This is a genomic window from Streptomyces sp. NPDC038200, from assembly GCF_055600785.1.
Genome location: NZ_JBVJYH010000012.1, coordinates 115344 through 173014, shown reverse-complemented (window position 1 = coordinate 173014; position 57671 = coordinate 115344). Strand labels below are relative to the sequence as shown.

Annotated in this window: 43 protein-coding genes (2 of these 43 cut by a window edge); 20 read left to right on the top strand and 23 right to left on the bottom strand. The window is 73.1% G+C overall.

Annotated features, from left to right (window positions below):
• The 3 genes from ACZ7KF_RS24435 to ACZ7KF_RS24425 all read right to left on the bottom strand — a co-directional run.
• On the bottom strand, positions 1 to 633 hold the 5' portion of the coding sequence (locus tag ACZ7KF_RS24435; protein WP_471078780.1) for a cyclase family protein. 294 nt of this gene lie to the left of the window's left edge; 633 of the gene's 927 nt are visible here — the first part of the coding sequence; the start codon lies at positions 631 to 633; its stop codon lies off the left edge, out of view.
• Positions 634 to 916: 283 nt separating this feature from the next.
• Positions 917 to 1522, bottom strand: coding sequence for a DUF998 domain-containing protein (locus tag ACZ7KF_RS24430; protein WP_471078777.1), 606 nt, complete (start codon positions 1520 to 1522; stop codon positions 917 to 919).
• Between the two features lie 140 nt (positions 1523 to 1662).
• On the bottom strand, positions 1663 to 2232 hold the full coding sequence (locus ACZ7KF_RS24425; RefSeq protein ID WP_471078774.1) for a GNAT family N-acetyltransferase: 570 nt from the start codon (positions 2230 to 2232) through the stop codon (positions 1663 to 1665).
• Between the two features lie 206 nt (positions 2233 to 2438).
• Between ACZ7KF_RS24425 and ACZ7KF_RS24420 the strand changes: the two genes are divergently transcribed.
• Positions 2439 to 4736, top strand: a complete 2298-nt coding sequence (locus tag ACZ7KF_RS24420; RefSeq protein WP_471078771.1) for an FUSC family protein — start codon at positions 2439 to 2441, stop codon at positions 4734 to 4736.
• 220 nt (positions 4737 to 4956) lie between these two features.
• On the top strand, positions 4957 to 7032 hold the full coding sequence (locus tag ACZ7KF_RS24415; RefSeq protein WP_471078768.1) for a SpoIIE family protein phosphatase: 2076 nt from the start codon (positions 4957 to 4959) through the stop codon (positions 7030 to 7032).
• 32 nt (positions 7033 to 7064) lie between these two features.
• Here the strand turns inward: ACZ7KF_RS24415 and ACZ7KF_RS24410 are convergent, their stop codons facing one another.
• Entirely contained in the window at positions 7065 to 9437 is a 2373-nt protein-coding gene (locus tag ACZ7KF_RS24410; RefSeq protein ID WP_471078765.1) for a SpoIIE family protein phosphatase, read from the bottom strand.
• A gap of 640 nt (positions 9438 to 10077) precedes the next feature.
• On the opposite strand from ACZ7KF_RS24410, the gene ACZ7KF_RS24405 reads away from it, so the two are divergent.
• Positions 10078 to 11289 carry a S8 family peptidase gene (locus ACZ7KF_RS24405; protein ID WP_471078762.1) on the top strand — a complete coding sequence of 404 codons (1212 nt, stop codon included), beginning with the start codon at positions 10078 to 10080 and terminating at the stop codon, positions 11287 to 11289.
• Positions 11290 to 11355: 66 nt separating this feature from the next.
• Here ACZ7KF_RS24405 and ACZ7KF_RS24400 read toward each other — a convergent pair whose 3' ends face one another.
• Positions 11356 to 13416: a galactose-binding domain-containing protein gene (locus tag ACZ7KF_RS24400; RefSeq protein WP_471079024.1), complete on the bottom strand. Its 2061-nt coding sequence runs from the start codon at positions 13414 to 13416 to the stop codon at positions 11356 to 11358.
• A gap of 319 nt (positions 13417 to 13735) precedes the next feature.
• Between ACZ7KF_RS24400 and msrA the strand changes: the two genes are divergently transcribed.
• Positions 13736 to 14257 (top strand): peptide-methionine (S)-S-oxide reductase MsrA, encoded by a 522-nt coding sequence (msrA, locus tag ACZ7KF_RS24395; protein WP_471078759.1) that lies wholly within the window; start codon positions 13736 to 13738, stop codon positions 14255 to 14257.
• A 129-nt stretch (positions 14258 to 14386) separates the two neighbouring features.
• On the opposite strand, the gene ACZ7KF_RS24390 is transcribed toward msrA, so the two are convergent.
• The 4 genes from ACZ7KF_RS24390 to ACZ7KF_RS24375 form a co-directional block, all read right to left on the bottom strand.
• Positions 14387 to 15460 (bottom strand): fatty acid desaturase family protein, encoded by a 1074-nt coding sequence (locus ACZ7KF_RS24390; protein ID WP_471078756.1) that lies wholly within the window; start codon positions 15458 to 15460, stop codon positions 14387 to 14389.
• Between the two features lie 245 nt (positions 15461 to 15705).
• Entirely contained in the window at positions 15706 to 16935 is a 1230-nt protein-coding gene (locus ACZ7KF_RS24385; RefSeq protein WP_471078753.1) for a cytochrome P450, read from the bottom strand.
• Between the two features lie 66 nt (positions 16936 to 17001).
• Positions 17002 to 17610 (bottom strand): phosphopantetheine-binding protein, encoded by a 609-nt coding sequence (locus tag ACZ7KF_RS24380; protein ID WP_471078750.1) that lies wholly within the window; start codon positions 17608 to 17610, stop codon positions 17002 to 17004.
• Positions 17607 to 18407: a thioesterase II family protein gene (locus ACZ7KF_RS24375; protein ID WP_471078747.1), complete on the bottom strand. Its 801-nt coding sequence runs from the start codon at positions 18405 to 18407 to the stop codon at positions 17607 to 17609. The genes ACZ7KF_RS24380 and ACZ7KF_RS24375 overlap by 4 nt, the downstream gene beginning before the upstream one ends.
• Positions 18408 to 18801: 394 nt before the next feature.
• Between ACZ7KF_RS24375 and ACZ7KF_RS24370 the strand changes: the two genes are divergently transcribed.
• Together ACZ7KF_RS24370 and aroF are read left to right on the top strand one after the other, a co-directional pair.
• A complete protein-coding gene (locus tag ACZ7KF_RS24370) occupies positions 18802 to 20148 on the top strand; it encodes a condensation domain-containing protein (RefSeq protein ID WP_471078745.1) in 1347 nt (448 codons plus the stop codon).
• Between the two features lie 48 nt (positions 20149 to 20196).
• Complete coding sequence (aroF, locus tag ACZ7KF_RS24365; RefSeq protein WP_471078742.1) at positions 20197 to 21249, top strand: 3-deoxy-7-phosphoheptulonate synthase; 1053 nt, start codon at positions 20197 to 20199, stop codon at positions 21247 to 21249.
• Between the two features lie 129 nt (positions 21250 to 21378).
• Here aroF and ACZ7KF_RS24360 read toward each other — a convergent pair whose 3' ends face one another.
• Positions 21379 to 26550 carry an amino acid adenylation domain-containing protein gene (locus ACZ7KF_RS24360; RefSeq protein ID WP_471078739.1) on the bottom strand — a complete coding sequence of 1724 codons (5172 nt, stop codon included), beginning with the start codon at positions 26548 to 26550 and terminating at the stop codon, positions 21379 to 21381.
• A gap of 123 nt (positions 26551 to 26673) precedes the next feature.
• Here ACZ7KF_RS24360 and ACZ7KF_RS24355 point away from each other — a divergent pair, with 123 nt between their 5' ends.
• Complete coding sequence (locus tag ACZ7KF_RS24355; RefSeq protein ID WP_471078736.1) at positions 26674 to 28602, top strand: condensation domain-containing protein; 1929 nt, start codon at positions 26674 to 26676, stop codon at positions 28600 to 28602.
• 168 nt (positions 28603 to 28770) lie between these two features.
• On the opposite strand, the gene ACZ7KF_RS24350 is transcribed toward ACZ7KF_RS24355, so the two are convergent.
• Positions 28771 to 30285 (bottom strand): MFS transporter, encoded by a 1515-nt coding sequence (locus tag ACZ7KF_RS24350; protein WP_471078733.1) that lies wholly within the window; start codon positions 30283 to 30285, stop codon positions 28771 to 28773.
• Positions 30286 to 30407: 122 nt separating this feature from the next.
• Between ACZ7KF_RS24350 and ACZ7KF_RS24345 the strand changes: the two genes are divergently transcribed.
• The 6 genes from ACZ7KF_RS24345 (at position 30408) to ACZ7KF_RS24320 (ending at position 37506) form a co-directional block, all read left to right on the top strand.
• Complete coding sequence (locus ACZ7KF_RS24345; RefSeq protein WP_471078730.1) at positions 30408 to 31364, top strand: LysR family transcriptional regulator; 957 nt, start codon at positions 30408 to 30410, stop codon at positions 31362 to 31364.
• Positions 31365 to 31494: 130 nt separating this feature from the next.
• On the top strand, positions 31495 to 32871 hold the full coding sequence (locus tag ACZ7KF_RS24340; RefSeq protein ID WP_471079021.1) for a serine hydroxymethyltransferase: 1377 nt from the start codon (positions 31495 to 31497) through the stop codon (positions 32869 to 32871).
• A complete protein-coding gene (locus ACZ7KF_RS24335; RefSeq protein WP_471078727.1) occupies positions 32868 to 33674 on the top strand; it encodes a thioesterase II family protein in 807 nt (268 codons plus the stop codon). Before ACZ7KF_RS24340 ends, ACZ7KF_RS24335 begins: the two co-directional genes overlap by 4 nt.
• Entirely contained in the window at positions 33671 to 35299 is a 1629-nt protein-coding gene (locus ACZ7KF_RS24330) for a PhpK family radical SAM P-methyltransferase (protein ID WP_471078725.1), read from the top strand. The genes ACZ7KF_RS24335 and ACZ7KF_RS24330 overlap by 4 nt, the downstream gene beginning before the upstream one ends.
• 39 nt (positions 35300 to 35338) lie before the next feature.
• A complete protein-coding gene (locus ACZ7KF_RS24325) occupies positions 35339 to 37282 on the top strand; it encodes a non-ribosomal peptide synthetase (protein WP_471078722.1) in 1944 nt (647 codons plus the stop codon).
• Complete coding sequence (locus ACZ7KF_RS24320) at positions 37279 to 37506, top strand: MbtH family protein (protein ID WP_471078719.1); 228 nt, start codon at positions 37279 to 37281, stop codon at positions 37504 to 37506. Before ACZ7KF_RS24325 ends, ACZ7KF_RS24320 begins: the two co-directional genes overlap by 4 nt.
• 84 nt (positions 37507 to 37590) lie before the next feature.
• Here the strand turns inward: ACZ7KF_RS24320 and ACZ7KF_RS24315 are convergent, their stop codons facing one another.
• The 5 genes from ACZ7KF_RS24315 to ACZ7KF_RS24295 all read right to left on the bottom strand — a co-directional run bounded on the left by ACZ7KF_RS24315 (position 37591) and on the right by ACZ7KF_RS24295 (position 43438).
• The gene (locus ACZ7KF_RS24315) at positions 37591 to 38817 is read right to left on the bottom strand and encodes a cytochrome P450 (RefSeq protein WP_471078716.1); all 1227 of its coding nucleotides are present in this window, start codon (positions 38815 to 38817) and stop codon (positions 37591 to 37593) included.
• Positions 38814 to 40610, bottom strand: a complete 1797-nt coding sequence (locus tag ACZ7KF_RS24310; RefSeq protein ID WP_471078713.1) for a non-ribosomal peptide synthetase — start codon at positions 40608 to 40610, stop codon at positions 38814 to 38816. The genes ACZ7KF_RS24315 and ACZ7KF_RS24310 overlap by 4 nt, the downstream gene beginning before the upstream one ends.
• Before the next feature lie 39 nt (positions 40611 to 40649).
• Positions 40650 to 41417 (bottom strand): thioesterase II family protein, encoded by a 768-nt coding sequence (locus ACZ7KF_RS24305; protein WP_471078710.1) that lies wholly within the window; start codon positions 41415 to 41417, stop codon positions 40650 to 40652.
• Between the two features lie 86 nt (positions 41418 to 41503).
• Entirely contained in the window at positions 41504 to 42724 is a 1221-nt protein-coding gene (locus ACZ7KF_RS24300; protein ID WP_471078707.1) for a winged helix DNA-binding domain-containing protein, read from the bottom strand.
• 63 nt (positions 42725 to 42787) lie between these two features.
• Positions 42788 to 43438 (bottom strand): response regulator, encoded by a 651-nt coding sequence (locus ACZ7KF_RS24295; RefSeq protein WP_471078704.1) that lies wholly within the window; start codon positions 43436 to 43438, stop codon positions 42788 to 42790.
• A gap of 421 nt (positions 43439 to 43859) precedes the next feature.
• Between ACZ7KF_RS24295 and ACZ7KF_RS24290 the strand changes: the two genes are divergently transcribed.
• The 6 genes from ACZ7KF_RS24290 to ACZ7KF_RS24265 all read left to right on the top strand — a co-directional run bounded on the left by ACZ7KF_RS24290 (position 43860) and on the right by ACZ7KF_RS24265 (position 49737).
• Positions 43860 to 44693, top strand: coding sequence for an AfsR/SARP family transcriptional regulator (locus ACZ7KF_RS24290; protein WP_471078701.1), 834 nt, complete (start codon positions 43860 to 43862; stop codon positions 44691 to 44693).
• 62 nt (positions 44694 to 44755) lie between these two features.
• Positions 44756 to 45436, top strand: a complete 681-nt coding sequence (locus ACZ7KF_RS24285; RefSeq protein WP_471078698.1) for a flavodoxin family protein — start codon at positions 44756 to 44758, stop codon at positions 45434 to 45436.
• Positions 45433 to 46848, top strand: a complete 1416-nt coding sequence (locus tag ACZ7KF_RS24280; RefSeq protein ID WP_471078695.1) for a phenylacetate--CoA ligase family protein — start codon at positions 45433 to 45435, stop codon at positions 46846 to 46848. The genes ACZ7KF_RS24285 and ACZ7KF_RS24280 overlap by 4 nt, the downstream gene beginning before the upstream one ends.
• A 65-nt stretch (positions 46849 to 46913) precedes the next feature.
• A complete protein-coding gene (locus tag ACZ7KF_RS24275) occupies positions 46914 to 48428 on the top strand; it encodes an anthranilate synthase component I family protein (RefSeq protein ID WP_471078692.1) in 1515 nt (504 codons plus the stop codon).
• Positions 48425 to 49027: an anthranilate synthase component II gene (locus tag ACZ7KF_RS24270; RefSeq protein ID WP_471078689.1), complete on the top strand. Its 603-nt coding sequence runs from the start codon at positions 48425 to 48427 to the stop codon at positions 49025 to 49027. Before ACZ7KF_RS24275 ends, ACZ7KF_RS24270 begins: the two co-directional genes overlap by 4 nt.
• Positions 49028 to 49131: 104 nt before the next feature.
• Positions 49132 to 49737 carry a DinB family protein gene (locus ACZ7KF_RS24265; protein ID WP_471078686.1) on the top strand — a complete coding sequence of 202 codons (606 nt, stop codon included), beginning with the start codon at positions 49132 to 49134 and terminating at the stop codon, positions 49735 to 49737.
• Here the strand turns inward: ACZ7KF_RS24265 and ACZ7KF_RS24260 are convergent.
• Together ACZ7KF_RS24260 and ACZ7KF_RS24255 are read right to left on the bottom strand one after the other, a co-directional pair.
• Positions 49692 to 50006: an NIPSNAP family protein gene (locus ACZ7KF_RS24260; RefSeq protein ID WP_471078683.1), complete on the bottom strand. Its 315-nt coding sequence runs from the start codon at positions 50004 to 50006 to the stop codon at positions 49692 to 49694. The genes ACZ7KF_RS24265 and ACZ7KF_RS24260 overlap by 46 nt on opposite strands.
• Positions 50007 to 50070: 64 nt before the next feature.
• Positions 50071 to 50670, bottom strand: coding sequence for a TetR/AcrR family transcriptional regulator (locus tag ACZ7KF_RS24255; protein ID WP_471078680.1), 600 nt, complete (start codon positions 50668 to 50670; stop codon positions 50071 to 50073).
• 179 nt (positions 50671 to 50849) lie between these two features.
• Here ACZ7KF_RS24255 and ACZ7KF_RS24250 point away from each other — a divergent pair, with 179 nt between their 5' ends.
• Positions 50850 to 51641, top strand: a complete 792-nt coding sequence (locus ACZ7KF_RS24250; RefSeq protein ID WP_471078677.1) for an SDR family NAD(P)-dependent oxidoreductase — start codon at positions 50850 to 50852, stop codon at positions 51639 to 51641.
• Between the two features lie 49 nt (positions 51642 to 51690).
• Here ACZ7KF_RS24250 and ACZ7KF_RS24245 read toward each other — a convergent pair whose 3' ends face one another.
• The 5 genes from ACZ7KF_RS24245 to ACZ7KF_RS24225 form a co-directional block, all read right to left on the bottom strand.
• Positions 51691 to 52671: a polyprenyl synthetase family protein gene (locus ACZ7KF_RS24245; protein ID WP_471078674.1), complete on the bottom strand. Its 981-nt coding sequence runs from the start codon at positions 52669 to 52671 to the stop codon at positions 51691 to 51693.
• Positions 52672 to 52835: 164 nt separating this feature from the next.
• On the bottom strand, positions 52836 to 53843 hold the full coding sequence (gene sbnA, locus ACZ7KF_RS24240) for a 2,3-diaminopropionate biosynthesis protein SbnA (protein ID WP_471078671.1): 1008 nt from the start codon (positions 53841 to 53843) through the stop codon (positions 52836 to 52838).
• Positions 53840 to 54085: an MbtH family protein gene (locus ACZ7KF_RS24235; protein ID WP_471078668.1), complete on the bottom strand. Its 246-nt coding sequence runs from the start codon at positions 54083 to 54085 to the stop codon at positions 53840 to 53842. Before ACZ7KF_RS24235 ends, sbnA begins: the two co-directional genes overlap by 4 nt.
• Before the next feature lie 86 nt (positions 54086 to 54171).
• Positions 54172 to 56583: a M20/M25/M40 family metallo-hydrolase gene (locus ACZ7KF_RS24230; RefSeq protein WP_471078665.1), complete on the bottom strand. Its 2412-nt coding sequence runs from the start codon at positions 56581 to 56583 to the stop codon at positions 54172 to 54174.
• On the bottom strand, positions 56580 to 57671 hold the 3' end of the coding sequence (locus ACZ7KF_RS24225) for an amino acid adenylation domain-containing protein (RefSeq protein ID WP_471078662.1). Its footprint extends 8298 nt past the window's final position; only the last 1092 of its 9390 coding nucleotides appear in the window; its start codon lies off the right edge, out of view; it ends in the stop codon at positions 56580 to 56582. The genes ACZ7KF_RS24230 and ACZ7KF_RS24225 overlap by 4 nt, the downstream gene beginning before the upstream one ends.

The following is a 57671-nucleotide window of genomic DNA, read 5'->3' as shown; positions in this document are numbered from 1 at the left end:
CGTGTCGGGGTCCCAGGGGCCCAGCTCCGTGCGGCGGCGCGCGTGCCCGGACCGCAGGAGCACCGCGTCGCCCTCGCCGATCGTCACACCGAGTGCCCTCTCCGCGGCGGTGATGTCCTCCGCGTGCACCGCCCGGCCCGGCTCCAGCCAGCGGATCCCGAGGACGGCGGGGAGGTCGAGGAGCACCCCTCTGGTGACGAGGGGCCCGAGCGACGAGACCGCTCCGAAGCGGGCGCCCGCGCTGCCGACGACGTCGCCGGCCGTCCGGCCGTCGTAGAGCTGTCCCCGGTAGGCGATGTGGCACAGGGCGTCGAGGTGCGTGACGCCCTTGCCGTGGTAGTCCGCGGCGATGAAGTCCTTGTGGGTGGAGGGTTCCGGGCTCTCCACGTCACCGAGATCGGTCATGTGGTGCAGTGCGGGCCTGCGGTTGTCCGGGCCGGGCCGGGTGTTCCAGGGGAGCGCCAGCGGGACGACCACCCCGGACCGGACCGCGGCCGTGGCCCGCCGCACGTGGTCCGCGGTCACACGGTTCCAGGCGCCGCGGTCGGCCGGGCTCCAGCGCCCCCATGCGCGGACCGACTCGAAGAGCGCGTCGAACTCCCGACGGGAGACGGCGGGCCCGTTGCCGGTCACGGCCGAACCCGGATCGGCGGGCCCGGGATCAGCGGACCGTGGGTCGGCGGCCCCGGGATCAGCGGACCCCGGGTCAGCGGCCCCGGGAGCGGGGGAGCCGGGATTCGGGGCATCGGCGGACTTCGGAGGCATCTGTACTCACCGTTCTCCGGACGCGACGCGGAGCGGCGGGCGCTCGTGACCGGATCCAGCGTCGCACAGCGGCCGTGGGCAGGCGAGAGCCGAACTCGCATCCGACATCGTTCGTCCGGCCTTGCTCGATCCGACTCGCGCGGGCCGTTCATCACCCCGCCGACTTACGGGGCGGCCGGCGCGACAGACCGAGGGCGCCGGCGGCCGCCGCCCACAACAGGAGGGGAAACGCCGCGACCCGCTCCATACCTCCCATGCCCAGCCCCAGGTAATGGTGGGTGGCGAAGAGCCCCAGGGCCGTGAGCGCCACGATTCCCAGCAGGCTGGTGACCCGGCGCAAGGCAACCGGAATCTCGGGCGACAGACCGAATCCCGCCAACAGCAGGCCGATGTTGCCCATGCCCATGATGAGCATGGCCCCGAGAACGTGCTGATTCTCGTGCACATCCGCAGGCGCCAGCCCGGCGAGCACCCAGCCCAGCCCGGCGCCGGCCACCAGGACGCGGGCGGTGGCGGCGGTCGCCCCTCCGCGCCACAGGGGACGCGTCAGGGCCGAGCCGACGACGAGCAGCGTTCCCAGGGCGATGAACGAGACGTTCATCAGACCGTGTTCGGGTGAACAGACGTAACGCGGCTGTGGTTCCCGCTGCAGGGCGCAATGAGCGTTCCCCAGGTCACTGATGTTGTTCCGCGCCCAGCTGTACGGTCGCGTCCAGGCCGCCCCCGCGACCTCGTGGATCGCGAAGAACTGCACCACCCCCGCGATCCAAGCCGCATACCCGATCCGCACCCTCACCTGTCCGCCTTCCGTCGCACGGTTCCCGTACGAGCCAGCGGATCATGCGGCTCACGCCTCGGACACTCCGGCGAGCCCCCCAGGCGGGGGTGGGGCAGGCCCTACCCGCCCTTCCACTCGTGCGCGAGGATCGCGTACACGTACTCACTGCCCCAGCGGTCTCCGTCGCGGTCGTTGTCGACCAGATGTGCCTCGCGGCGCATGCCCAGACGTTCGCACACACGCACCGAAGCGGTGTTGAGGACATCGAGGCGGGCGAAGAGCCGGTGGACTCCCAGCCGGCCGAAGGCCACCGAGGCGAGGGCACGCGCCGCTTCGGTGGCGTACCCCTGTCCGCCGTACCGCGGGTCGAACACCCAGCCGATCTCGGCCTGTCGGGCATGGGCGCTTCTGAGGGTGAGGACCACCTCGCCGATGACGCCGGGTTCGTCCGCCCGGCACACGGCCAGCAGGAGCCCGTCGCCGTCGGTGTCCCAGGCCGTCCCGCCGGCCCGCGCGGCAATGCTCTCGCCGCAGCCCTCGCGGGTGAGCGGCGGACGATAGAGGTAGCGGGCGACCTCCGGCAGGGACTGGTACGCGTACCGATCGTCGACGTCCCCCGAGGTGAAAGGCCTCAGGACCAGCCGTTCGGTGGTGACCGGTGCCGGGACGGGCAGCGCGTCGGCAGTCATCGAACCTCCCCCGTGTCGTGCCGGTGACAGCCCGGACAGAATAGCGGTGGACGCCGACCACCCTGTGACCCATGGGGACCGACGTGGAGATCGCCGAGATGCGCGCGGCCACGCGGTGAGGTTGCGCGGAGCCGCGTCCTGCCCGCACATGAAGAGAGTGGCGCGGGCGCCGGCCCGGGCCAGGACCGTGTCCGCGGGAGGTGTGCATGACCGTGCGGATCCCGCGACGGAGACCGGCCGCGCCGCGCCCGGTGACATGGCTGCGCGACCACGATCCGGATCTCGCGGCGACACGGCGGGCCGGACGGACCGCGATCGTCATGCCGGCCCTGTTCGCGCTGTGCGGCCAGGTCTTCCACTCCCCGACGATGGCGAGTTTCGCCGCGTTCGGATCCTTCTCGATGCTGTTGCTGGTCGACTTCAGCGGTCCGCTGACGGAGCGGCTGCGGGCGCAGGCGGGGCTCGCGGTGGCCTGGGGCGTGCTGATCTGCCTGGGGACGGCGGTGGCGCGCACGACCTGGCTCGCCGTCGTCACGACGCTGCTGGTCGGCTTCGCCGTCCTTTTCTCCGGCGTCGTCAGCTCCGTGCTGGCGGGCAGCTCGACCGCGCTCCTGCTGGCGTTCGTCCTGCCGGTCACGACACCCGTGCCGCTGTCCCTGCTGCCCGAGCGGCTCGCGGGCGCGGGACTGGCGGCAGCGGCGGCGCTGCCCGCGGTCTGCCTGCTGTGGCCGCGGCCCGTCGCCGATCCGCTCAGCGCGCCCGCGGCCCAGGTCTGCCGCACCGCCGCCGCCCATCTGCGCGCCGACGCCTCCGGCCTGGGCGGACAGGGCCCGGGGGCCGACGCCGCGCAGCGCCGGTCGGCAGCCGACCGGACCGCCGACGCCGGCGCGGAACTGCGCGGCGCCTTCGACGAGACCCCCTACCGTCCGACCGGGCTGTCCACCACGTCCCGCGCCCTGGTCCGGCTGGTCGACGAGCTGACCTGGCTGACCACCATCCTGGTGGACCGGCCCGCGTACACCGACGAGCCACCGCCCTGCGACCCGGCCGCGCGGACGGTACGCCTCGTCGCCGCCGACGTCCTCGAGCATGCCGCCGCGCTCCTGACGGACATGCGCGGGGACGCGGGCCCCCTGCGGACCTCCATGGCGGAGCTGCGGCAGACCATGGAAGAGATGGAGGACAGCTCCACGGTCCGGCTGCCCGCCGACCACCCGGTGGGCGACAGCGCGGCCGAGGTCTACGGCTTCCTCGCGACGCTCGACCTCTCCTTCCGGGCGCAGGAGCTGGGGTTCGCCGTCCTGCAGATCGCCGGCAACGTCGAACTGGCCGCCACCGCATGGCAACGCCCCTGGCCCGACCGGCTCCTCGGCCGCGCACCGGGAGCACGGACCGGACCGCCCGCCCTGGCCCGCGAACGGGCCGCGGCCCACCTGGGGCTCGGCTCGGTGTGGCTGCGCAACAGCCTGCGCGGTGCCGTCGGACTCGGCATCGCGGTGCTCCTCGCCGACCTCACCGGGGTGCAGCACTCGTTCTGGGTGCTGCTCGGCACCCTGTCCGTGCTGCGTTCCAACGCGCTGAGCACCGGCCAGAACGCCCTGCGCGCGGTGCTCGGCACCGTGGCCGGCTCCTTCGTGGGCGCCGGGCTGCTGCATCTGATCGGGCATCACGGCACCGCCCTGTGGTTCCTGCTTCCGCTCGCGGTCCTGGTGGCCGGCATCGCCCCCGCCGCCGTCTCCTTCACCGCGGGACAGGCCGCCTTCACCGTCACCCTCGTCGTGCTGTTCAACATCGGCCAGGACCCCGACTGGCACATCGTCCTGCTCCGCGTGCAGGACATCGCGCTGGGCTGCGCGGTCAGCATCCTCGTCGCCCTGTTCTTCTGGCCCCGAGGTGCCGCGGCGGCCGTCCACGGGGCGCTCGCCGAGGCGTACACCGACAGCGCCCGCTACCTGGCCGACGCCGTGCGGTTCGCCCTCGGCCCCTACGACGATCCGGCGGGCGCCCCCGTGCCCGTGCGGGGGAACCGGGAGGCGGCGGCCTCCGCCCGCCGCCTCGACGACGCCTTCCGCACCTATGTGACCGAACGCGGCGCCAAGCCCCTGCCCCTGGCCGACATGACCGCGCTCGTCACCGGAGTGGCCGCGCTCCGCCTGGCCGCCGACGCCGTCGTCTCCCTGTGGCAGGGCGTCGGTCCGGCCCGCGGGGACGCCGACCGGACCGATGCCCACCGTGCCGTCCTCGGCGCCACGTCCCGTGTCACCGAGTGGTACGGCGCCTTCGCGGCGAGCCTCGGCCGCAGCGGTCCCGTACCGGACCCCGTCCCGCTCCGTCCCGAGGCCGCGTCCCGGCTAGTGGAGTCCGTCCGCAGCGACCTCGTCGACGGGCGCGGCCAGGCCACGGCGACCGCCGTCCGCATCATCTGGACCGGTGATCACGTCGATGTCGCCCGCCGCCTCCAGCCCGGCCTCGCCGCGGCGGCGCAGGGCAGCGTCGATCGCTGACCTGCGAAGACGTCGCCGTTCCGGGCCGAGGGCGGGGTCGTCGGTCCCGGCCCGCGCAACGCTGGGGGGCGCGCCGCGCCACGGCCGCGGGACGGAGGCAGCGGTCGGTCCAGGTGTGGGCGCCCCGGTCTGGGACGACCATGGATGGAAGCAGCACGCCCGCCGGTACGGCACGCGGTCTCACCCGAGCCGAGGCGCCGGGCGGGAGGGAAGATGAGGCATGGGCAAGACGGACTCCTCCCGTGCAGGGGACGCCCGGTCGGTGGCGGGTCGTGCCGCGCCGCCCACCGGCCTGCTCGATCTGCTCGGCGTCGCCGCCGTGGTGCTGAACGCGCAGGGCCAGGTGGTCTTCTGGAGTCCGAAGGCCGAGGAGTTGTTCGGCTACACCGCGGCGGAGGCGCTGGGTGAGTACGCGGTCGCGCTGACGGTCCACGAGGAGCACCAGGACGAGGTGATCAAGCTGTTCGCCGAGGTCCTGGAATCGGGCACCGACTGGGCCGGAGCCTTCCCGATCCGGCACAAGGACGGCAGCACCCGCCTGGTGGAGTTCCGCAACATGCGGTTGCTGGACGACCTCGGTGACACCTACGCCCTGGGCCTGGCCGCGGACCAGGCCATGGTGGAGCGGGTCGAGCGGGATGCCGCCCTGGCCATGCGGCTGGTGTCCCAGTCCCCGGTCGGGCTGGCCATCCTGGACCCGAACCTGCGGTACCTGGCCGTGAATCCCGCTCTCGAACGCATCACCGGCCAGTCCGCCGCCGAGCGGATCGGCCGATCGGCCGGCGAGGTCCTGGCCTTCCTGGACACGGACCCCGAGGCACGGCTGCGCCGTGTCCTGGAGACGGGCGAGTCGGTCGTGGACCGGGACATCGTCTGTCGTCCCCCCGGCGACCCGGACCACGAGCACGCCTGGTCCGTCTCGTACTACCGGCTGGAGGACTCCGTGGGGCGGGTGCTGGGTCTGGCCTACTCCGTCATCGACGTCACCGAGCGTCATCAGGCCGCCGCCGAGGCGGCACAGGCCCGACAGCGGCTGGCGCTGATCGCCAGTGCCTCCGTCTGCGTGGGCACCACACTCGACCTGGAGTCGACCGCGCGCGAGCTGGCCGAAGTCGTCGTCCCGGCCCTGGCCGACGTGGCGGCCGTGGACATACTCGACAGCGCTCTCGACGGCCGGACCGCGCCGCACGAGGGCCCGGCCCTCTTCCGCGCCCTCGCCGTCAACGCGGCCCACCCCACCGAGGCGGTCCGCGCGGCCGACCCGCCGGGGGAGCTGGCCGCCTACGACAGCGACCGCCTGATCACCCAGTGTGTGCGCACCCGCGAACCGGTACTCGTGCCCCACACCACCGCCGAGGACCTGCGGCGCATCGCCCGCCACGGCGAGGCCGCCGCCCTCCTGGCCACCGCCGGGGTCCACTCCTACCTGGCCGTACCGCTCATGGCCCGGGGCGAGGTCCTCGGCGCCCTGGATCTCAAGCGGACCCGCAACAGCGCACCCTTCGACGACGACGACGCCTTCCTCGCGTGGGAGCTGGCCGCCAGGGCCGCGGTCTGCATCGACAACGCCCGGGGATACCAGGCCCAGCGCCATGCGGCCCTCACCCTGCAGCGCAGTCTGCTTCCCGAGCCCCCGTCGCACCTGCCGGGCCTGGAGGTCGCCTGCCGCTATCAGCCCGCCGGCGCCACGAGCGAGATCGGCGGCGACTGGTTCGACGCCATATCCCTCCAGGAGGACAAGACCGCCCTGGTCGTCGGGGACGTCATGGGCAGCGGCATCAAAGCCGCCGCCACCATGGGGCAACTCCGCAGCGCCGCCCGTGCCTTCGCCGAACTCGCCCTGGCCCCCGCCGAGGCCCTTCGCCACCTCGACCATCTGACCGAGTCGGTCGAGCAGACCTTCACCACCTGCATCTACTGCGTCTACGACCCGCACCGGGCCCAGTGCGAGATCTGTCTCGCCGGCCACCTGCCTCCGGTCCTGCTGCGACGCGGTCACGCGGCCCGGCTCCTCGACCTGCCCACCGGAGTGCCGATGGGCGTCGGCGGGGTGCCCTTCGAGGCCACCACCGTCGCCTTCCGTCCCGGCGACGAGCTGGTCCTCTACACCGACGGCCTGGTCGAGACCCGGAGCGAACCCATCGACGCCCGTCTGGACACCCTCCTCGACGCCCTCACCGCGACTCGCGGCCGGGACCTGGAGGACACCTGCGACCGCATCCTGGAGATGATGCGCTCGCCGGGGGACGGGGACGGGGACGACGTCGCGCTGCTCATCGCCCGCGCCCTGCCCTAGTCTTCCGCGCGGCCCTGGCGCCGAGCGCGGTCCTAGGGGATGGCCAGCTCGGCCCAGATGGTCTTCCCGGACGAGGTGTAGCGCGTGCCCCAGCGCTGGCACATCTGGGCGACCAGGAACAGGCCACGGCCCCCCTCGTCGTCCCGTCGCGCCCGGCGCAGGTGGGGTGCGGTGTGCGCGTTGTCGGAGACCTCGCACAGCAGGGAGCGGTCGCGGATCAGCCGCAGCATGACGGGCCCGGTGGCGTACCGGATGCCGTTGGTGACCAGCTCGCTCACCACGAGCGCGGCGGTGAACGACAGGTCGGACAGGTCCCAGGTCGCGAGCTGACGCTCGGTGAGTGTGCGGGCGTGCGCCACCATGGCCGGGTCGGGCGGCAGTTCCAGGTCGGCCACGTGGTCGGAGCCGAGCCGCCGGGTGCGGACGAGCAGCAGCGTGGCGTCGTCCGCCTGCGGTCCGGGCGGCAAGGTCGACAGCGCCCGGTCGCACAGCTCCTCCACCGGGCACCGCTGCCAGGTGAGCACATGGGCCAGACGGTCGATCCCGCTGTCGATGTCGGTGCGCCGGTCCTCCACGACCCCGTCGGTGAACAGCGCCACCACGCTGCCGTCGGCCAGACTCAGCTCGACGTTCTCGTAGGGCAGGCCCCCCAGTCCCAGGGGCGGTCCCGGGGCCAGCGCGGACAGGGCCACCGAGCCGCTCGCGTCGGCCACGATCGGCGCGGGGTGGCCCGCGCTCGCCCAGACGCACCGGCCGCTGACCGGATCGTAGATCGCGTACAGGCAGGTCACGCCGAGCGACCGGTCGTCCAGCCCGTCCTGTGAGTGGCTCTCCGAGTCCTGCCCGACCAGGTCGTCCAGCCGGGTGAGCAACTCGGCCGGATCCAGGTCCAGCAGGGCCAGGGTCCGTACGGTGGCGCGCAACCGCCCCATGGTCGCGGCCGCCTGCACACCGTGGCCCACCACGTCGCCGACGGTCAGGCCCACCCTGGCACCGGACAGCGGGATCACGTCGAACCAGTCGCCGCCCACGCCCACCCGGCTGTCGGCGGGCAGGTAGCGGTACGCGACGTCGACCGCGCTCTGCTCGGGCAGGTGCTGGGGCAGCAGGCTGCGCTGCAGGACCAGGGCCGCCGCGTGCTGACTGGTGTAACGGCGGGCGTTGTCGATGCCGACGGCGGCTCGCTCGGCCAGTTCCATGGCGAGCGTCTGCTCCTCGGCGCCGAAGGGGTCGGGGTTGCTGGTGCGCCGGAAGGTGGCGAGGCCCAGGACGGCGTCGCGGGTGAGCAGGGGCACGAAGAGGCAGGAGTGCGGGGCGGCCGAGTTCACCGCGTCCGGTGTCTCGGCCGGGGCGGAGTCGACGACGGGGCGGCTGGTGGCCAGGCTCTGGGCCTGCGGTGACGACGGCGGGTAGGAGACCGGGCTGGTCCGGAACTCCTCCGGGGTCCGCCCGTGCATCCGCAGCAGACTGTGCCCCGGCGCCGAGCCCGTCGGCGGCTGCCGGCCCTCGATGACGGCCGGCGGCAGATCCACCAGCACTTCGTCGGCCAGCTGCGGCACCGCCACGTCGGCGAGCTCGGCGGCCGTACGGCGTACGTCCAGGGAGGCGCCGATGCGTTTTCCGGCCCGTACCAGCAGCGACAGGCGTTCCTGGGCGCGGTAGCGGTCGGTGATGTCCAGGGACTCCTCGAAGACCCCCAGTGGTTCGCCCCGGGCGTCCACGAGCCGGTGGTACGAGCAGGACCAGACGTGTTCGCGCACCGGGTCGGCGGGGGCGCGTCCGCGGTAGTGCATGCCGGTGACGGGCTCTCCCGTCGTCAGCACGTGCTCCATCACCTGGTCCTCGTCCGGCGGGTGGTGGCGGGAGATGAATTCGCCTTCGGGAAAGAGGTCCGCGGCCGGCCGGCCGATGTACTGGTCGATCCCGGCCAGCTCCAGGTCGGTGGAGACGTTCCCCCAGACGACGCGCCTGTCGGTGCCGAAGATCGTCAGGCCCACGGAGGACTCGGTCGCCAGCCCCTGCAGCAGCGCCAGCTGGGTCTCCCAGCCGCGCAGCGCCTCCAGGTCGGCGGCGACCACGACGGTCGCGGCGGCGCCCCGGTGGGCGAGCGGGCTGAACGTCACGACCGCGCGCAGGGTGTGTCCGTCGCGGCAGCAGAGGTCCAGGACGGTGCTGCGCGGCTGGTGCGCCCTGCAGAGGGCGGACAGCCGTGGCTCCGGGGGCGCGGCCAGCAGCCGGGCGGCAGGCCGGCCGAGCACGTCCTCGGCGGAGTGTCCGAGGAGGCGCTGGGCCGCGGATCCCCATCCGGAAATGCGGCCTGCGTCGTCCAGCACCGCGGCGGCGGCCTTGGAGAGGTCCAAGGGACTGTGGAAGTCGACGTTGGCCGCCCTCGGAAAACGATCCATGGCACCGCTTCCCTTCGTGCTCCCTCAGCATCCCGTGCCGCACGATGGACGACAACCGCACAACCGAGGTGCCGGCTCCGCACCCGGGTACCCGGGCGGCGCGGCGGACACCGGCCCCGGTACCGGCCGAGGGGCGTGGGATGCCCGGGGGCGGGTCCCGGGCACGGCGATCGGGGAGGCGAGGGGGCAGGGCGGTCGACCACGCTGGTGAATGCGCAGGTGGCGGTGGTGCCCCTGATCGCCTGGGTGAGCGGCCGGAGCCCGTGCACGGCGTGCCGTCACCGGTGTGCTGCTTCCGGATTCCCGTACCTGGCGGCCGGGAACCGCATCGCGGGACGACACGGGGGAGGGCGGCGCACGGGGGCGGGACGACGCTCGAACCGGCCGCACGTGCGCAGAGGGTGAAGAAATCGGCACGGTTCCTTCTTGACCTTTCCTTGGTGATTCAACCAGCGTGACGCGCTGCACGTTTGCGCTTGGGTTGCTTCAGATGTGCGTGAATCCTGTGGAGATCGTTCCGCCACAAGCTGTCAGGGGCACATCAAGGCATTGATCTGCTCGCGACAAGTCGGCACTCTCCAGAGCACGCGCAGCGCTGCCGTTCGCACACACATCCCCCCACTCCACGAGGAGACCCCTCTTGACGGCGCATCACAAACGCACAGGCAAGGCCAGGACCGTCACCGCGGTCGCGGCCGTCGCAACCGTCGTCGGCACCGCCCTGTACGTGTCCCCCCTCGCCCGGGCGGGACAGCCGGCGCAAGGCACGGTCTACGGTCTGAACGCCGAAGGAGCCGTGGCCGGCAGCTACATCGTCCTTCTCGACCAGAAGGCGTCCCAGGCCGAGAAGCGGGAGCTGGCCACCGAGTACGGCGGCGAGCTGAGCCGCACCTTCGGCTCGGCGGTGAACGGCTTCTCCGCCGGCAGCCTCACCGAGACCGAGGCCAAGCGCCTCGCCGCGGACCCGGCGGTGGCCACGGTCGTCCAGAACAAGAAGTTCCACATCGACGCCACCCAGGACAAGCCGCCGTCCTGGGGCCTGGACCGCATCGACCAGAAGGACACGGCCGGCGACGGCGCGTACACCTACCCGGACAAGGCCGGGGGAGGGGTCACGGCGTACGTCGTCGACACCGGCGTACGCATCAGCCACAAGGACTTCGAAGGCCGCGCCAGTTACGGGTTCGACGCCGTCGACAACGACAACAGCGCCGACGACGGCAACGGCCACGGCACACATGTGGCGGGCACCATAGCCGGCACCGCTCACGGGGTGGCCAAGAAGGCCGAGATCGTCGCGGTCAGAGTCCTCGACGACAACGGCTCCGGCACCACCGAGCAGGTCGTCGCGGGCATCGACTGGGTGACCAAGAACCACAAGGGTCCCTCGGTGGCCAACATGAGCCTCGGCGGAGGTGCCGACCCCGCTCTGGACGAGGCGGTCAAGAAGGCCATCGCCTCGGGCGTCACCTTCGCGGTCGCCGCCGGCAACGAGTCGGCGGACGCGGGGCAGAGTTCGCCGGCCCGTGTCCCCGAGGCCCTCACCGTCGCCTCCAGCACCAAGGACGACGCCCAGTCGGACTTCTCCAACTTCGGCAAGCTCGTGGACCTGTACGCGCCGGGTTCGGACATCACCTCCGACTGGAACGACAGCGACCAGGGGACCAAGACGATCTCCGGCACCTCCATGGCCACCCCCCACGTCACCGGAGCAGCCGCCGTCTACCTGGCCGGGCACCCGGACGCCACGCCCGCTCAGGTCGCGTCCGCGCTGACCGGTGGTGCCACCGCCGACAAGATCGGCAACCCGGGCAGCGGCACGCCCAACAAGCTGCTGAAGATCACCGAGTAGGTCCGCGAGGACACCGCAGCCCGGCGGTGCGGCCGTGTGTCACGGCGGCGCCGCCGGGCTCGTGCGTCAGCCGCTGTGCACCCCGACCTCGTACAGCGAGTACCCCCACGGGGTGCCCCGCTGTGTGCCCGTGACACGGACGTAGCGCGCCGGTGTGCCGGTGAACCGCGCGGTGTCGAGACCGCCGTCGCCCGTGGTGGTCGACCAGACCGTCTTCCAGTTCGCACCGTCCGTCGAGAGCTGGATGCCGTACGACTTCCCGTACGCGCGCTCCCAGTCGAGCGTGACCCGGCCGACCCGGTGGGTGGAGCCCAGATCGATCCGCAGCCACTGGTCGTCGCTCCACTCGCTGGCCCAGCGGGTGTCCCGCGTGCCGTCGACGGCGCGGCCCGGCGCGTAGCCGGTGAACGGGTTCCACCACTCCGCCGAACTGGCCTCGGCCGACGCGCCGTCGGCGAGGTCGGCCTCGGCCTGGTGCCGCTCGGTCGCGCCCCAGGTGTGCAGGTAGGACTCGGCGCCCCGGAAGAGGTCGTTCACCACGCCCTGGCCGCCGGCGAGCCGGATGTCCTCGATCCAGTCCGGGACGAGGCCGTAGTGCGCGGCTCCGTCGGTGTTCAGGTCCCAGGTGCGTGCGCCGGTGGTCTGCCGGTCGATGACGGAGCCCCCGTCGACGCTGCGGAAGGGGTAGACCACCTTGTGGGGGGCGTCCGCGCCCCGGGGGCCCGGCCAGCCGCCGACACCGTTCATGTCGGTGCCGTAGCCGTAGCCGACGTCGTACTTGTCCCGCAGCGCCTTGGTGCGCCCCGCCTCGGCCACGAACCCTTCCGAGCCGTTCATGTACTGGGCGACGAAGCCGCCCAGACCGTAGACCCGTTCGGTCCAGTTCATGTCCATCCAGCTGTGCGAGGAGATCACGCCGGGGTAGGAGTCGGACTCGAACATGTCGAGTGCGCGGCCGACGGCCTTGACGCTCATGTGGTCGATCTCCAGCATCATCTTGCGTTTCATCATGCCGCGTACGGCGTACTCGCCGAGGTCGGTGAGGCCGCGGACGTTGCACTGCGCGTCCGCGTCGTACGACGGGACGCGCACGCCGGCCGGGAGTTTCGCCTCGGCCCCGGGCGCGGCGGCCGAGCCGATGGGGTTGTCGTGCTGCGGACCCGCGCACTTCTCCGTCTTCCAGAAGGTGCCGGTCGACAGGAACTGCCCCACGTTGATGGCCGTTCCGAGCCCGCCCGAGTCGAAGCGCACCCCGCACAGCGCGTTGTCGAACTTGTGGCACAGGAACATGCTGCGCACGCCGAGCGCGTACAGCTCGTCCAGGCCGGCGTCGATGTCCTTCCGGTCGCACTGCGGGACGTCCAGGATCTGCTTGCAGCCGAAAGGCTCGGAGGTCTCCACTCCCAGGACGACCGCCAGCTTCCCCTGCGCGATGACCTCACGGGCCTGTGCGCTGTCGGTGACGACCCGGAACCAGCCCTTCCCGGTGCCCCCGTACATCTTGTCGACGTAGGCCTGGAGGTCGTACGTCAGCTTCGCCTGCAGCCGGATGGACGTCATCTCGTCGCAGCTGCGGTCCTTGAAGAAGTACACCGAGCAGATCACGCCGTTGGTGACGAGGTCGTTGACCAGCACCCGCTGGCCGCCGCGCCAGGCCCGCTCCACCCACGCGTAGTAGTTCTGCTGGTGGGTCAGCGAGTCGTGCGCGGGCCAGTCCTTGAACGTGGGCCAGCCGACCGGGTCGTGTCTGCCGTCACCGCCCTTGGTGATGAAGTCGAAGACGGCCAGCGAGCCGTCGGGGTAGTGCTCGGGACAGTCCTTGAGCGCGTCGGCGATCCCGGCCTCGGAGAAGACCTTGCCGCAGATGAGCCGGCCGCCGAAGGCCTCGTTGGAGAACAGGTGGTCGTGGGCGTCGACGAACCCGCGCACCCGGCCCTGGGCGTCGGTGCCGGTGAACGGCTCACCGGTGACTCCGATCCCGGAGTCCGGCGTCGGCCGCCCGGCCGGGACCCACCACTCGTTGCCGGCCGCCGAACTCGGGGTGGGGCCGAGGAGGACGGCCAGTACGAGGAGGAGCAGCGACACTACGGCGACGTCTTCGCGTCTGCGGTACGGGCGTCTGGTCATGGTCACGGCCCACGTCCCTCGGTCGGCGGGATGCGCGGCCGACCGGGTGGGAGGTCAGGGCCCGAGGACACGCGCGCATACCGATTTGTCATGTCTACGCAAACTGCGCGCAAAGAGGATCGCCAGCGCCGCCCCCGGAGTCAAGAGCCGGGCCCGGGGCGGTGTCCGCGAGCGCTTCGTCACGCAAGGCGACCGGGTGCCCGCTCAGCGCTCACGGCCCGCCCGAGGAATACTCGAAGGTGGTAATACGCTGCATGAACGTGAGAACCGTACGTCCACGACCGCACCGGACAGTGGCCCGAACACGAGGGAGCAACCGATGACATCGGAAACCGAGCGAGCCGTACTGGCGGGCGGTTGTTTCTGGGGCATGCAGGACCTGATCCGCAAGCAGCCGGGCGTGGTGTCCACCCGCGTCGGGTACAGCGGCGGTGACACTCCGAACGCCACCTACCGCAACCACGGCGACCATGCCGAGGCCATCGAGATCCTCTTCGATCCCTCGGTCACGAGCTACCGCGACATCCTGGAGTTCTTCTTCCAGATCCACGACCCGACGACCAGGGACCGGCAGGGCAACGACATCGGGCGCAGCTACCGGTCCGCCATCTTCTACACCGACGAAGAGCAGCACCGCGTCGCCCAGGACACCATCGCGGATGTCGAGGCGAGCGGCCTGTGGCCGGGCAAGGTGGTCACCGAGGTCGAGCCCGTCGGCGACTTCTGGGAGGCGGAGCCGGAGCACCAGGACTACCTGGAGCACTACCCGAACGGCTACACCTGCCACTTCCCGCGCCCCAACTGGAAGCTGCCGCGCCGGGCCACGTCCCCGACGAGCTGACGCGCCGGGCGCCCACGTGCCGGTGCTCCTTCCTCGATCACGCATCCCCTCCACGCGGCTCCGCGCGTGGAGGGGATGTGTGCTCGGGGGCCGACCGCGACCGGGGCCGCCCCGCGACACCACGGCTGTTCAGGCCCTGCGCCGCTGCCTGATCGGCTCCCCCACCCGGTGCAGGTGGGTCAGGGCCTCCCGGTAGGACTGGATCAGTCCGGTCTCGTGGTACGGCACCCCGATCTCGGCGCAGTACCGCCGCACGATCACCCGCGCCCGGCGCAGATGGACCGAGGGCATGCTCGGGAACAGGTGGTGCTCTATCTGGTGGTTGAGCCCGCCCAGCATCACGTCGGTGAACCAGCCGCCGCGCACGTTGCGCGACGTCAGGACCTGGCGCCGCAGGAAGTCGAGCCGCTGTTCCCCGGTGATCGTCGGCATGCCCTTGTGGTTGGGAGCGAACGTGCAGCCCAGGTAGACGCCGAAGAGGCACTGGTTCACCGCGAGGAACGCCACCGCCTTGCCCGGCGAGAGCACCAGGAACAGGGCGGTGAGAAGAGCGGCGATGTGCAGCAGGAGCAGAGCGCCCTCCAGCGGCCGGTTCCTCATGGACGGTGAGCGCAGCGCCCGCAGACTCGCGACGTGCAGGTTGAAGCCTTCCAGGGTCAGCAACGGGAAGAACAGCAGCGCCTGGTGACCGCCGAGCAGCCGGGCGAGGCCCCGGCTGGCGCGAGCCTGTCCGGTGGACCACACCAGGATGTCCGGGGCGACATCGGGGTCGAGTTCCTCGTGGTTGGGATGGGCGTGGTGGCGGGTGTGCTTGTTCATCCACCACCCGTAGCTCATGCCGATCCCGAGATTGCCGAACAGCCGTCCGCCGATGTCGCCGTGCCGGCGCCGCCGGAAGACCTGCCGGTGGGCCAGGTCGTGCGCCACCAGAGCGACCTGTCCGAACACCAGGGCCAGAAAGGCGGCCACGGCCAGCTGCCACCAGGTGTCGCCGAGCGCGAAGAAGGCTCCCCAGCCGGCGGCGAACGCCCCGAGCACGAGAGCGAGCCGCGCCGTGTAGTAGCCGGGACGCCGTTTCAGCAGTCCGGCCGCGGCGATGCGCCGGGACAGTTCGGCGAAGTCACTGCCGGCACCGGCTCTCGGCGTGCCCGCGTCGGCGGCGGAGCGGCGGAGTGCGACGGAGGCGTCGGGGGAGAGCGTCATGCCGGAAAGTCTGCTGCCGGCCGCACGGCCGCAGAAGCCTGCCAGCCACCGTCTGCGCACGAGGCCCGCCCCACCGGTCGCCGGGGGATAACCCCCGGGCAGAACGGCTACCCCCGCCCCCGGTCCGAGGCGCCACGGCCCGCGGTCACCGCGGTGCGGGGCGCGGTGACCGCGGGCCGTGGGGCGGGACGGAGAGCGGGGCGCCGCGCCCGGGGCGGGCAGGTCGCCGCGTGTTCGTGAGCGGGTCAGCGGCCCTTCAGGGCCACCGGAACGCTGCAGACTCCGCCGAGGAAGTTGGAGTAGATCCGGGCCGGTTCAGCGGCCGGTTCCAGGTCGGCGACCAGTTCGCGCAGGGATTCGAGGACCGCCCCGATCTCGAGGCGCGCGAGATGGGAACCGAGGCAGAAGTGCGTGCCCCCGCCGAGGGTGACGTGCTTGTTCGGAGTGCGTGACAGGCGGAAGTCGTCGGGTCGGTCGAAGACCGTCTCGTCACGGTTGGCCGACACGTTCCAGAGGGTGACGATGTCGCCGGCCGCGATGTCCGTGCCGCCGACGGTGACCTCGCGGACGGCGGTGCGCGCCATGTGCATGGACGGGGTCGTCCAGCGCAGCACCTCGTCGACGGCCGTCTCCACCGCGACCTCGCCGCGCTGCCACGCCCGCCACTGGCCGGGATGTTCGAGGAAGGCGAGCACGGCTCCGCCGATGGCCATCCGCGTGGTCTCGCCGCCGCCGAGGATCAGGCTGTAGCAGTTGAAGACGATCTCGTCGTCGGTGAGGCCGCTGCCGTTGACCCGGGCCGAGGTGAGCAGGGTGACGATGTCCTCGGCGGGCGCGGTCCGCCGCCCCTCGGAGAGGTTGGCGAAGTAGTACAGGACCTCGTTCTTGGCCCGCCAGGCGTCGGCATGGGTGAGGACGGGGGTCTCGGAGGCGACCATGGTCGAGGTGAGGGCGAAGATGCGCTCGCGGTCCCGGTGCGGGACGCCGAGCAGGTCGCAGATCGCGGCCAGCGGGATCTCCTTCGCCACGTCCGTGGCGAAGTCGCAGGTGCCGCGCTCCAGCGCCTGCCCGATCAGCTGCCGGGCCATCGCGCGGATGCGCACCCCCAGCACCTCCAGCCCGCGCCGGGAGAAGGTCTTGGTGAGCAGCTGGCGCACCTCGCCGTGCCGGACCCCGTCGGTCAGCGACAGCATGCGGCGCCCCGCCGAGTCCCCGCCCCCGCGCAGTGCGTCGAGCACGTTGCCGCGTTCGGAGGTGAAGTGCGTGCCGTCGCGGTAGACGGCACTCACGTCCTGATGCTTCGTCAGCATCCAGTAGCCGGGCAGCCCGTTGTGCGGCGGCTGACGGCGGACCGGTTCGTGCGTGCGCAGGTGACGCCAGACCTCGGTGAGGTCACGTGTCGAGTGCAGGACCCGGTCGGTGAAGTCGAGACGGTCGATCTCGTCGGGCGACACGATGGGGCGGGACCCCGGCATCAGTCTTCTCCTCTCCTCCGTCTCCGTGCGGGGGCCTTCCGCCTGAGCGCGGCTCGCTCCCGCGCCTCAGTGCGCGGACTCGCCGGAGCGCGCCCGGTCCACCGCGTCGGCCTGGTCCCGCAGCACGCTGTTCTCGAACAGCACCTCCGGCGCCACCTCCAGCCCCAGGTCCCGTTGCAGCCGTATCCGCACCCGCACGGCGAGCAGCGAGTGGCCGCCGAGCGAGAAGAAGTCGTCGTCGAGACCGATGGCGTCGACGGCGAGCAGGTCCTCCCAGACCTGTGCGAGGTAGCGCTCGGTGGCACCGGCGGGTGCCGTGTGGGGCGCCCGCTTGCGGGTCAGGTCCGCCAGGGCGCGGGCGAGGCCGTCCGCGGTCCAGGCGGCGTCCGACTCGTGTCCCCGTCCCGTCATGGCCACGAACTCGGGGACGCCCGCCGTCTCCTCCCGGTCCGGTACGAGCTTCGCGTCGGCCAGGTGCTCCCGCAGCTCCCGCAGGGACAGCGTCTCGCCGGAGGGGGCCACGAAGGCGATCAGCCGCCGGGGCTCGCCGTCCGTGGCGCGGACCGCCGCCCTGGCGACCGCGGGATGCTCGCGCAGTGCCCGCTCGATCTCGGCGGGCTCGGTGCACAGCCCTCGTATCTCCACGCTGCCACCGGGTTGTACCAGGGGGCTCATACCCTCATCCTCCGCTGCACGTCGGGCTCCTGGCGCCGGAAGTCCCGCTCGATGACCTCGGCCAGCGGCGCCGTGGCGTCGAGGACCGTCCACTTGCCGCCGGGCAGGGTGTGCGAGCCGAGCGGGCCGCACGCGGACCAGTACGTCATCTCCTCGGGGCGCACGTCGCTGTCGTCCTGCCAGCTGATGGCCGTCACCGGGCAGTCGACCGGCGCCGCCGCCGCGGGGCGGTATCCGAAGCACATCCGCAGATCCGCCCTGAGCACACGCAGTGCCATCGGGACCAGTGCGGGGTGCAGGTCTCCCTGCCCCAGCAGACGGGAGACCCGCTGCACCTGTTCGCGCAGCTGGTCGTCCGTCATCGACGGGTGGTAGATCCCGGTGGCGCCGGGGGCGGGCATCCGGTAGCGGCGCTCCGGCGGCCAGTGCGGCACTCGTGACGACGACACGTAGAGCCGCCGGGGAGCGGGGGCCCCCTCGGTGGCCAGCGCGGTGACCAGCGCATGGGCCAGCAAGGCGCCCATGCAGTGCCCGAACACGGCGTAGGGCCGGTCGGTGTGGGGCAGCAGTGCGCGCGCGCAGTCCGCGCCGAACTGCTCGAAGGTCTCGCACGGGGGGTGGCCGAGCCGGTTCTCCCGGCCGGGCGGCTGCACCGGGCACACCTCCAGCGGCCCGAACCGCTCGGGCCAGTGCCGGAACACCGAGGCGCCGACGCCGCTGTAGGGCAGGACGAAGAGCCGGGCCTCCGCATCGGCCGACGGTTCCCGCAACAGCCAGGTGCCGCTGCGCTGCGACATGACATCCTCCCGGGCCACGGCGTCCGGCGCGGCCAGTCGGCTCCAAGACGACCCGGACGCTACGCGCGGGCGGTTAGCCGCAAGTTACGCCGCCCACCGGCCCGCCCGCCGACCGCTCCAGCCGCCCACCGGCCCTCTCGCCCACCGGCCCTCTCGCCCACCGGCCCTCTCGCCCACCGGGCCCCTCGTCCTCCGGTCCGCGCGCCCACGGGTCCGCCCGTCCACCGGCCCTCTCGCCCACCGGGCCCCTCGTCCTCCGGTCCGCGCGCCCACCGGCCCGCCCGGCCCCGCCCGGTGCGCGGCGGTGTCCGCCGGGAGGCATACGTCGAGGCATAACCGCGCCCAAACCACGTGCCCGCACGCTGAGTCGCTCGCGTACGAGGAGCTGATCCCGGTGGCCGACGCCCGCTCGCGCATCCAGGCGCTCTCGCCCGACCGCAGGGCCCTGATGGACGCCCTCGTGGCCGGGCGACGGCCGGACCGCGCCCCCACGACCCCGGCGCAGGAGCGCTACTGGCGGCTCAACCAGGCGGATCCCGCGGACCCCCGCTATCTGTGGCCGTGGGCCCTCTCGCTGTGCGGGCCGCTGGACACCGACGCCCTGGGCCGGGCCGTCCGTTCCGTACTGGACCGGCACGACCTGCTCACCTCCACCTTCCGCCGGCAGGACGGCGAGCTGTGGCAGCTGCGCGGCACGGCGCCCGCCCGCGGCCCCCGCCCGGTGGAGGTCCCCGACGGGCCCGACGGTGTGCAGCGGGAGATCGAGCGGATCAACCGGCGCGGCAGGGACCTGGCACGGCAGGCACCCGTGGACACCACGCTCCTGCGTCTCGGCCCGGACCGCCACGTCCTGGTCGTGGACATCCACGCGATCGCCAACGACGCCTGGTCGATGCGTCTCTTCCTCGACGACCTCGCGGCCCACTACAACGGATCCGCGCCCGCCCCCCGTCCCGTCCCCTTCGCCGAGCACGCGGCCCGGCAGCGGCGCTGGCTCGCCGGTGCGGAGGCCGAGCGGCAGGCGCACCACTGGGTCCGGACTCTCGCCGGCCTCCCTCCGCGGATCCTGCCCGCCGGGCCCGGCGATAGCGCCGACGGCTTCCGGTCCGTCACACGGCGGGCCGAACTCCCGGCCGGCGTCATGGCGGCGGTGCGCGACCTCGGCCGACGCGCCGGAGCCACCCCCTTCATGACCCTGTACGCCCTCGTGGCGGACGTACTCGGCACACTGACCGGGCGCACCGACATCGCCGTGGCCTCGTCGGTGTCCGGCCGCGACACACCGGACACCCACCAGGTCGTCGGCTGCTTCGTGAACCGGGTGGTGCTCCGCGTCGACGTGGGCGGCGCTCCCGACGACCGGGAACTCGCCCGGCGCGGCCGTGCCTGTGTCCGGCAGGCCCTGGCGAACGCCCGGCTGCCCTTCGAGCACGTGGTGCGCCGGGTCCTGCCGGAGGAGTACGACCGGCCCGCCCCGCTGGCGGACGTGATGTTCGTGTACGACGACCAGGACGGGCGGGCGGCCACCGGCACGGCCCCTCGGTTCGCCGGACTGGAGACGTCGTTCGTCGAGCCCGAGTACCGCACCACTCGCTTCGCCCTGCTGCTCACCGCGCGCCCCGTGCCCTCCGGGCGGCTGGTCCTGGAGGCGCACTGCCCGAGCGGCCGGCACCACGTGCGCACCGCCCAGGAACTGCTGCGCCGCTGTGCCGCGCGGCTCACGCGACTGCACGGCGACTGAGACCCGTACGCGGCGCGCCCGTCCGCGCACCGAGAGAGAGGACCCCTGATGATCGTCATCGTCCTGCACGACACCTGCACCTCCGCGCAGCGACAGCAGGTGCTGTCGGCGGTGCAGTTCACGGGATCCGGTCTCCGAGTGCACACGCCGCACCTGGTGTCGCTGGCCGGCGACCGCGACCGTGTCGCGGCCGTGCTGGACGGCCTGCCGCAGGTCCGGGAGATCGCGTCGCTGCCGGCCGGGTATCCGCGGGCCGCGCGGCTGGCCGGCCGCGCGCCGACCACACCGGTATGGGTGTCGGACGTGGAGATCGGGGGCCCCGGCTTCACCGTCATCGCCGGCCCGTGCTCCGTGGAGAACCGGCACCAGATGCTGACCACGGCCCGGGAGGTCCGCGCCGGCGGCGCGCACGCGATCCGCGCGGGGGCGTTCAAGCCCCGTACGTCGCCGTACGCGTTCCAGGGCCTCGGGGAGGCCGGGCTGGGGCTCCTGGCGGAGGCGCGGGAGCGGACCGGTCTGCCCCTGGTCACCGAGGTGGTGGACGTACGGGACGTGGCACGGGTGGCCGAGGTGGTGGACATGGTCCAGATCGGAGCCCGGAACATGCAGAACTACGCGCTGCTGCGGGAGGTCGGCAGGTTGCGCATGCCCGTTCTCCTCAAGCGCGGCCTGGCCGCCACCGTGGACGAGTGGCTGCTCGCCGCCGAGTACGTGCTCGACGGGGGCAACGAGCAGGTGGTGCTGTGCGAGCGGGGTATCCGCACCTTCGAGAGCGGGTACCGCTTCACGCTGGATCTCGCCGCCGTCCTCGTCCTCAAGGAGCGCACGCACCTGCCGGTCATCGTCGACCCCAGCCATGCCGCCGGCACCCGCGGGCGCGTACTGCCCCTCGCGCTCGCCGCGGCCGCCGTGGGGGCCGACGGCATCATCGTCGAGACCCACCACGATCCGTCCACCGCGCTGTGCGACGCGGCGCAGGCCCTGCCCACGAGCGACCTCGCCGAGCTGATGCGCAGGCTGGTGCCGGCCGCGCAGTCGGCGGGACGCAGCCTGCGGCGGGCGCCGGGCGAGCGGACGCTGACGTCGGTGAGCGGGGGCTGACCGCGAGGGCGGGGACCACCGCGGACCGTCCGCGCCCGCCCGGCACGCCGAGACGCCGGCCGAGACGACGAGGGGCTGCCGGATCACCGCCCGGCAGCCCCTCGCCACGCACCCCGGCCTGTCCCGGGCCTATCCCGCGTCCTGTCGCGAGCCCCGCCCCGCGCTCCGTCCCTCGTTCCCTCCCTCGTTCTGCCTTTCGTCCCGCCTCTCGTCCCGCGTCCCGCCCTGTCCGTCGCCGTGTCCCTCGTCCTGCGCGGCCATCGTGGCCATCGCCTCCGCGAAGGCCACGACCCGCGGGCCGTACTCGGCGTCCGTGGCCAGCCCCTTCGCCAGCTGTGCGCACGTCGGCAGGTCGAACACGTCCCGGACGGACAGGGGCACGTCCAGCAGCGAGCCGAGCCGGGCCGCGAACCGCGTCCCCGTCAGGGAGTCGCCGCCGAGGAGGAAGAAGTCGTCCCGGACACTCACCCCGGGCCGCTCCAGCACCTCCGCGCAGACCGCGGCGACCAGGGCCTCCAGCGGCCCCCGCGGGGTGCCGTCCGTGTCGTCCGGTTCGGCCTGTCCGGCCGTACGACGCGCCTGTTCGGTCAGGGCGAGCCGGTCCACCTTGCCGTTGCCGGTGAGCGGCAGGGAATCCAGGATCCGAACGTCCGCCGGAACCATGTAACCGGGCAGCCGCTCCCGCAGATGCGCGGACACCTCGTCACCGTCGGCCTCGCCCACCACGAAGGCCACCAGATGGCGGGCCCGGCTCTCCCGGGCCGGCGCGACGACCACGCACGCCTCGACCCGGGGATGGCTGCGGGCGGCGTGCTCCACCTCGGCCAGTTCGATCCGGTACCCGTTGACCTGGACCTGGAAGTCGTCGCGGCCCAGGATCTCGATCGAACCGTCCGGCAGATAGCGCCCCAGGTCGCCCGTCGCGTAGACGCGTTCCCCGGTGGACGGCAGCCGGAAGAAGCGCTCCCGGGTGCGTTCCTCGTCACGCCAGTACCCATGGGCCAGTCCGACGTCACTGCCCACCAGCATCTCGCCCGGCACCCACACCGGCCGGTCCCGCCGGCTGCCGTCCACCACGTGATAGCGGTGGTTGGCCATCGGCCTGCCGTACGGGATGCTCGTCCAGTCCGGGTCGATCTCGCCCACGTCCTGGAGCACCGACCAGCAGATGGTCTCCGTCGGCCCGCCCGAGCCCATCACCCGCAGGCGCGGGGCCAGCGCCCGCATCCGGTCCGGGAGGGTCAGCGGGATCCAGTCGCCCGACAGCACCGTCAGCCGCAGCGATGCGAGCACGGGCGCGGTGCTGCCGGTGCCGGCCACCTGCTCGGCCGCCTCCACCAGCATCTGCGCCAGCGCCGGCACCGAGTTCCAGAACGTCACCGACTCCTGCCGGACGAGCCGCACCCAGTGCGCGGGGTCGGGCCGCTCACCGGCATCGGGCAGCACCGCCGCGCCGCCCGCGGCGATGATGCCGAAGACGTCGTACACGGAGGCGTCGAAGTGCAGCCCCGACACGGCCAGCACCCGGTCGTCCGGCCCGACCCCGAGACGTTCGTTGATGTCGCCGAACATGTTGGTCACGCCGCGGTGGTCGACCATGACCCCCTTGGGGCGGCCCGTCGACCCGGAGGTGTAGATGACGTACGCCAGGTCGCGAGGCCCCTGCACGGAGGCGAGCGGCGCATCGCCGACGGTGTCGAAGTCGCGGTCCACGGCCAGGACCCGGACGCCGTCCGGCCACGCCAGGGCGTCGACGAGTCGGCTCTGCGTGAGCACCAGCTCCACCTCGCCGTTCACCAGCAGCTCGCGCAGCCTCAGCGGCGGCACCGTCGGGTCCACCGGCAGGTACGCGGCCCCGGAGGCGAGCACCCCGTACACCGCGGCGTACTGCTCCCATCCCTTCTCGGCGACGATCGCCACCAGCGCGTCGGGGCGCGCGCCCAGTTCGCGCAGCCGACGGCCGATGCGACACGCGCGGGTGTGCAGCTCGGCGTAGGACAGCGTGCGCCCGGAGGTGATGACCGCGGGGGCGTCGGGGCGCTCGGCCGCCCGCCGCGCGAGCATCTCGTGCAGCAGCGTGTCGTCGGTCTCCCGTGCCGTGTCGTTGACCTCGGCGCGTACGGCGAGCTGCCCGGCCGGCACGAGGTCGAACCGTTCGGCCTGCCACAGCGCCTCTTCCGTGATCAGGCGCTCCAACAACCGGCAGTACGCGGTGAACATGTCGTCGACGAGACCGGGCGGGAACATCGCGTCGAGGAAGTCCCACTTCAGGTGCAGCGTCCTGTCGATCTCCCGGATCTGGAAGTCGAGCAGCACCTGCGGCGTCTGCGAGATGCCGTACGTCTCCTCGCCGAGTCCGGACACCTGGCGCCGGGGTGGATGCCCGAGCAGGCTCGTGACCACGATCGGCATGGCCGGCCGGGCCCCCGCGGTGGGCCGGCGGCGCTGCAACTCGCGCAGCACCCGGATCCCGTTGAAGTGCCGGTGCTGCAGATCCGTCCAGATCTGCTCCTGGATGTCCAGGGCGCGCTCGGCGAAGGTCCCGTCGGTCTTCTCGACGGCGACCAGGAGGGTGTTCGTGAAGTCACCGAGCAGCCGGTCGACGTCCGGATGCACCGGCAGCCTGTCGAAGACGGGGAAGTTCACGGTGAACGCGTCGTTCTTGCTCCAGGTCCGCAGGACCTCGGCGAAGACCGCCACGAGGATGCCGGACGGCGTCACGCCCAGCTGCCGCGCCCGCTCCTGAAGGCGGTGCCAGCGCGCGGGAGCGAGCCGGTGCGCCCGCCGTTCGAAGCGGATCTCGCCCCGCGGCCGGGAGACCAGGGGCAGGTCGGGCGCGGCGGGCAGATCCGGGACGCGCGCCAGCCAGTAGGCGCGGGAAAGCTCGTAGGCGGGGGTGTCCTCCAGCGCCGAGCGCGCCTGCGTCACATAGTCGCGGAAGGTGATCTCCGGGGCGGGCGGGGCCGCGCCGGGATCCTCGTACAGCTCGATCAGCTCCGGGAACAGCACCTGGAACAGGCTCCAGGCGTCGACGACCAGCAGATCGACGCCGATGTGCAGACGCACCCGGCCGCCGGGCAGCAGCGTGACCCGCACGTCGAACAGGGGGCCGGTGTGCGGGTCCAGCACCTGGTGCGACATCTCCTCACGCACCCGCTGGACCCGCTCACCGGCCGCGTCCACGCGGTCGTCCCGCAGATCCAGCACCCGCACCTGCGGACCCGCGGCGCGCGGCAGCACCCGCTGCGTGCCGTCGGCCAGGACGACCGCCCGCAGCATGTCGTGGCGGCGCAGCACCTCGGCCCACGCCCGTTCGAACCGGGGCACGTCCAGCCCGTCCCGCTCCCACTCGAAGTAGCCGTGGCAGCCCACGTTCCCGAAGTCCACGGCGGCGCCCCGGCCGATCCACAGCGCCTGCTGCGTCTCCGTCAGCGGGAACGGCTCGTACCGGCCGGCCCGGTCGGGACGCACCGGCGGCAGCTCGGCCAGCGACGAGGTCGCCTCGGCCGCGCCGCGCGCCGCGGTGAGCCGCGCCAGCGAGGCGACGCTCGGGGCGCGCATGAGTTCCGGGAGCGTCACGTCGAGCCCCAGCTCCTCCTGGGCGCGGGTCAGCAGCCGGAGCGCGCTCAGCGAGTCGCCGCCCAGGTCGAAGAAGCCGTCGAGGACCCCGATGTCGTCCAGACCGAGCACCTGCGACCACAGGGCCGCCAGGCGCCGTTCCATGTCGTTGCGCGGCTCGACCCTGCGCGCGTCCAGCCCGGGCCGGCTCCGGCCCGCCGCCGGCAGCGCGGCGCGGTCCACCTTGCCGCCGGGGCCGACGGGGATCTCGTCCACGACGGTGAGGGTCACCGGGACCATGTACGCGGGCAGCGTCGCGCGCAGCGCCCGGCGGATCTCGGCCGGCAACGGCGGGGCCTGCGGGTCGGTGACGAGGTACCCGGCCAGCCGGCGCTCGCCGTCGGCCGGTTCGGTCGTGGTCACCGCGGCCTGGAGCACGCCCGGCTGGCGGGCCAGGGCCGACTCGACCTCGCCCAGATGCACCCGGTAGCCGCGGATCTTGACCTCGTCGTCGGCCCGGCCGATGACCTCGATCTCGCCGTCGGGCCAGCGCCGCGCCACGTCACCCGTCCGGTACAGGACCGGGTGCGGGTCGTCCGGGAGCGGGTTGGGCAGGAACTTCTCCTCGTCCGTCGCGGGCCGGTCGAGGTAGCCGAGCGACAGGCCGGCACCGGAGACGTACAGCTCGCCCGGTTCCCCGGGCGGGACCGGCGTGAGCGACGCGTCGAGGACGTGGACGCGCACACCGGGCACGGGGCGGCCCACCGGCGGGGCGCGGTGGAGGCGTTCGTCCGCCGTCAGGGTGCGGCTCACCGTCGTGAGGTTGCAGGTGGTCACCACGGTCGCCTCGGACGACCCGTAGACGTTGACCACCTCGAACGGCAGCGTGTCCGGCGGCCACGCGCGCAGGCGCTCGCCCGCCACCCGCACATTGCGCAGCGCCGTTCCGTCCGGCCAGTCCAGCGACCAGCAGCGTTCGGCCGTCGCGGTCATCATGAGGCTGTGGGTGACCCGCTCGCCCACCAGCCAGTCCCGCAATGCCCCGGGATCCGCGGCGACCTGCGGTTCCGGCACGCACACCGCCGCGCCGGCGGCGAGCAGCGGCAGGCAGTCCACCTCGACGAGCCCCGCTCCCGGGGAACACAGCCAGCTGCCCCGCGAGCCCGGCTCCACGGCACACTGCTCGATCAGCGTGTGCACCAGCATCCGCAGGGCGCCGTGCCGGAACAGCACGGCCTTGGGGGCGCCCGTGGAGCCCGAGGTGAACGCGACATGGCAGACGGTGGAGTCGGTCACCGGCACCCCGGGCGGTTCGGCGGGCGCCGAGCGCCACGCGTCGCCGTCCATCAGGACCACGGGCGCCTCGGTACCGTCCTCCAGGCCGGCCGACGTGTGCTCGTCCGCCAGGACGACGGCCGCCTCCGCGTGCCGCAGCATCGACGTCACCCGGGCCGCGGGAAGCGCGGGATCGATCAGCACCGCCGCCACACCCAGTTTGAAGCAGGCGAGTTGGGCGATCAGGTGCGCCGTGCCGCGCCCCAGGTACAGGCCGGCCCGCGCTCCCGGCCGTACCTCCAGCCCCCGCAGGTGCTGCGCGAGCCGGTTGGCCGACTCCTCCAGGCCGGCGAAGTCCAGGGCCGTGCCCGCGTGCTCGACGGCCGTGGCCCGTGGTGTGCGGCGGGCTGCCAGCGCCACACATTCGTGGACGTAGAGCTGTGACTCGTGGGAGTGGGTGTCCCGCACGACGTTCCGCCCTTTCCGCGCCGGATACAGGAGGCGGGGACGGTAGGCCGCCGAGGTTAGGGAAGGGTTACGCAGACCGGGCGTAACCGGGCGCTAACCCGGCGGCCCTAGCCTCGGCCGGTCATGGACGACTCCCTCAGCCGCCTGACGCCCCAGCAGTGGACCCGCCTCGCCGAGCGCGTACGGGCCGAGCAGCCCCCGACGAGCGGGAAGCCGGCCCACCCCGCCGGCCCGCCGGCGCCGCGGGCCCGCCCGGCGGGCCCCTTTCCCGCCACCCACACCCAGGAGCAGCTGTGGTTCCTCAGCCGGCTGACGGCCGGCGTACCGAACTACAACGTGCCCTTCCGCTTCGACCTGGAAGGCCCGCTGGAGCCGGACCACCTGCACACGGCGCTGCGCACGGTCGTCCGGCGGCACGACGCCCTGCGCACCGAGCTGCGGCCCCACCCCGACGGACTGCGCCAGGTGGTCCGGGCACAGGTGCCGGTGGAGCTGCCGGTGCGCGATCTGTCCCGGCACGACGACCCCCGCGCCGCGGCGGACGCCCGCTGCTTCGCACTCGCCCGCACCGTCTTCGACCTGGGCACCGCGCCGCTGTGGCGGTTCGAGCTGCTGCGGCTCGACGCCCGGGGCGAGCGGCATGTGCTCGTGTGGATCGCCTCCCACACCATCGCCGACGGCGGTGCGGTGAGCGTCCTGCTGGACGAGGTCGGCACCGCGTACGCCGCCCTGGCGGCCGGGCGTGACGTCGAACTGCCCGATCCCGGGCCCCAGCTGACCGACTACGCCGCCTGGCAGCGAGCCACCCTGACCCCGGGGGAGACCGAACGGCTCACGGCCTACTGGCGCCGCCGCCTCGACGGCTACGACGGCCTGCGCCTGGCCTACGACCGGCCGAGCCCCGCGGGTGCCCTGCCCGCGGGCCGCACCGTCCGTTTCACCGTCCCGCCCGAACTGCGCCGACGGGTCGTCGGCCTGGCCCGGAAGCACTCCGGGTCGCCGTTCATGGTCCTGCTGGCCGCCTACCAGGCACTGCTCGCCGGGCTCGCCCGCCGTCGCGACGTCGCGACCGCTCTGCCGCTCGCCTGCCGCGACACCTCCGGCTTCGAGCGCGTCCTCGGCTCGCTCACCAACACCGTCGTGATCCGTACGGACACCGGCGACGGTGCCTGTTTCGCGACCGTCCTCGACCGGGTCAGGGAGGCCGTCCTGGGCGCCATCGAGCACCAGGACCTGCCGTTCGGCAAGCTCGTCGAGGAGCTGAGGCCGGCGCGCCGCGGACGCACCAACCCCATCACCGAGACGATCTTCAGCTACGGCGGCACACCGGCGACACTCGGCTGGACCCCCCTCGGCGACTCGGTGCGCACCGCGTGCCGGGGCATGTCCAACGACACCGTCCGTTTCGACTTCGAGCTGGTGCTCGACGACACCCCGGAGGGGCTGACCGGCCGGTTCGAGTACGACAGCGACCGCATCGACACGGGCAGCGCCCACCGGATCTGCGACGCCTACGTGGGCATCCTCCGCGCCGCGCTGGACCGCCCCGAGGCACCGCTGCCGGACCTGTGGGACGAGGAGTGCGGCCGGTCCGGGCCGCTGCCGGCCTGGCACGCGGCGCCCGCCGACGCCCCGGCCGCGGCGGTCCCGGACGGGCCGGCGTCCGGCACCGGCGGCGCGCCGCGCACCGGGGCCGAGCAGGCCGTGGCGCGCATCTGGTCCGCCGCTCTGGACCGGGACGTCCTGGAACGCGACGCCGACTTCTTCGCCCTCGGCGGATACTCGATGCTGGCGGTGGACGTGATCGCGGCCGTCAACGAGGAGTTCGGCACCGATCTGTCGGTGATGCAGATCTTCGAGACGAGCAGTGTCGCCGCGCTGGCCCGGGCCGCCGAGAACGCCGCCGGGACCGGTGGTCCGGGCGGTCCCTGCGGTTCGGACGGTCCGGACGGCGACCACGAGGCGGTCGCGGCCGAACTCCTGGACCAGGTGGAGCGGATGAGCGACGACGAGGTGGCACGGGCGCTGGAGCGCCTGCGCGACACCCCCTGAGTGCGGGCGGACCGGCTGAGTGCGGGCCGACCGGCCGAGTGCGGGCCGGCCCGGGGGACGCACGAGAGCGGCCGTCCGCGCCGGAGGCGGGGGATCCTCCGGCGGGACGGCCGCTCGCTCGGGGCCGCGTCCGGCCGCCTGCGGAGGCAGGCCGTGCGCGACCGGCCGTCAGGTCCGTTCCGCTCCGGCCGGCGGGGCCCCCACCGGCGCGGACCCGGCCGACTGCGGCTGCCGTACGGACCGCATCAGGGCCGCCACCAGGACCGCGCCGACGACGAGCACCACGGCCGCGGTCACGAACGCGAAGCGGTAGCCGTCCACCATGGCCTGCCCGGCCGCACCCCCGGAGTCACGCGCGTCGTGGGCGTGGGTGACGGCGAGTGTCGTCAGCACCGCGAGGCCGAGCGAGCTGCCCAGCTGCTGCACCGACGTCTGCACCCCCGACCCCAGGCCCGCGTCCGCCTCCGACAGGCGGTGCAGCGCCGCGTTCTGCAGCGCCGGCAGCCCGATCGCCAGCCCGAAGGACAGCACCACCGTCGCGGGCACGAGCTGTCCCCAGAACGAGCCGTGCGCGTCGATGCGCGCGAGCAGCAGCATGCCCACCGCGCTGACGCCGAAGCCCACGATGATCGCCGTCTTCGCGCCGGCCTTCGTCACCAGCTGCGTGGAGACGATCATCCCGGGGATGAAGGCGGCGCAGAACGGCAGGTAGGCCAGGCCCGACCGGAGCGGGGAGTAGCCGAGGACCTGCTGCACGTACAGCGTGACGAGGAAGAACATCGCGGCCATGGCGCTGGTGAGGAACACCGTGGCCACGTTGGCGGTGATCCGGGTGCGGTCGCCGAAGAACCGCGGCGGCATCATCGGATCCGGCACCCTGGCCTCGACGAGCGCGAAGAGCACGACGAGCACCAGCCCGCCGGCCAGGGACCCCCAGACCCGCACGCTGCTCCACGGGTGCTCCGACGCCTGGAGCAGACCGTTGACGATCGCGACGAGCCCCGCGGTGACCAGCAGGGCACCCCAGACGTCGAGCCGTTGCCGCGCCCCCTTGACCGGCGCGTCCTGCACGTTCCGCGCCGCCAGGGCCAGCGCGACGGCGGCGACCGGCAGGTTGATCAGGAAGACCCAGCGCCAGCCGGCCAGATCCACCAGCACCCCCGACAGCAGGACGCCGACCGTCGCCCCCATGCCGGCCAGACCGCCCCACATCCCCAGGGCCTTCGCCCGTTCCTTGCCGTCGGTGAACATCAGGACGATCAACGACAGCGCGGCCGGCGACGCCATGGCCTCACCGACGCCCTGGGCGAACCGGCTCACGATCAGCACGCCGGAGTTCCCGGCCAGACCGCTGGTCAGCGAGGCCAGGGCGAACAGCGCCGTACCGAGCACGAAGAGCCGCTTGCGACCGACGAGGTCGGCCACCCGGCCGCCCAGGAGGAGCAGACCGCCCGCGGCCAGCAGATAGCCGTTGACCACCCAGGCCAGGCCCGCCTGAGAGGTCCCCAGATCGTCCTCGATGGAGGGCAGGGCGATATTGACGACCGTGTTGTCGATGACGATGACGAACTGGACCAGCGAGAGCACGGCCAGCGCCTTCCAGCGGCGCGGGTACGGGGCGGACCGTCCGGCCGGTGCGGCGGCGCCTCCTCCGTGACCGGGCCCGGTCTCCATGGTGGACATCTGTTCTCCCAGCAAGCGGACGGACATCTTCGTCACGTCGAGTCAATGCCGGGCGCGCGCGACCTGTCCAACAACGATCACTCCTGGTTTGACAACCATCGGGAGTCTTCGAAGATGAGAGCGTGGATCTGGACATGGCGCAGGTGCGGGCATTCATCACGACGGCTGATGAGCAGCACTTCGGCAAGGCGGCCGAACGCCTCCATCTGAGTCAGCAGGCACTGTCCAAGCGCATCCGCAGGCTGGAGGAGCTGCTCGGGATGCGGCTGCTGGAGCGCTCCAGCCAGGGCGTCGCACTGACGGAGGCGGGCTCCCGCTTCCTCGCCCCGGCAGCCGCCGCCCTGGACGCCGCGGACGCGGCCGTCGCCGCCGTCGCCGCGTCCAGCCGTCCGCTGCGCGTCGACGTCCTCGACGAGCGCCTGGTCCCCATACAGGTCGTGCAGCGCTGGATCGACGCCGACCGGGACGCGCCGCTGGAGGTGAGCATGCGGCACGGCCTGGAGAACGCGCTGCCCGCCCTGCGGCGCGGCGAGATCGACGTGGCGTTCGGCCGGGTGCACGCGGTGCGCACCCCCTGGCGGGACGAGTTCGCCTACCGGCCGACGCGGCTGGAACCCCTCGCGCTGCTGGTGGGCGTCGACCACCCCTTCGCCCAGGCGCCGTCCGTCGGCCTCGCCGAGCTGCCCGGCGTTCCGCTGCGCACGCCCATGGGCGGGGGAGTGGCCGAATGGACCGCGTTCCTGCGGGACTTCGCCGCCGCCTGGTCGCTCGACCTGGACACGAGCGGACCGGCGCTCAGCCTCGACCACCTGGTGGACACCGTCGCGGACAGTCCCGGTGCGGCGACGCTCGTCGGCGCGGGCATGAGCGTGCCCGACGGGCAGCGGATCCGGACGGTGCCGCTCGTGGACCCCACCCCTGTGTACCCGTGGTCGGCCGTGTGGCGCCGGGACCGGCCGCACCGGCTCCTGCCACGGCTGCTGGACATCGCCGGGAGCGGCGCCTCCGTCCGGGACATGGCCGCAGCGATCGGCCCCGTCTGGCTGCCCGCCGCCGACCGGGCCGGCCTCGGTCTGTGACCGGCGCCGCCGAGGCCACGGCGTAACCGCTGCCAAACCCCGCCGTCCTAGGGTCGCCGGGCCCCGGTCGCCCCGGGGCTCGCCGACCACGCACCGAGGACGCGAGGGCAGGGCAGTGGACTCATTGACGTTGCCGAACCAGGCCGGACCCGCGGCGCGGGGTACCGGGCAGCGGGACCTGACCGTCAGCGCCGCGACCTCGCTCCGGCGGGACGACCCCGAACTGGACGCGCTGCTGGAACACGAACTCGGGCGGCAGCAGGACACGCTCGCCATGGTCGCCTACGCGAGCCTCGCCGACCCGTCCGTCCTCGCCTGCGGTGCCTCGGTACTGGCCAACGTGACGGCGGAGGGCTACCCCGGTGCCCGCTACCACCCCGGCTGCCACTGGCTCGACCGGGTGGAGGAGCTGGCGATCCGCCGGACCCGTACGGTCTTCGGGGCGCGCTACGCCAACGTCCAGCCGCACTCCTGCTCCCAGGCCAACCTGGGCGTCCTGTTCGCCCTGCTGCGCCCCGGCGACACCGTGCTGGGCCTCGCCCTCGACGCGGGCGGCCATCTCACCCACGGCGCACCGGCGTCGGTGGTGGGCGACTACTTCGACGCGGTCGGCTACGGCGTGGGCGACGACGGCCTCATCGACTACGAGGAACTGTGGCGCCTGGCCCGCCGGCACCGCCCGAAGGTCGTCATCGCGGGCGCCAGCGCCTACCCCAGGGCCCTGGACTACGAACGGTTCCGCGCCGTCGCCGACGACGTGGGCGCGTACCTGCTCGCCGACATCTCGCACATCGCGGGCCTCGTCGCCGCGGGCGTGCACCCCAGCCCGATCGACCTCGCGCACATCACCACGCTCAGCACCTACAAGCAACTCGGCGGCCCACGCGGCGGACTGATCCTGAGCGGCGCGGAGCACGACACCCCCGGACCCGACGGCGTGCACACCCTCGCCCAGCTCATGCAGCGGGCGGTCTTCCCGCGCAGCCAGGGCACCCTGAACGCCGCCGGGATCGCCGCCAAGGCGCGGGCCCTCGCCCTGGTGGCACAGCCGGCGTTCCGGGAGCTGGCCGAGCGCATCGTGCGCGACGCCCGGGCCCTGGCCGAAGAGCTGACACGCCGCGGCCACCGTGTGCTCACCGGCGGCACCGACACCCACATGGTCCTGGTGGACACCACGCCCCTCGGCCTCTCCGGGGCGGCCGCGGAGGGCGCCCTGGAGGAGTGCGGGATCCTCGCCAACCGCAACCGCATCCCGCACGACACCCGTTCACCGCGGATCACCAGCGGGCTGCGCTTCGGCACCAACATCCTCGCCCAACGCGGCCTGGAACCCGATGACATGGGGGAGTGCGCCGACCTCGTCCACCAGGTCCTCACCGCGACGAAGCCGACCGGACGCGCGGGCCACCGGCTCGACCCCGCCGTGCGCGACCGGGTCCGGCGAGCCGTGCACCGGCTGTGCGCGCGGCACCCGGTCCCCGGCTACCCGGCGAGGTCCGCCGTATGAACTCCGTACCGCGGCGCGCCACGTACTTCTCCCGGCCCTGGGTGTGGGACCTGCGACCGACTCCCGGCCCGCACACGGCGGCGCTCCTGCTGCTGCCGCACGGCGGGGGCAGCGCCCACGCGTTCACCGAATGGCCCGCGCACTTCCCCGACGACGTCGCCGTCCTGGCCGCCCAGTACCCCGGGCGCGGCGCCCGCTTCGGGGAGCCGCCGGCGCGCAGCATGGACGAGCTGTGCGACGCGCTCGTCCGGTCCCTGGACCGCCTGGACCTGCCCCTGGTGATCTTCGGCAACAGCCTGGGCGCGCTCCTCGGCTTCGAGGTGGCCTGGCAATTGGAGCAGGCCCGGCGCCCACCCGCCGCCCTGTGCGTGTCGGGGGCCTGGGCGCCGCACGCCCGAGACCCCGGCGCCACCTACGGCGACGCCCTGTGGTCGGACGCCGCCCTGGTGGACTGGCTGCACGAGTACGGCGGGATGCCCGCGCAGGTGCTGGCCGACCCCGATCTCCTCCAGATCGTCCTCGACGCCGTCCGCGCGGACCTGACGATCGTCGAGAACTACCGGTTCGGGCCCGAGCGGCGGCGGTTGGGGTGCCCCATCACCGTGCTGGGCGGGACCGAGGACCGGCTGGTGAGCGAGCGGACCCTCACGGCCTGGAACGAGCGGACCCGGCGGGACACGGCGGTGCACCTGCTTCCGGGCGGCCACTTCCACTTCGCCGACCACCTGCCGTACGTGACCGGACTCGTCCGTGCCCACCTCCCCACACCCGCCGACGCGAGCGGAAAGCGAGCGGAAAAATGACCGGACTCGACTGTGTCGTCATCGGTTACCACGCCGGTGACTTCGACGACTACCGGCTGATGTGCGAACAGGCCGGTCCGGACTCCCCCGAGTGGCAGATCTACCGCAAGGAACACCTCGTCGTCGACGGCCGCCCCATGCCCTGGCTGGAGGCGTTCAGCCGGCTGCGCACCCGTGCCACCGGACGCAAGGACCGCTATCACGTGGGGGAGGTGTTCAACCTCGCCGCGCTCTACCTCACCAACCACCTGCGCCGGCACGGCCACACCGCCGAACCGATCTCGCTGTTCGGGGCCGAGCAGGAGGAACTGGCCGGGCTGCTCAGCAGGCGCCCGCGCATGGTGGCGATCACGACGACCTTCTACGTGACCATCCTGCCGGTCGTGCAGATCGTGGAGTTCGTGCGCAAGCACGCGCCCGACACCCACATCGTGGTGGGCGGCCCCCTCATCGACAACCTGTGCCTCAACGGCATCACGGACACGCTCCAGGACATGTTCTTCGCCATGGGCGCCGACACCTACGTCCAGGAGTCCCAGGGGGAACAGACGCTGCTCGACCTGTGCGCCGCGCTGACCGAGGGCGCCTCCGTGGAGAAGGTGCCCAATGTCATCCACTGCCCCGACGACGCGTGGGTCCTCACCCGCCGCCGCCCCGAGGCCAACGACCTGGACGCCTGCGCCATCGACTGGAGCCGCTTCAGCAGCGGGCAGACCGGCGCCACGGTGCAGACCCGCACGGCCCGCAGCTGCGCCTTCAAATGCGCCTTCTGCGACTACCCGTCCCGGGCCGGCGCCCTGACCACGGCCTCGGTCGACACGGTACGCCGGGAACTGCGGACGCTGGCCGAGAAGGGCGTGCGCAACGTGGTGTTCGTGGACGACACCTTCAACGTCCCGCCCAAACGGTTCAAGGAACTGTGCCGCATGATGATCGAGGAGGATCTGGGGCTGCGGTGGTACTCCTACCTGCGCTGCTCCAACGCCCGCGACGAGGAGACCTTCGACCTCGCGGCGCGTTCCGGGTGCTCCGGCGTCTTCCTCGGCATCGAGTCCGGCGACGCCCAGGTCCTGCAGAACATGAACAAGCTCGCGCAGGACAGCCAGTACCGCACCGGGATCCGGCAGCTGAAGGAACGCGGCGTGACCACCTTCGCCTCCCTCATCGTCGGCTTCCCCGGAGAGAACGAACGCACCGTCGCCAACACCGTCGACTTCCTCAACGAGACCGCCCCCGACTTCTGGCGCGCGCAGGCCTGGTGGGGCAACGAACGCTCGCCCGTGTACCGCGCCAAGGAGCTGTACGGCATCAAGGGCGCCGGCTACAGCTGGGAGCACTTCACGATGGACTCCCGGGAGGCCGCCGCCCACTGCGACGCCATGTTCGACGCGGTCACCGAGTCGACCTGGCTGCCCCTGTACGACTTCGACTTCTGGTCCCTGCCGTACCTGGCGGGCAAGAACGTCACGGCAGCCGCCCTCAAGCCGCTGCTGGACACCACCCAGCGGCTGATGAGCGAACGCGACGCGGCGGCACCGGACGCCACCCGCCTGGCCGCCCTGGAACGGGAGTTCGCCGACGCCGTCGCCGCCCTGGACGCCGAGCCGGCCAAGTACCGGTACTGACCGGCGCGGGCCGCGTCGAGCACGGTCGAGGAGGACTGTGTGACATTCAGCAGCACACCCCGGGCCACCGCCACGCGCGAGAGCGCACCGAGCCCGCCACGGGAGTGGGAGCCCGTCCACCGCGGACTCGACCGTGCCGCGGCCCGGCATCCGGGCCGGCCCGCCGTCGTCGCGGCGGCGCGGTCGCTCAGCTTCCGCCGGCTCCAGGCGCACTCCGACGCCCTGGCCCGGATCCTGCACGCCCGGGGAGCGGCCCCGGAGACCACGGTGGGCCTGTGCCTGCCCCGCACCGCGGACCTGCCGGTGGGCCTGTTCGGCATCCTGAAGTCGGGCGCGGCCTATGTGCCGCTCGATCCGGCGCATCCCGAGGACCGGCTCCGCTTCCTGGCCGCCGACTGCGGCATGACGACGGTGCTGACGCACTCGTCGGCCGGCGGCCGGCTGCCCGGTCCGCTGCGTGACCGCGCCCTGTACCTGGACACCCTGGACCTGGACGCCGACGCGGCGGCCGGCCCGCCCGAGGTGGACCTCTGGCCCGCTCACCCCGCCTATGTCGTCTACACGTCCGGTTCCACCGGTCGGCCCAAGGGCGTGCAGATCACGCACGGTGCCCTGACGGCGTTCCTCCAGCGGCTGCGCGGCGCGGGCATCGTCCGCCGGGAACGGGCGCGCGTCGGATGGAACGCGAGCATCTCCTTCGACGCCTCCGTGCAGCAGTGGATCCGCGCCTGCGCCGGCGACACGCTGGTCCTCCTCCCCGAGGCGCTGCGCACCGACCCCGCGGCGCTCGCCCGGTTCCTGCGCGAACAACGCGTCACCGACCTGGACATCACCCCCTCGCACCTGCGCCCCCTCGTCGAGCATCTGACACCCGCACCCGAGGCGGACCCGCTCACGCTCCTCGTCGGCGGGGAGGCCGTCGACCCGGACCTCTGGCAGGCCCTCGGCGCGCTCCGCGCGAGCGGCGCCGCCGTCGCCCACAACCTCTACGGCCCCACCGAGTGCACCGTGGACGCCACCGCGGCGCCCGTCGAGGCACGGCACGCCCCGCACCTGGGGGCGCCCCTGCCGGGGGTGGGCCTGTACCTGCTCGACCCGGCCCTGCGCCCCGTACCCGACGGCGAGGCGGGGGAGATCTGCCTCACCGGCGACGGACTGGCCCGCGGCTACCTGGGCAGGCCCGCGCTGACCGCGGCCCGCTTCGTCCCGGACCCGTTCGCCGCGGACGGCAGCCGCCTCTACCGCACGGGAGACCTGGCACGCCGGCGTCCGGACGGCACGCTCGCCTATCTGGGCCGCCTCGACGACCAGATCAAACTGCGGGGGTTCCGGATCGAGCCCGGCGAGATCGAGGCGGTGCTCGTCCGGCATCCGCTGGTGGCCGGCTCCGTCGTCGTCAAGCGCGACGACGTCCCCGCGGCCCCCGCCCTCGTCGCGTACTGCCGGAACGAACCGAGCACGCCGCACCGGCCGGACGAGGAGGACCTGGACGCATGGGCGCGCCGGCACCTACCGGACCACATGGTGCCCGCCGCCTACGTCGTCCTCGACTCCTTCCCGCTGAACACGTCCGGGAAGGTGGACCGGGCCGCGCTCCCGCGACCCGAACCACGCGCGTCCGGCGCGCCGGACCGGACGGCAGCGGACGCCGCGCCCACGGGCCCGTACGAGGAGCTGGTGGCCCGGGCCTGGTGCGAGGTGCTGGGCGTCGCGGCGGTCGGCGCGGACGAGGACTTCTTCCGGATCGGCGGTAACTCGCTGCTGGCGATCCGGGTGGCGGCGCGCGTCCGACGCGCCACGGGGCTCGCCATCCCCATGAGCACCGTCTTCGCCAACTCCCGGCTGCGCGCCCTGGCCGCGCACCTGGAGCGGACGGCGCAGAGCCAGGGCCGGGACGAGCACGCCGAGACCGACGACGCCGAGACCGACGACGGCGGGAACGACGAGGGCAGGAACGACGACACGGTGGAGGGCATGGCATGAGCGTCGACCGCGAGGACGTCGGCACGGACCCGACGCCCCGCACCTGGAACGTGCTGATCAACGCCGAGGAGCAGTACGGCCTGTTCCCCGCCGACCGGGAGCCGCCCGGAGGGTGGCGGCCCACCGGGTTCGCGGGCGACGAGCAGCAGTGCGAGCGCTATGTCGACGAGCACTGGACGGACATGCGGCCGCTGAGCCTGCGGCGCGCCACCGACCGGGACTGACCAGGACCGCCGGAGGCGGCCGCCACGGGGGAGGGGGGAGACGCAGTCTCCCCCCTCCCCCGTGGCGGCCGCCTCTCCGTGAGGTCAGCCGACCGTGACCGTCACCGGCAGATGCCTGATGCCCAGCATGAAGTTCGACCGCAGACGTTCGACGGGGCCGGCCACCCGGAAGCGCAGCCGGCGCTCCGCCAGCGCCCGCATGAGCAGGGTGATCTCCTGCCGCGCACCACCCATGCCGATGCAGCGGTGCGCCGCCACGCCGAACGCCAGATGCTGGTTCGGGGCGCGCGAGAGGTCGAAGACGTCCGGCGCCGGGAACTGCTCCTCGTCCCGGTTGGCGGAGGCGTTCCACAGCGTGACCGACTCCCCGGCGCGGATGAGGGTGCCGCGGATCTCCACGTCACGGGTCGCGGTGCGCTGCACATAGGCGTTGGTGGACGTCCAGCGGAAGACCTCCTCCACCGCGGGGCTCAGCAGCCCCGGATCGGCGATCAGGCGTTCCGCCTGGTCGGGATGGTCCGCGAGGGCCAGCACCGCGGCCGTGGCGGTGTACGGGGTGGTCTCGTTGCCGCCCACCGCCACGTTCAGGCAGTTGTACAGGATCTGACTGTCCGTCATGGGGCGGCCGTTGATCTCGGCCGAGCACAGGATGCTGACGAGATCGCCGCCCGGTTCGCGGCGCCGCCGCTCCATCAGCTCGGAGATCATGTCGAAGATCTCCACCTGGGACGCCACCAGTGTCATGCCCGTGCGGGCCGACCCCGCGTACTCGGGATCCTTGTGCCCGATCATCGAGCGGGTGAGCCGCAGCAGGCGGAACGCGTCGTCGCGCCCGAGGCCGAACATCGCCGACAGAAAGCCCGCCGGCAGCTCCAGCGCCACCTCGGTGGCGAAGTCACCGCCCCCGGCGGCCACGAACTTGTCCAGCGCCGCGCCGAGGAACTCCACCACCCGCCGGGTGGCCTTCTCGATCATCCAGGGCGCGAAGGCCTTGTGGACCTGCTGGCGCAGCAGCCGGTGGTCGGGCGGGTCGGAGCAGATCAGCATCTGGCCGGTCGCGGTGTCGGCGGCGCTGCGGTAGGAGCCCCCCAGCACCGTCCCGAACCGGGACGAGAACGAGGACGCGTCGATGTACGCGGCGGAGACGTCCTCGTACTTCGTCAGCGCCCAGAAGCCGCCCTCCGGTGTGGGGTTCCAGTACACCGGCGCGTGCTGCCGCAGCCAGGACCACGCGCCGTGCGGGTCACCGGACACGAACAGGTCCAGGTCGTTGAGGTCGATCGGCGCGTCGGGCTGTGCGCGGCCGGTCATGAACTCACCATCGCCTTCCGCTTCTCGTTGATGACGCGGGCCAGGTCCTCGAGCACGCTGTCCTCGAAGAGCGCCTCGGGCCTGAGCGCGATGCGCATGTCCCGCTGAATGGTCAGGCGGGCCCGGACCGCCAGCAGGGAGTGCCCGCCGAGGGCGAAGAAGTCGTCGTGGACGCCGATGCCCTCCAGGGCCAGCAGGTCCTCCCACAGCCGCACCAGATAGCGCTCGACGTCGTCGCGCGGCGGGGCGTCGTCGGCCCCGCCCACGGGGCGGTCCGCGTGGATCGCGAGCAGGCGCGCCCAGTCCCGTTTGCCGTGCGGGTCGGTCGGCATCGCGGGCAGGACCACGAACTCCGACGGCACGAGGTACCGGGGCACGCGCCGCTCCAGGAAGGTGCGCAGGCCCCGCAGGGACAGCTCCTCGCCGGCGGGCACGGTGAACGCCACCAGGCGCCGGGCGCCCGCCTCGCCGACCGCGGTCACCGCGCACTCCCGCACCCCGGGATGACTGCGCACCGCCGCTTCCACCTCGCCGGGCTCCACCCGGTAGCCGCTGATCTTCCACTGGCGGTCGATGCGGCCCAGGTACTCCACGACCCCGTCCGGCCGCTGCCGCACCCGGTCACCCGTGCGGTACATGCGGCTGCCGTCCCCGGCGAACGGGTCGGGCAGGAAACGGGAGGCGGTCAGCCCCGGCTGGTCCAGATAGCCGCGGCCCACACCGCTGCCCGCCACGTGCAGTTCGCCGGGGGTGCCGGGCGGTACGGGACGCAGCCGGGGGTCGAGCACGTACAGGCGCGCGCCCGCGAAGGCGCTGCCGATCGGCACGCTCTCCTCGGCGGCCGGCGGAGCGCTGCGGATCTCGTGCCCGGTGCACGCGACCGTGGTCTCCGTGGGGCCGTAGAGATTGAACAACCGGCCGGTGAAGCCGCCCGCCAGCAGATCCCGGCAGGTCGCCGGGAGCAGGACGTCGCCGCCCGAGCACAGCAGCCGCAGCGAGGAGAACGCCTCACGGTCGTGGCGCACCACGTCGTTGAGCGCGACGGCCGGCGCCAGCATCGCGGTGATCCGGCGCCGTCGCAGCTCGCGCTGGAGATCGGTGGTCAGCAACTGCGCGAACGACGGCAGCACCGCTATCTCGGCGCCGCCCGCCAGGGCCCGCCAGACCTCGAAGGTGAAGGTGTCGAACGAGACGCTCGCGGCCTGCCCGGACCGGTCGCCGGGCCGCAGCTCGGGCAGGGCCGGGTCCCGTGCGAAGGCGGCCATCTGCCGGTGTTCGAGCACCACGGCCTTCGGGGTGCCCGTCGAACCCGAGGTGAACAGCACGCAGGCGGCGTCCGCCCCGTCCGGCTCCGGGAGCGGCGGGTCGTCGGTGCCGGTGCTCTCCTGCGCGCCGCTCCACTCCACCACCGGGAAGGGGGTGCCGGCCAGACGGTCCGTCAGCGCCGGCTCGGTGACCACGCAGGTCACCCGGCCCACCGACAGCATGTGGTCGCGCCGGGCCGCCGGATACGCGGTGTCGACGGGCAGACAGGCGGCGCCCGCCCGCAGCACGCCCAGCACGGCGGTCACCAGGTCCACGCCCCGCGTCAGATACAGGCCGACCCGGTCCCCCCGGCGCACGCCCCGCCGGGCCAGTGCCCCGGCCAGCGCGGTGGACCGGCGGTCGAGCTCCGCGTACGACAGGCGCGACGTGCCGTCGCTCACCGCCGGGGCGTCCGGGTACCGGGCCACGCTCGCGGCGAACAGCGCCCCCAGGGTCGAGGATCCGGCCCCACGTGCGTCCTGACTCATGGTCGTCCCTTCCAGAAGACTGCCCCGGACGGATCCCGGTCACGGGGCGGCGGGTGCGAAGTCCTCGGCGATCAGCTCCGTCAGGGCCGCCGGCGCGGTCAGGTAGGCGAGCGTGTCACCGTCGAGGGTGTGATGGGTGACCTGACCGTAGGCCTCCCACTCGCGCAGGTCGCGCGGACCGACGTCGGGGTCGTCGCGCCAGCCGATCGCGCTGATCGGCGACTTGAGCGGGTACGGTCCCGGGGGTCGGTAGCCGTGGCACATGCCGATGTCGTTGCGCAGCACGCGGATCGCCAGGGGGAGCAGGTCCGGCAGGATCTCCCCGCCGCCCAGCCGCCCCACCACCCGGCCCAGCTCCCGGCCGAGCCGTTCGTCGCTCATCGAGGGGTGGAACATCCCGAAGAAGCCGCGGCTGGGCACCAGGCTGGAGGAGAGGTACAGCCGGTCGGGAAGCCGACCGTCCGTCTCCTGGATCCGCACCGCCAGCGCGTAGCACAGCAGCGCCCCCATGCAGTGCCCGAACAGCGCGTAGGGCCGGTCCAGGTACGGCGTCAGCGCCCGTGCGGCGTCGGCGGCGAACGCGTCGAAGTCGTGGTAGCCGTCCTCGCGGATGCGGTTCTCCCGCCCGGGCAGTTGCACCGGGCACACCTCCAGCGGGCCGACGCGGCCGGGCCAGCCGCGGAACGACGCGGCTCCGGTGCCGGCGAACGGCAGGCAGAACAGCCGTGCCCCGGCCTCCTGCGACGGCTCGCGCAGCAGCCAGCGTCCCGCCGGGGGCGGCCTCCTGCCCGTGGCCGGTGGGCTCATCCGTCCTCCCCAGGTCCGTGCGCCGGCGCGGCTCGGCGGTGCCGCGGCGGTCGGGGCGACCCTAGGGCGGGGAGGTTAGCGACCGGTTATGCGAAGCGGACCGCGACGTCCTGGCCGCCGGAGGCCGCCAGCAGCGACTCGGCCTCCTCGACGACCCGGCGGCGCAGGCCGGGCCGCAGGGGTACGAACGCCTCGACCTCGACCTCGGTGCGCCGGGCGAGCCGTTGCGCCGTCCACACTCCGCCGATCAGGCCGTCGACGACCAGCACGGGCGAGATCCACCCCGCGGTGCGCGACACCTTCGAGCGCAGTGCGGGATCGGGCAGCAGGGACGCCAGCTGGCGGGTCAGGCCCACGACATAGGGATCGAACCCCGGGAGCAGCCGGACGACGGGGGTGCCGTCCGGCGCGGGGCGGGCCATCGTCTCCAGGTCCTCGCGCAGCGCCCACGCCCGGTGGCCCTCGACGCTCGTGGCCTCCACCGCCTCGCCCAGTGCGCGCAGCGCCTCCCGCACCTCGGGCGTGCCGGTGCCCCACCAGCGCGCGAAGTCGTCCGGTGCGGCCGGGCCGTAGGCGCGCAGGTACCGCTCCAGCACCCGGCCGAGGGCCCGGCCCGGTTCGGCCGCCGCCGCTTCCCCGGGGGCCCGCGCGCCCTCGGCGGACTCCGGGTCCCCGGGCGGCGCGCCGTGGTCGCCGAGCCAGTGCCGGGGCGCGCGGAAGGTCACGTTGCGGCCCCGCTGGGGGCCGAAGCACAACAGGCCGCGTCGCGCGGCCGGTTTGAGCAGCACCCCCCACCCCGAGCGCACCTTGTCGCCGAGCCCCTCGTCGTGTGTGACGGCACCGAGGCGATCGGCCAGTTCCTCCCGGGTGAGCGCCTCCTCGCCGAGTGCCTCCGGCAGCGCTTCCAGGACCAGTCGCACATCGCGCGGTGTGATCCCCTGCTGCGCGAGGAGCCGTTCGCCCAGAAGCCGGCTGTCGTGCCGTAACGCGGCCACGTACCAGGGCAGTTCAGCGGCGGGGAGCAGATGGAGCGTGCCCCGCATCGCCCACGTCTTGACCAGTCTCCGGTCCTCCCACAGCGCGGCGCGCACCGCGGCCCCGGCGTCGGGGAGCCGGGTGCGGGCCGCCACCGCCTGTTCCGCCGACGACATGACCTGCGCGTGCACACCGCACAGTGCCGAGGCCACGCCTTCCACGGCGGCGCACGGGTCCGGCGCGGTGAGCGGATCGACCAGGTGGTGCCGACGCAGCCGCCAGGCGGACACCTGGGACCAGGTCAGCGTCAGCGGTGGGGAGGTGCGGGACATGGCCGCCATTCTAGGGAGACCGGACGGTCCTCCCCGGGAGAGGAGGGCAGGTCCAGGACAGGTCTAGGAGAGGTCGATGAGGCCGAGTGTGCCCGCGCGGCGCACCGCGTCGACACGGGAGACGGCGCCCAGCTTGGCGTACACGTTGGTCAGGTGCCGTTTGACGGTGGCCTCGGCCAGATGGAGCCGGGAGGCGATCTGACGGTTGCTCATGCCCAGCGCGACGAGACGCAGGATGTCCAGTTCCCGGGGCGAGGGATCCTCGACGTCGGAGCGCCGTCCCAGCGCGCGGATGGCTCCCTGCGGCACCGACACCAGCACGTTCCCGCTGCTGTGCACGACCGTGATGAGCGCGGCCACGAGTTCGTCCCGGGCCATGTTCTTGACCAGATAGGCCGCGGCTCCGCGCAGCAGCAGCTCCTCCATCAGGGCGGTGTCGTCGTGCATGGCCAGCGCGACCGCCCGGGTCGTCGGCGACAGCCGGCAGGTGCGCTCCACGACGACCGCGGCTGTCGGGCCCGGCATCTGCACGTCCAGGAGCAGGATGTCCGGCCGGAACTGCCGCACCAGGGACAGGGCCTGATCGCCGTCGCCGGCGGTGCCCACCACGCTGAACTCCGGCACCGTCGCCAGGAGTTCCTTGAGCCCCTCGCGGAACAGGGAGTGGTCGTCGGCCACCACGATGGTGACTGTCTCGGTGGCTCCGTCGATCATGTACCACTGCCTCGCGCTCGCACCGCCGGACGCCGGAGGAAGTGTCGTACGCGGTCCTCGGGGTGGAGACCGACAGCCGCCGAGTGATTCCGTTCCCCGCAGCCGCACCCCGACGACATGCACTTCCCCCTCACTGCACCGGACCATGTGACAGTGTTAAGCGCAGTTCAAGGCTATACCGCCTGGGCAAACCTGTGCCGGGTGCGGAACGGTTGTGGCTGGAACTGCTCTGCCCCGGGCGCCCGATCACAGAACCCCCGCTGATCGCAAGGGCGCAGGTGCGGACTACGACGTTCGGCGCACATCCACTGATGCGAACGGCTCACCCGACGACCCGCGCCTTGTTGGCGCACTTGGCGCGTTTCTACGTTGGCCCCGTCTTCTCGTGCTCGGAACAACGGGGAAATCAGGGGGAAACACGATGCACGACAAGTACGTAACCGGACGCGCCGCCGACGGCGCGATGATCGCGGACGAGGCGACGGTGGAGGTGCGCTGTCTGGGTGACTTCAGCGTCACCCTCGACGGCCGCCCCGTGCTGAAGTGGCGCGCGGGCAAGGCCCGCCACCTCTTCCAGTACCTGGTCATGAACCGGGGCCGCCTCATGCTGCGAGAACACCTGTACGAGGCACTGTGGCCCGGCAACGAGTGGTCGCCCACCAGCAGTTCGCTGAAGGTCGCCATGCACGCGCTGCGCCAGGTGCTGCGCACCGAGGAGGACCTGCCCGGACGGCCCGCCGTCACCATCGAGTACCGCGACCACGGCTACATCCTCCACGCGGACCGCGTATGGGTGGACGCCGAGGAGATGGAACACCACCTGGAGCGCGGCGCGCTGGTGGAGCGCCACGGCGACAGCGCCTCGGCGGCCGACCACTACCGGCGGACCGTCGCCCTCTACCGCGGCGAGTTCCTGCCCGGCGAGACCACCGACTGGGTGACCGAACAGCGGCAGTGGACGCGGTCCACCGTGCTGCGCGCCCTGCACCGCCTGCGCGAACTGGCCCTGCACGAGGCCGAGCACGCGGCGGCGACGGAGTACTGCCGGCAGATACTGGACGTGGACCCCTACCAGGAGGAGGCCTACCAGACGCTCATGTACGTCCACGGCACGCGAGGCGAGCTGGGCAGCGTCAAGTCGTGGCACGACGTGTGCGCGCGCCGCCTCAGCCAGGGGCTCGACGCACAGCCCGCCCCGCGCACCCGGCGCCTCCTCGACGACGCGCTGCACGGCCGCCTGGCGCAGCGGATGTAACCGTCGGCTAACCGCGTCCGGCGAGGATCCCAGCCCCACCGGTTCGGCAGAGGGAGGCGCAGGTGGCGAGCGGCACGCAGCAGATCCGCATCCTGGCGGTCAACGGTTCGGAACGGCCGGACGGCAACAACGCGGCCATCCTCCGCTACGCCGAGAAGGAACTCGCGGGCCGGGGCGCCTGCCTGGACGTCGTGTGCCTGCGGGACCTGCGGATGACTCCGTGCGGTCCCTGCGGCGACTGCAACTTCCGGACCGCGCCCTGCACGGTGGACGACGACGTGGCCGCGGTCGTCGACCGGATGGCCGAAGCCGACGGCATCATCTACGCCACTCCCGTCCACGGGTTCGGCAGCGCGCCGCTCATGCCGGCCTTCATCGAACGCTCCGGTACCGGGTATCTGCGCTTCGACCGGCGGCTGACCAACAAGGTGGCGGGCGCCGTGGTCACCGGGCGCCGCTACAGCCACGTCGAGACCTACTCCCACCTGCTCCACAACATCCTGCTCAACCGGATGATCGTCGCCGGACACGGCTTCCCCTCCGTCGTGCACGGCGACGAGGCCGGCAGCGTGCTGGCGGACGAGGAGGGCATGGAGATGGTCACCCGCATGCTGCACCGCATGGTCGACCTGATCCAGGTGCTGCGGGAACACCGCGAGCTGACGGGACGGGACGCACTGGCCGTCGACGTCCCCAGCGAGCGCCACCGATCCCCCCACCGCAGCCAGGGAGCGCACCGATGAACGCCCCGCACGTCGACCCGCGGTTCCGCGACGCCTACGCCTCCTTCACCGACGACTACTACAACGGCACGCTCGGCGAGCCGCAATGGGACGCCTGGGACACGGAACGGCTGCGGACGGTGGTCCGCCACGTGCGGGACAACTCGCCGTTCTACCGCCGCCACCTCGGCGCCACGGACCTCGACGGCCTCACCCCGGAATCGCTGCCGCACCTGCCGTACACCACCAAGGACGACCTGCGCCGCGAGATGACGGACGTGCTGTGCGCACCCGTGTCCGAGGCCCTCGTCTACTACGAGACCACCGGTACGACCGGAGCGTCCACGCCCTGCCCGCGCGCCGCCAAGGACGTCTTCACCAGCGATCTGCACGTCACGGAGGCATGCCGCCGGCTGTTCGCGGCGCGCTACGGCGACCGCCTGCCGATGATCGGGCTGATGGGCCCCAGCGAGCTGTACGCCTTCGGCGACACCTTCGGCGAGGTGGCCCAGCGGCTCGGCGCGAGCCACGTCAAGCTCTGGCCCGAGTCACCGCGGGTCGGCTTCGAGAAGGCGCTGCGCCTGATGCGCGAACTGGGCGTCGAGGTCGTCGTGGGCGCGCCCGCCCTGTGCCTGGGACTGGCGAAGGCCGCCCGGCACTACGGCTACGACCTGCGCCGGGACTTCAAGGTCGACCTCTTCCTGGTGCTGGGCGAGATCTGCACTCCGGCGTTCGCCCGGAACGTCGCCTCGCTGTGGGGAGCCGACACCCTGCCGATCCTGTACGGCTCGCAGGAGGCGCTCGCCGTCGCCACGGGCTGCGCCGAGGGCCGGCTCCATCTCTCGCGTCCCAACTACCTCCCCGAGGTCGTCGATCCCGCGACCGGGCGGAGCCTCGGCCCGGCCGGTGCGGGGGAACTGGTCCTGACCATGCTGATCGACGGGATCAAGCCCCTCGTCCGGTACCGCACCGGCGACCATGTGCACCTGACCGACGAGCGCTGCGCCTGCGGCCGTCCGGGGCCTCTGGTCACGGTGACGGGACGCGTCGCCGACCACGTGGTGGTCGACGGGCGGCGCCTGCGGCCCGCGGAGCTGGAGGAGGCGCTGCTGGACGGCGTGCGGGGCTGCCTCGGCTACCAGATCGTCGTGGATCCCGGCCCCGACGGAACGGACCGGGTCACCGTACGACTGGAACTCCTGCCCGAGCACCGGGACGAGGGGGCGGCGGTGGCCGCGGCGACCGCGCAGCGCCTCCTCGCCAGGTGCGGCGTGCGGGCGGACGTCGAACTCACCGCCGACCTCGATCCCGTGACCCACACCGGTGCCTTCGTCAGCTGGAAGGCGGCCCGCTTCCAGGACAACCGCACGGAACCGGACCACGAGGTGCGAGCGGCCCGGCAGGCCGCCGTGCGGCACCTGCTGCCCGGCTGACCGACCGCACCCCGTTCCCGCGCGCAGCCCGTGGCCCAGCACAGGCCAGGAAGGAGTGCCGCCCCATGACGACGCACTCGCCGCCCCTCCACCCACCGGCCCTCACCCTGGCGGTGCGGCGCTCCCGCTGTGCCGCCCCCCGGCCGCTCGCCGCGTACCGGGCACTGGCCGCCCGTTTCGGGCGGGACCAGGTGTACCTCCTGGAGTCCGCGGGCGGGCCGGCGCAGGACAGCCGGCGCAGCCTGGTCGGCTTCCGCTGCCTGCTCACCGTCACCGTCACCCGCGGCCGGATCGACGCCACCGGCGTCCCGGCGCTCACCGATCTCGCGACGAGTGCCATGCGCCGGGCGCTCGGTGTGCCGGCCGCGGACGGCGGACCCCTGCACCTGCCCTCGCCCGGCGCGCTGTGGACCGCGCTGCGGGCCCTGACCGCGGCCTTCGCCACGGACGAACCCGGCGTGGACGAAGGGGAGTCGGGTTTCCTCGCCTTTCTCGGCTACGACACCGCCCACTACATCGAGAACCTTCCCCGCCTCATCCGGCAGGAGGAGGAGCTGCCCGACCTCTCCCTGGCCCTGTTCCAGGGCTGCCTGTCGTACGCGCCGGAGCGGTCGCACGCCGAGCTGGTGCTCACCGACGCACCGGCGTGGCCGCCGCTGGACACGGAGGCCCTCCGGCGCACCCTCGCCTCCGGCCCGCCCGGAGGACCGGCGGACGAAGCCGTGTGCCCCGACGTGCCGCCGCCCTACCGGGTGCGCGACAGCACCACGCCCGAGCGGTACCGCGACGACGCCCGGCAGGCCCTGGCCCATCTGCGGGCGGGGGACATCTACCAGGTGCAGCTCGGCCACGAGCTGACGATCGAGAGCGACGCCGACCCGGTCGACGTCTACGCGCGCCTGCGGATCCGCAACCCCTCGCCGTACATGTACCTGGCGCCGTACGCGGGCCGCACGGTCATCGGCGCCAGCCCCGAACTGTTCGTCCGCAGGGAGGGCGACCTGCTGACCATGCGCCCCATCGCCGGCACGCTGCCGTGCGGCGCGGATCCCGCCGAGGCGGCACGCCGGGCCGCACTGCTGCGTACGGACCCGAAGGAGATCGCGGAGCACGTCATGCTGGTGGACCTGTGCCGCAACGACATCGGGCGGGTGTGCCGCAGGGACACGCTGGACACTCCCGACATGCTCCGGACGGAGCGGTACACGAGGGTGCTGCACCTGGTGTCCACGGTCACCGGGCGGATCGAGCCCGGCACGGACGTGTTCGACGTGATCGCGGCCCTCTTCCCGGCGGGCACGATGACCGGTGCGCCGAAGATCCGGGCCATGGAGATCATCGAAGCGCTGGAGACCCGGCGCCGGGGCCTGTACGCGGGCGCCGTCGGCGTCATCGGCCACCGCGGCCACCTCAACCTCGCCCTGTGCATCCGCACCCTGGTCCACGACGGCGGGGCCTACCGCACGAGGGCGTCGGCGGGCGTCGTCGCCGACTCCGACCCCGAGCGGGAGTGGGTGGAGACCCTCGCCAAGTGCAGCGCCGCCCACTGGGCGGTGACAGGAGAGGAACTGCTGACGTGAAGGTCCTGCTCATCGACGCCTTCGACAGCTTCGTCCACATCATCCGCCAGTACCTGCTGACGACGGGCGTGGACGTCGTGGTCGTACGCGCGGGCGATGTCGACGCCGCCGACCTGCCCGGCCCGGGGACGGACGCGGTCGTGCTCGGCCCGGGGCCGGGGACGCCCGACGACCACGACTATCCGCGGTTCGTCCGGGCGACGGCGGGCCGGGTCCCGCTGCTCGGGGTCTGTCTGGGACACCAGGCGGTGGCCGCCGCCCACGGCGCCGTGGTCCGGCCCGCGGAGCGGATCATGCACGGCAAGACCAGTGACATCGAGCACGACGGACGCGGTGTCTTCACCGGGATGCCCGAAGGCTTCACCGCCACCCGCTACCACTCCCTGGTGGTCGTCGAGGAGACCCTGCCGAAGGAGCTGGAGGTGAGCGCGCGGTCGCGGGACGACGGTTACGTCATGGGCCTGCGCCACCGCGGTCTGCCGGTCGAGTCCGTGCAGTTCCACCCGGAGAGCGTGTGCACCCGCTCCGGCCTGCGGCTGATCGAGAACTTCGTCACGCACGCCGCCGACCGGGCCGAGCGGCGGGCCGGAGACCCCTGACGGGAGGGCACCACCCCACGAACGAGGGACGGCCGTTCATACTTTCCGGGGCGTCGGCTGCGCTGCGGCTCCGGCGGGCCCGCCCGCCGCCTACGGTCGTCGCCATGGAGATCGACTTCAACGAGCAGCTGGTGGCGCAACTCGACTGGCACTGGCGCCACCAGCTGCGGCCGCGGCTGGACGGCCTGAGCGACGACGAGTACTTCTGGGAGCCGGTGGCCGGCGCCTGGAACATCCGCCCCCGGGACCACGGCCGGACGGCGTCGGCGGCGGGATCGGGCAGCCACGTCATCGACTGGGCGACGCCCGAGCCGTACCCGGCTCCGGTCACCACCATCGCCTGGCGGCTCGGACACGTCGTCGTCGGAGTGCTGGGCATGCGGGTCGGGCACTACTTCGGCGGCCCGAAGACCGACTACGAGACCTTCGCGTACGCGGCGACGGCGACCGAGGCCCTGCGCCAGCTCGACGAGGTGTACGAAGGATGGCTCACCGGAGTGCGCGGGCTGGACGCCGACGCGCTGGCCGCCCCGAGCGACGATCTGTGGGACACCTACCGTCACTGGCCGCTGGCGGCCGTCGTCCTCCACGTCAACCGTGAGGTCATCCACCACGGAGCGGAGATCGCGCTGCTGCGCGACCTGTACGCGGCGTCTCCGATCGATCAGTCGCGGTGGGGCAGCAACGGCCGCATGAAGGTGCGTTCGTAGCGCAGGACGCAGCCGCTGTCGTCCCGGATGCGGTCGGCCTCGATGAAGTCCGGATGTCTGCCGAACAGCCCCCGGTACTCCTCGTAGGCGGCCAGACCCGGAAAGCTGAAGAGCGCCAGCGCCTTGTCGCTCGCGCCTTCGGACGGAAGGAAGTAGCCGTGGTGGGTGCCGCCGTGCTCCTCGACGAGTGCCATCCACCGCTCGGCGAACCGCTCGAAGGCGTCGATCTTCGCCGCGTCGATCGTGTATTCGACAACACAGGTGATCACGACAGCATCGTACGGCGGCCCCGCCGTTCCGGGCACGGGCGGTGCACCGGCCGACGGCGTACGCTCACGCGGGCAGGTCGTGCCCGGCCGGTCGGCCGGCGGTACCGCGCGCGAGCAGCAGGAGGGCGTCGACCAGGTCCTCGGCGGCGCTTCCGGTGGCCAGGCGCCGCAGTTGCAGTCCCATGACGACGGCGACCGTGGTGGCGGCCAGACGCTCCGCGTCCGGGACGCCCAGGGCGGTGAGGATCCGGGCGGCGAGCCGGTCGTAGGCCTTGAACGCCTCGGCCGCCGCCTCCCGCAGCCGCTCGTCGCGCCCGGCGTGGAGGTACAGCTCGAACGGGGCGAGCTGGGCACTGTCCAGCGCGGTGCCGCACGCGACCTGGCCGGCCAGGGACGCGGCGTCCTCCACGCCGATGCCGTCGGTCTGGCACTGGTCGGCCAGGTCGGTGAAGTACCGCGCCTCCTCGCGCACGAAGTGCAGCAGGCTCTCGCGCAGCAGATCGTGCTGGGTCTCGAAGTGGTACGTCACGGAGCCGAGCGACACGCCCGCCTCCCTGGCGATCCGCCGGTTGGTGACCGCGGCCACCCCGTCCTCGCCGATGATGCGCAGAACGGCGGTGATGATGCGCTGGCGCGTCGAGGCGGAGGGGGCGGCGTTCGGCATGGCAGGCATTGTTCCATCAGTGGCCCCCGCCACGGACCGCGCCCGGGTCCAGCGACGCCCGGCGAAAATGACATGGCGTCAGCCTGCCTGGCACGCACCGCCGTTCCCTGTGACACCGGTGGACAGAGAACCCTGTCGTCTCTATTGTTCGTTCGAACGAACAGGACGGGAGGACGGTCGTGCGCATCGCAGGGGCACGTGTTCTGCTCACCGGAGTCACGGGCGGTATCGGAGGTGCGATCGCCGCCGAGATGTCGGCACGCGGCGCGCAGCTGATCCTCAGCGGCCGGCGGCGCGAGGCGCTGGAACCGCTGGCCGACCGCTACGGGGCGCGGACGATCCTCGCCGATCTCGCCGACGACGCCGACGTCGGGCGTCTCGCCGAGGAAGCCGCCGGCACGGACATCCTCGTCGCCAACGCGGCCCTGCCCTCCAGCGGCGACCTGCTCGACTACACGCCGGCGCAGATCGACCGCGCGCTCGCGGTGAACCTGCGCGCACCCGCGATGCTCGCCCGGCTGCTCGCCCCCGGCATGGTGGCGCGCGGAAGCGGCCACATCTGCTTCGTGGGATCGCTGTCGGGCATGGCCGCCACCAAGTCCTCGTCCCTGTACACCGCGACGAAGTTCGGACTCCGCGGCCTCTCCCTCGCCTTCCGCCAGGATCTGCACGGCACCGGCGTCGGCGTCTCCATCGTCCAGCCCGGCTTCGTACGCGACCTCGGCATGTTCGCCGAAACCGGTTCGCCCACACCCGGCGGTGTCCGTACGGTCGCACCGCGGCAGGTCGTCAGGGGCGTCACACGGGCGATCGAACGCGACGTCGCCGAGATCAACGTCGCCCCGCTCGAACTGCGCCTGCTCACCAGGATCGCCTCCCAGTTCCCGGGCTTCGCCGAACGGGTGCAGCGGCGCGCGGGCGCGGAGAAGACCGTGCACGCGATCGTCGCCGCACAGCGGACGCGTCGCTGACCGCCGGACCGGTCCGCGGGCACGGCTCCGCGGCGGGGCGCGGCGGCCCTCAGCCCCGGGCGGCGAGAAGCAGTCGGGACGACCGGTCGACGAGGTCCCGCAGGAGGGGCGGATACCCTTCGTGCCCGCCGAGTTCGTCGAGAATCCGGTGGGCACGGTAGCGGAACTCCTCGAGATCCCTCTCGAAACGGTCCAGCACCGCCGGCGCGAGCAACAACTCGGTGAGGTCCGCCCGGGCACGCGCGCAGTGCCGCGCGGCAGCGTGCAGAGCCAGCACCCGCTCCCGGTGGCCGGCGGCCCTCTCCTCCAGGGCACAGGCGAGCAGATGGGTGACGGTGCCGTTGCGCAGATCCTCCCCGCGGCCGGAGAGGATGTCCTCCTGGTCGTTGAAGAGCTGCCACAGCACCCCGAAGACCTCGCCGAACTCGCGCCACAACGCCAGGCGCGGCTCCTCGGCGCCCGCCAGCCGGGCGGCCATCACGGTGATCATGCGGAACGGCGCCCCGGACTTCCCCAGGTACGCCGCGACCACCGAGGCCCGCGTGGCGCCCGCCGCCCGCCCCTGAAGGTCCCTCAGCTGTCCCTCGGACGCCGGGATCCAGCACCGCACCACCTCGGCCGCCAGCGCGCCGCGGACCGGCTCCGGAACGCGCTCGGACTGAACGGCGAGGAGGGGAAGGGACGTCCCCGCCACGAAGGTGGCGAGCAGCGCCGTGCTCTCGTCGAGGTCACCGGCCCGGTAGCCGCCCGGGGAGTCGGCGAGGTCGTCCAGACAGCAGGCCGACGTCCACCACAGCTCGTGGACGACGGCCAGGGGGAGCGCCGGTTCGAGGCTTCCGGTCTCGACGGCGTGGACGATCAGCGGCAGGACCGACAACGGGTACCCGAACGCACGGTGGTCCAGGAGTTCGGCCACGGCCGCGCGGACCGCGGGTGCCGATGGACCGAGCAGGTCGAGTACGGCGTTCCGCTCCGCGTCGATCGCGGCGGCCATCCGCCGATGCACATCCTCGTACGTCACCGTCGTCACACGAGCCCCTCACCACCACCGGATGCGGTCCGACCCCGATTCGATCACCCGCCACGGCGAGGAGCCAGACCGCATTCCCGCCATGGCCGATTCGTTCGCCGACGCGCTCGGCCGGGCACGGAGCACGAGGGGCGCGGCGGCACGCTCGGGACCGACAGGCCCGATCAGCCGGCCGGCACGGGCGTCGCCACGGACCTGATGGTGAAGTCCTCGACCGGATCGAGGAATGCGTCCACCCAGGCGTCGCTGTACACCGTGTCGGCGTACCCGGCGCCCCGGTCGGCGCAGAGGAACAGCACCGAGGGGCGCGGGCCGGTGACGGAGCGCTGCGCGAAATAGTGCTGGACCGCGGCGTAGAGACTGCCGGACGAGCCGCCGGCGTGGATGCCGCTGCGGGCCAGCAGCGCCCGGCAGCCGTCCGCGGTCCGCCGCTCGGGCACGATCACCACGTCGTCGATGATCGCCTTGCGGACGAGAGGCGGAACGATGCTCGAACCGATCCCCGGAATTCTGCGTGCCCTCGGCCGCTGCCCGAACACCGCGGACCCGGCCGCGTCCACCGCGACGACCCTGATCCCGGGGAACGCCTCCTTCAGGCGCCGGGACAGGCCCGCGACGGTGCCTCCGGTGCCCACGCCCACGAAGACGTAGTCCAGGCACGGGACCGCCGCCACGATCTCGGCGCCGGTCAGCCGGTAGTTCGCCTCCAGGGCGCCGGTGTTGCTGTACTGGTCCGGCCAGTAGCACCGCTCCAGCGTCCGCCGGATCTCCTGCACCCGTCTCAGCCGGGTCCGCAGGTAACCGCCCGTCGCGTCGCGGGTGGTGACCTTCTCCACCCGCTCGCAGCGCGCGCGGAGGCGGGCCTCGGTCGAGGCGTTGCAGTTCGGGTCGATGACCGGGACGAAGCGGATCCCGAGCGTGTGGCAGAAGGACGCCATGGAGACGGCGAAGTTCCCCGACGACGATTCCACGACCGTGGTCTCCTCGGTGATGTCACCCCGCTCTATCCCCGTCTTGAGGATCCAGAACGCGGCTCGGTCCTTCAGGCTGCCGTTGGGGTTCTCGAACTCCAGCTTGGCCAGGAGACGGACGTGGTCGTCGTCGACGGGAACGACCGGCGTCCGTCCGAAGGAAGCCTCCAACCGTCGCAGCCGGTCCCGCAGATCACTCATGGACGCTGTTCCATCCGGCGGCGCAGGCTCAGCGGCCGCATGTCCGTCCAGACCACGTCGACATGGGCCAGGCACGCCTCCTCGGAGCCCCGGAAACCCTCCTCCGACCAGCCCGGGGGCAGCTCGCGGTCGACCCACCACACCGAGTACTGCTCCTCGTCGTTGCGCACCACACGGTGGGTGGGCTGCTCCGCCGCGCTCTGCACGGCCGCGGTGGTGGTGTCGTCGGGTGTCAGTGCCATGTGCTCGTCTCCTCGGGGCAACAGCGTTTCGGTTCCATGGAGTTCCGGCTCGCACCGGGGTGCCGGCTCGCACCGGGTCCCCGGTGTCACAGGGTCGTGGTCCGGCGGGCGACGGAGGTGTCGGTGACACCGAATCCGAAGGGCGCCACCGTGGTGTCCTTCGTCCGGGGGCCGACCAGGGCGGCCACGTCGCGGGGCAGGCCCGCCGTGCGGTCGGCGGCGTCGACCCGCAGCCGTTCGCCCGCGCGGACGTCGCAGCTCAGCTCCACGCCGGAGGTGCCGCCACCCGTGTACTCGAACACGACGGTGCCGTCGGACGCCCGGCTCCCGGACAGCTCCCCGGCCGTCAGCCGGGTGCCCGCGATCTCACAGCCGCGCAGGCCCGCGAGCGGCAGCCGGATCCGCAGCATCCACGCGTCCCGCCGGGAGGTCACCCGGAAGCGCACCGTACGGACGTCTCCCGCGGCCGCATCGGCCAGCAGGCGCACCTCGGGGGGCGCCAGGTCCACCTCGGGGGCCTTCGCGCTCAACGCCTCGGTGCGGCCCTGCCCCAGGTAGGCGCCGGGCACCCGCTCGCTCGACGAGGCGCCGCCGAGGGCCTTGCGCGTCCACGCGTCCCGGCCGGTGCTGATCCAGCGGGCGGTGTCCCGGTCCAGGTCGCGGACGTACACCAGGGAGTCCGGCTGCGGCTGGTGCGCCGAGTAGTCGGACCGCCACACGCCGACGACGGCGAGCCCGAGCGCCACGACCGCCGCGACCGCACCGGTCGGCGCCGGCCGCGGCACCCGGGCGAGCAACGGCACGAGCGGGAGCCCGCCGATGCAGGCCACCGCCATGGCCACCGCCGCCAGCGGGGTGCCCAGAGCGATCAGCAGGCTCGCCACCAGCGGCGCGAACAGGACGGCGACCGTGGCGGCCGGCAAGGCGTCGAGGACGACGGTGACGGCGACCGTACCGGGCCGCACCGCAAGCGTCCCGGCGGCCCGCCGGCAGGACCACCACAGCGCGGGCAGCCCGGCCAGCAGCGGCCACTGCGCCAGGTAACCGGCGCCCGGCACCACGGCCGTGGTCACCACCAGCAGCACCGCGCAGACCAGCAGGCAGCCGGCCAGCCGGGCCGTCGCGCCGCGCCCGCGCAGCACCCGGGCCGCTCCGAGCAGCAGCCCCAGGGTCAGGACGAGGAAGCCGGCCGCGAGGAACGCGCTGCCGTACGGCTCGGGCAGCCCGGGATCGGCCAGCTCGGGACGGATCGCGGTGAGCGCGAACCACAGGCCGAAGCCGAGGACGGCGGCCAGCACCACACAGGCGACCCCGGCCACCGCCACCACGAGCAGATCGACCGGCCGCAGGGCCCGACGGGCCACCCCCCACGCGACCAGTCCGGCGAAGGCGAGCACGGTCACGACCGCCAGGCCCAGCGCCCAGCCGACGGGATAGTGCACCAGCACCCGGCTGAACAGATCGAAGTAGACGGCGTCGGCACCGCGCGCCCGCCCCGGGTCGTGATCGCCCAGGGCGCGCACCAGGCCGAGCATCGCCGCGCCCTGGTGCTGGAGGCTGTCGGGATCGAGCCGCGCCGCGTCGTCGCGCGGGGAGTGGTAGTCACGGAAACCCGACAGGAAAGCGGCGTTGAACCCGGCCGCGCCGGCCTCCTTGAAGACGCCGAAGTCGGTCTCGTTCGCCATCCGCCGGTAGACCTCGTACGCCAGCGAGTTGGCCACCGGACGCACACCGCCGGCGGCGAGAGCCGACACCAGCGGGCCGTTGCCGGTGCTGGTCTCGAAGAACATCACCGGGCCGCCGGTGCCGCGCGCCTCCCAGTTGAGCACGACGGAGAAGTCCTTCACCGGGTGCTGCCGCACGAAGCTGCGCGCACCCAGCGAGCCCAGTTCCTCGGCGTCGGTGAACAGGAACACGACGTCCTCGCGGACCCCGCCCCCCGCCTTCAGCGCCCGTATCGTCTCCAGCATGGCCGCCACGGCCGCCCCGTCGTCGGCCGCCCCCGGCCCCGTGGGCACCGAGTCGTAGTGGGCCACGACCAGCAGCGGCTTGCCGCCGTGCCCGGGAGCCCGGCCCGCGACGCGCGCGACGACGTTGGTCACCTCGGCCGCGCTCACCGCCCTGCCCGCCTCGGGCCGGCGCACGACCCGGCCGGTCTCCAGCGAGACACGGGCGCCCAGGGAGCGCGCGGTATCGGCGATGTACGCCCGCACCCGGGCGGCCTCCGGCGAGCCCGAGGGGTGCGGGCGCTGGGCGATGCGGTCCACGTGCAGTTCGGCGCGCGCCGCCGAGAACACCCGGGCGGGGGCACCGGTGCCCTGCGCGGCGGGCGGCGCCAGGCCCAGCACGGCCAGCGTGCCGAGCACCGCGGCCACGCCCAGCGCGACCACCGTCGACCAGCGGTCGGTGCGGAGCGCCGCGGCGGAGTCCGTCGGGGCGGGTGTTCCCGCCGGCGGCTCGTCCCGGTCGGGGTGCCGCACCGTGGAAGGGGAAGTCATCGGTGTGTCTCTCCGTGGTGCGGCGGACGGGTGCGCTCGCCGGCGTCGGCGAGATAGGTGTCGATGCCGCGCGTCGGATCAGCGGCCACCTCGGCCAGCAGGTCCACGTACCGGCGCAGGAACAGCTGCGCCCGGTCCGCATCGAGAGTGCTCTCGCGGTACACGAGGTCGAGCGACAGACCGTCGGGGTCCTCCGTGACGTACAGGCTCAGATCCCGTTTGGCCAGCGTCTTCGCCGGGGGCTCCGGGGTGACGGTCAGCCCGTCCGGACCGCTGGAGGCGCCTTCGTAGTTGAGGACGTTCAGCATGATGGTGTACAGCGGGTCGCTGATCGGGTCGCGGCCGGGATCCACTTCCCGGGTGACCCGCTCCAGCGGGGCGTCCTGATGGTCGAACGCGTCCAGCACGTCCGCGCGCACCTGGTCCAGCAGCGCACCGAAGGCGGGCCGTCCGGACAGGTCGACGCGCAGGATCACGTGGTTGACGAAGCAGCCGATCAGCCCTTCGAGTTCGGGGCGGGGACGTCCGGCCACGGGGGTGCCCACATGGACGTCGTCCTGTCCGGTGAACCGGCCGATCACCACATGGAGCGCCGCCAGCAGGGTCATGTACAGCGAGGCGCCGTGCTCGTTGCCCACGGCGCGCAGGGCGTCGGTGACCTTGGCGTCCACCCGCGCCACGAGGGTGGCGCCCTGCGGTGAGGAGGGCACGGACGTCGGTCCGCCCAGCCGCAGCCGCGGCAGCCCGGCGAGGCGCCCGCGCCAGTGGTCGAGCTGCCGCTCGAAGGCACCGCTCTCCCAGGCCGCCCGCTCCCAGGCCACGTAGTCGGCGTAACTCATCGGCAGCGGGGCGAGAGCCTCCGCGCGGCCGTGCGCGCCGTACAGCGTGACCAGTTCGCGCACCAGCACACCGAAGGACCAACCGTCGAGCGAGAGATGGTGGATGGCCATGAGCAGCACATGCTCGTCGTCGGCCAGCCGGACCAGCTGCCACCGGGCCAACGGCCCCGTGCCGAAGGCGAACGGGCGGACCCGGTGCTCGATGCGCAGCCGGGACAGCTCGTCCTCCCGGGCGTCGGCCGGCAGCCG

Coding starts and splice junctions, on each gene's coding strand:
- ACZ7KF_RS24375 (WP_471078747.1), bottom strand. CDS start 18,407: ATGTCGCAGCGCAGCGGCACCTGGCTGTTGCGGGAACCGTCGGCCGAT.
- ACZ7KF_RS24255 (WP_471078680.1), bottom strand. CDS start 50,670: ATGCCGAACGCCGCCCCCTCCGCCTCGACGCGCCAGCGCATCATCACC.
- msrA (WP_471078759.1), top strand. CDS start 13,736: ATGACATCGGAAACCGAGCGAGCCGTACTGGCGGGCGGTTGTTTCTGG.
- ACZ7KF_RS24230 (WP_471078665.1), bottom strand. CDS start 56,583: ATGACTTCCCCTTCCACGGTGCGGCACCCCGACCGGGACGAGCCGCCG.
- ACZ7KF_RS24425 (WP_471078774.1), bottom strand. CDS start 2,232: ATGACTGCCGACGCGCTGCCCGTCCCGGCACCGGTCACCACCGAACGG.
- ACZ7KF_RS24320 (WP_471078719.1), top strand. CDS start 37,279: ATGAGCGTCGACCGCGAGGACGTCGGCACGGACCCGACGCCCCGCACC.
- ACZ7KF_RS24400 (WP_471079024.1), bottom strand. CDS start 13,416: ATGACCAGACGCCCGTACCGCAGACGCGAAGACGTCGCCGTAGTGTCG.
- ACZ7KF_RS24410 (WP_471078765.1), bottom strand. CDS start 9,437: ATGGATCGTTTTCCGAGGGCGGCCAACGTCGACTTCCACAGTCCCTTG.
- ACZ7KF_RS24305 (WP_471078710.1), bottom strand. CDS start 41,417: ATGAGCCCACCGGCCACGGGCAGGAGGCCGCCCCCGGCGGGACGCTGG.
- ACZ7KF_RS24415 (WP_471078768.1), top strand. CDS start 4,957: ATGGGCAAGACGGACTCCTCCCGTGCAGGGGACGCCCGGTCGGTGGCG.
- ACZ7KF_RS24280 (WP_471078695.1), top strand. CDS start 45,433: ATGAACGCCCCGCACGTCGACCCGCGGTTCCGCGACGCCTACGCCTCC.
- ACZ7KF_RS24355 (WP_471078736.1), top strand. CDS start 26,674: ATGGACGACTCCCTCAGCCGCCTGACGCCCCAGCAGTGGACCCGCCTC.
- ACZ7KF_RS24235 (WP_471078668.1), bottom strand. CDS start 54,085: ATGGCACTGACACCCGACGACACCACCACCGCGGCCGTGCAGAGCGCG.
- ACZ7KF_RS24315 (WP_471078716.1), bottom strand. CDS start 38,817: ATGACCGGCCGCGCACAGCCCGACGCGCCGATCGACCTCAACGACCTG.
- ACZ7KF_RS24330 (WP_471078725.1), top strand. CDS start 33,671: ATGACCGGACTCGACTGTGTCGTCATCGGTTACCACGCCGGTGACTTC.
- ACZ7KF_RS24420 (WP_471078771.1), top strand. CDS start 2,439: ATGACCGTGCGGATCCCGCGACGGAGACCGGCCGCGCCGCGCCCGGTG.
- ACZ7KF_RS24295 (WP_471078704.1), bottom strand. CDS start 43,438: ATGATCGACGGAGCCACCGAGACAGTCACCATCGTGGTGGCCGACGAC.
- aroF (WP_471078742.1), top strand. CDS start 20,197: ATGATCGTCATCGTCCTGCACGACACCTGCACCTCCGCGCAGCGACAG.
- ACZ7KF_RS24350 (WP_471078733.1), bottom strand. CDS start 30,285: ATGTCCACCATGGAGACCGGGCCCGGTCACGGAGGAGGCGCCGCCGCA.
- ACZ7KF_RS24290 (WP_471078701.1), top strand. CDS start 43,860: ATGCACGACAAGTACGTAACCGGACGCGCCGCCGACGGCGCGATGATC.
- ACZ7KF_RS24265 (WP_471078686.1), top strand. CDS start 49,132: ATGGAGATCGACTTCAACGAGCAGCTGGTGGCGCAACTCGACTGGCAC.
- ACZ7KF_RS24275 (WP_471078692.1), top strand. CDS start 46,914: ATGACGACGCACTCGCCGCCCCTCCACCCACCGGCCCTCACCCTGGCG.
- ACZ7KF_RS24300 (WP_471078707.1), bottom strand. CDS start 42,724: ATGTCCCGCACCTCCCCACCGCTGACGCTGACCTGGTCCCAGGTGTCC.
- ACZ7KF_RS24335 (WP_471078727.1), top strand. CDS start 32,868: ATGAACTCCGTACCGCGGCGCGCCACGTACTTCTCCCGGCCCTGGGTG.
- ACZ7KF_RS24385 (WP_471078753.1), bottom strand. CDS start 16,935: ATGCCGGGGTCCCGCCCCATCGTGTCGCCCGACGAGATCGACCGTCTC.
- sbnA (WP_471078671.1), bottom strand. CDS start 53,843: ATGAGTGATCTGCGGGACCGGCTGCGACGGTTGGAGGCTTCCTTCGGA.
- ACZ7KF_RS24380 (WP_471078750.1), bottom strand. CDS start 17,610: ATGAGCCCCCTGGTACAACCCGGTGGCAGCGTGGAGATACGAGGGCTG.
- ACZ7KF_RS24390 (WP_471078756.1), bottom strand. CDS start 15,460: ATGACGCTCTCCCCCGACGCCTCCGTCGCACTCCGCCGCTCCGCCGCC.
- ACZ7KF_RS24310 (WP_471078713.1), bottom strand. CDS start 40,610: ATGAGTCAGGACGCACGTGGGGCCGGATCCTCGACCCTGGGGGCGCTG.